This is a genomic window from Fundidesulfovibrio butyratiphilus, assembly GCF_054657235.1.
This window is the reverse complement of sequence record NZ_BAAHXA010000001.1, coordinates 2,080,721-2,137,972: the sequence shown is the minus strand read 5'-3', so window position 1 is coordinate 2,137,972 and position 57,252 is coordinate 2,080,721. Positions and strand designations below refer to the sequence as shown.

The window sequence follows — 57,252 nt, the reverse complement described above, 5'->3', positions numbered from 1 at the left end:
CGACGCGGGCGAACACGGCTTCGGGCGGGCCGGAGGCGTCCACCACGGCGAAGCGTTCGGGGTTGTTCCGGGCCAGGTCGAGAAAGCCCGCGCGCACCCGGCGGTGAAAGTCGAGTTCCAGAGCTTCGAAGCGTCCTTCGTCCGCCCCGGAGGCGGTTTGACGGTTGCGGTTTCTGGCCCGGGTGAGTCCCGTTTCCGGGTCCAGGTCGAGCAGCACCGTGAGATCGGGTTCCAGCCCGCCGGTGGCCAGTGCGCGCAGGTCCGGGCGAAGCGCGGCGGCAAGCCCCCGGCCGTGCCCCTGGTAGGCGGCCGTGGAGTCGTGGTAGCGGTCGCACAGCACGGCTTGGCCCTGGGCCAGGGCCGGACGGATCACCTGGGCCACGTGTTGGGCCCGGTCGGCCAGATAGAGGAGCAATTCGGCCGTGGGGTCCAGGTCCGTGGTGGCCGGATCGAGCAGGATGCGCCGAAGCGCCAGTCCCAACTCGCAGCCGCCCGGTTGTCGGGTGGCCAGAACGCTTTTGCCCGCCGATTCCATCCAGCGGGCCATGAGTCCGATCTGGGTGGACTTGCCCGCGCCTTCTACGCCTTCAACGGTAACAAACACTGTCCGGTTTCCTTGGGGGCGGGCTTTTCCGGCCGGTCGTCCGGCCGGGCGCGCCGGGGATTGTAGACGAAGCGTTCCAGGGCGCGCACGTACCCGGACATGCCGACCTTTTCCGGGTCGTCCACGGCGCTTGCGAACTGGTGCAGCTTGGCGTCGATGTTGTCGGCGAAATGCAAGAGCATGGCCTCGGCGGTCATGGGCACGGTGGGGGAGCCGTAGACCTGTTCGCCGTGATGGCTGACCAGCATATGGCGAAAATGAAGCGCGAGCTCCGGGTCCAGGTCCTTGGCTTTAACCAGAAACGGGTCCAGAAGTCGTTGGGAGAGCACGATGTGGCCGAGCAGCCGTCCTTCGTCGGTGTAGTCGCGGGTGAGCCCGGCGGTGAGCTCCCAGGCCTTGCCCAGGTCGTGAAACGCGGCGGCGGCCAGGAGGGTGTCCTTGTCCAGGTCGGGATAGAGCGGGCAAAGCGCCAGCACCACCTTGCACACGGCCAGGGTGTGTTCCAGCAGTCCGCCCCGGTAGGCGTGATGCATGGCCTTGGCCCCGGGCGCGGCCAGGAGCCGGGCGCGCATGGCGGGGTCGGCGAGCACCTTGCGGCAGAAGCGCCGCCAGGGCCGGTGGCCGATGTTGTCGGCCAGCAGGCTTTCCAGCTGGGACAGCAGAATCTCGGGTTTGACGGCGCTCTCGGGCAGAAAGTCGCCGAAGTCCAGGCCTTCGGGGGATTCGCCCAGGAGGTCGAGTCCCTCCAGGTTGAGTTGGGTCTGGTCGCGGTAGGACCCGACCGCGCCCACCGCGCGCACGAACTGCCCGGCCGCGATTTCGGAAAAGGCCAGGGAAGCCGGAGACCACAATTTGGCCTCCACCACGCCGGAGGCGTCCTGGAGCTTGAGGGTCCAAAAGGGGCCGTTTCTGGCCTGACCCCGCGACGCCTGCGCGAGCAGGAACACCTCGGTCACCTGCTGGCCCGCAGTGAGGTCGCGAACGAAGATGCGCTTGTCTGTCACCGGCTTGCCTCTGCGCTTGGCATAATGTAGCACCCGCTGGGAAAGGGTGAAACTGCCCGCCGCAGCCCGGTCTGTCAACGGGGGGTCGGTTTCATTGGGTTCCGCGCCGCTCGTGCGGCGTTCAATTCTACGCCTTGGGAGTTCTTAAGACCATGAACATCCTCCTCACCAATGACGACGGTATCCAGGCCGTGGGCCTGCGCGCCCTGTACAAGGCCTTCACCGAGGCCGGACACGCGGTCACGGTGGTGGCTCCGGTCACTGAAATGAGCGCCGTGGGGCACGCGGTCACCATGATCAACCCCTTGCGGATCAAGGTGTTCGACGAGCCGGGCTTTTACGGTCTGGGCGTTTCCGGCACGCCGGCCGACTGCGTCAAGCTCGGGCTCACCACCCTGGTGAAAGGCCGCGACCCCGACGTGGTGGTTTCGGGCATCAACTGCGGGGCCAACGTGGGCGTGGACATTCTCTACTCCGGCACGGTCAGCGCCGCCACGGAAGGCGCGCTCATGGGCTTTTCGTCCCTGGCCGTGTCCTACGACAACTTCACGCCCCAGGACCTTTCGGGCCAGGCCCGCTACGTGGCCGAATTCCTTCTCCGCATGGACTGGAGTTCCCTGCCCCGGCAGCGCGTGCTCAACCTGAATTTCCCGAACCGCCCCATGGAAGAGGTCAAGGGCCTCAAGGCGTGCCCCCAGACCCGGGCCGCCTATCGCGACTGGTACGACGAACGCCAGGACCCCAGGGGCCACAACTACTACTGGCTCAAGGGCTACATTCCCCCGGAGCAGGTCTCGCCCGGACACGACCGCGCCCTGCTCACGGAAGGCTATATCACCCTCACTCCCCTGCGCTTCGATTTTACGGACCGCGAAACCCTGGCCTCCCTGGCGCACATGGAAGGCTGACGAACGGCGCATCCGTGCCGGCCGCTCCGCTTCAAAACGGCCAAGCCCCCGGGGAGGCGAACCGCGCGTCGGGCTTGACAGTCTGTTGAAAAATCCTTGCCGGCTGTGTTGCCGCGAAAAATGCAAACCCTGAACGGATGCCAACTCCGCTTGGGGATTGACTTTTGCTCGCGCCTTGCCAGCACGTTTTTTGAACAGGCTGCAAGAATCGACTTTTTTGGCGGGCTGTTGACCGTCTTTCGCGCCCTGTCCGCCCGGCGGTCGTTTTTGCCCTCCTGGCCGGACGCGATACGCCGGATCAGCGCGACGCGACGCCCTGAGCGGCCAGGCCCGCGTCGCGTCCCGATCCACGGGATCACTTGCCCGCGGCCAGCGCCTTGCCCAGGGCCTTTACCACGAACCGGGCGAAGATGCGGTTGCCCTTTTCGTTCATGTGGCAGCAGTTGTCGTAGTAGAGCGTGTCCGCTTCGTGGTCGAAGACGGGCGTGGCGTCGAGCACGGCGACGCCCTGGGCCTTGAGTCCGGCCAGTTCCTTTTGCAGCAGGGGATAGACCTGCGGGATCACGTTCTGGTTGGACGGGTCGGTGACGGCGGTTGCGCGTTCCTTGTCGGAGATGGGCTTGGCCCCGTAGTACTGGTTGGGCTGGAGCACGTGCATGTAGGGAATTGCGGCCCGGCGGCACAGTTGGTCCATGAGGGCCGAGCTTTTGGCCCAGTGCTTGGCCAATTGGGGCATGTTGGACAGGGGATCGCCCTGGGGCCCGTCGGGCAGGCCGAAGTATTCCAGCCTTCCTTTCATGTGAAAGTCCGAAAGAAAGGACGCCTGCTCGGCCCGCAGGGCTTTCTTTGCCCGCTCGACCCAGGTTTCCAGGGCCAGGCGCACGGCCGCGCTTTTCGTTTCGTTGGCCCGGGCGGCCGCGCGGTGCAGTCGCCAACTGTCCAGCACCATTTGGGCGTGGCGCACCTGGTCCTGCCCCGAGCCGGTGTCGTTGCGCAGGATCCAGTCGAACAGGAACTGGGCGTCGCAGTTGGGCACCGTGTAGGACACGCCCTTTTCCATGTTCGTGAGCCCGCCTTTCACGTCGTTATAGCCGTCCACGTTGAGCACCAGGTCGAACTTCTGTCCGGCGGCCAGGGCGTAGGCCAGTTGCACCAGCTGCTGCGGCTCCTTGTAGCCGGCCCCGGCCAGCATGAGCACGGTGATCTTCTTGCCCGCGAACGCCGGCAGGGCGGAAAGCGGCTCGGCCAGGTACAGGGCCAGGTCATAGGCCACGGACCCGCCGAACACGCCCACCACGGCCTCGTCCGGTCCCGGTTGGTAGAGGTTGCCCTGCTGGATGTACTTGGCCCAGCGCGCCGTATCGTAAGGCTGATCCGGTTCGCGCTTCCCGGGCACGCCGATGGCCGAAAACAGCGGGTGAAGCAGGGGGTGGTTGTCGTTCCAGTTCTTGACCAGGCGATTGCGGTCCGCGTGGGCGATCCATTCGCCGGTCGAGGCCACCGGGGGCAGACCGAAGTAGCAGAACGTATGATAGCGGGACGAGAGCACGACCGCGCTGATCGCTTCGATCAGCACGAGAAAGACGACCACATTGAGAAAAACGATCTTGAGTGCGCGCATGATGTCTTGAACAGGCCTTGGTGAGGGGTTTTTCGGAGGGCGAACCTGCGTCAGCAAAGGGTCCGAAGCAACTCGGCGGTCAGACGGTAGAGACGACTGCGGGCCGCCTGGCCGAGCGCCCGAGCGTAGTCGGAGACCCAAGGGGCCAGGCGTTCGGCGTGAAAGGCCTCGGCCAGACGGTCGAAGCCCCGGTCGGGGGCGAGGCGATGATTTTTCCACAGGGCGCTGGCGAAAGCAAGTTCCACACCCAGGTGGTCCGGGGCCAGACGCGCCCGCCACAGGGGGTCGGCCGCGAGCGACCAGGGGTCGAAGCCGGCTCTCCGGTAGGCTTCGGCGGCGGCGACGTGGGCCTGGCCGCCCATGCGTCCTTCGCGGAAGGCGCCCTCGTAGGGGGGGCGGCAACGCCCCGAGGCGGGGGAGAAAAACAGGTCGGAGAAATCGCGCTGGGCGTCCTGTTGGTCGTGCGCCAGGCCGGGATCGGCGAAAAGCGCCCGGGCCTGGGCCAGAAGTTCGGCGGTCGGGCGGCGCAGCATGAGCGCCGCGGCCGCGTCCAGGAGTTCCGGGTCGGGCGTCGCCATAGGGCTAGAGCTTTTTCACCCTGGCGGGCAGGGCGTTTCTCGCGTTGGCTCCCACCACCGGGTCGGCCAGGGTGGATGCGCCCTGTCTGAAGGGATCGGAAAAGCCCAGCAGATTGGCCAGGGCCCCGGCCCCGCGCAGGGGGCATTGACCCAGCGTGTCGTCGCCGTAGACCAGGGTTTTCGCGCCCTGGGCAAAGTGTCCGTAGCCGTGCTCCAGGGCCAGGACGCCCGGTGCCAGTCCCCGGCGCACGGTGAGACGGACTTCCACCTGACCGCCCGGGGTCTCGATAAGGGCCTGGTCGCCCGTGGCGAGTCCGAGCCTGGCCGCGTCGGCCTCGCCGATGGCGGCCTCGCCCCGGGGCCGGATGGCGTGCAGGCGCGGCGAGCCCACGGCCCCGGCGCTCATGAGCTGGGACTTGGTGGAAACCACCAGAAACGGCCAGTCCGTTTCGGCATACAGGGCGCGTATCGGGGTGCCCTGGCAAAAGCACGGCTCGCGCCAGGCTCCGGTGCCGAAGTGGGGTTTGCCGGTCATGGAATTTCTGGCCAGGGCCACGGTTTCGTTCCAGACCTGCACGGGTTTTGTCCAGCGTCGGGCCAGGAATTCGCCCTGCCAGCCCTTTGCCTCGGGATCGAAGCGTCCTCCCCGGCAGTAGACGTAGGCCGCGCGGCGCGCCTGGTCCGCGGGCAGGACGCGGGCGAGGGCGTCTTGCAGCCGGTCCAGGCCGCAGGCGGCCATGTCCTCGGGCGTGGCCTCGGGCACGGGGGGCTGGTTGAAGGCCACGTTGGCCGCGCCGCGCAGATACCAGTCCTCGGGGCGCAGGAGATCGCGGGCCGAGCCGTCCCTGGCCTGGATGGCTCCCGGGCCGAAGCCGGGCAGTCCCAGGCGGCGGGCCAGGGCGATGAAGAACGTCTCCATGCACACGGGGTCGCCGTCGGGGGTTTTGGCCACCGGGGTGTCCACGCAGGGCCAGGCCACGGTGGAGACGCGGGCCAGGGGGCCGGCCCAGGGCGTGGCCGAACCGAAGCCTTCGTACAGGGCCACGTCCGGCACCACGTAGTCGCAAAGGGCCGCCGTTTCGGTCATGAAGGCGTCCACGCAGATCATGAGCGGCACCACCTTGGGGTCGGCGAGGCCGGCCTGGCACGATCCCATCACGCCGGATTGTCCGTACACCGGATTGGTGGCCCAGAAGAGCATGGCCTTGAGCGGATAGGGATAGCCGTTCACGGCTGAGGGCGGATATTCCGATTGCACGGCGTTGGAAAAGGGATACCACGGGGCTTTGGCCGGATAGGGATTCTTTCCGGCTCGCTTCAGGTCCGCGAATTCCGAGGTCTTTTCGTAGGAGAACCCCTGGCGCGAAAGGCGCACGCCCCGGGGTTTGGCCTTCCCGGGAAAGTTCGACAGGTCGTATAGGGGACCTGGGCCGAAGTCCTGGAACTTGCCGCCTCCCACGCCGGCGCCGCCCTTGCGGTTCAGGTTGCCGGCCAGGGCGTTCAGGAGGGCCACGGCGTAGGCCGTGTAAAATCCGGCCGCGTGCATGGTTCCGCCGTGGCAGTCGGCCACGGCTTTCGCTCCGTGGGAGGCGAAAGCGTCGGCAAGACGCGTGATGTCGCTCGCGGCCACGCCGCAGGCGGCCGCGTATTCGTCCAGCGTCCTGCTTCTGGCTTCGTCGGCCAGCAGGCTCAAGGCGGTCTTGACCGTGACCGGACCGTTTCCGGTGTTCACTCGGCCGGAAAAGAAGAGTTCCGCCGGCCCGGCGGCCTGGTCGTGGGCCATGAACGCTCCCAGGCCGGGGTCGAAGACCAGCAAGGCGTCTTCGGCGGCGTCCGGGAAGACCTGGCGGGCGCGCAGCATGCGTCCGAAATCCGGGGAGTCGGGATCGGCCACCACCAGATGGGTGGCGTTGGTCCAGGCGGCCTCGCCGGCTTTGCGCGCGGCCTTTTCGTTGGGCTGGGCCAGGTGGCGGGCGTTTATGCCCCCGGTGTCGAACATGCGCCGCATCATGCCCAGGACCAGGGCTCCGTCGGTCCCGGGCTTTATGGGAACCCACTCCACGTTCGGCCCGGCGTATCGGTTGTCGGCGTTGGTCAGCACCGGGTCCACCACCACCAGACGCAGGTCGCCCCGGGCCCGGCGTTCGGCCATGTGGGCGGCCTGGTACATGAAGGGGTTGCCGGCCTGGGCCGGGGCCGACCCGATGGAAAGATAAAACGCGACGTTGGCGTAGTCGGGCTTGAGGTGGGGATAGGTTTGGAAATCGCCCAGCATGGCCGCGTAGCCCGCGCGCATGCTCAGGCCGCAATTGCCCTGGTGGTTGACCGTGTTCAGGGTGCCGAAGGCCCCGGCCGCGAAACGCAGGGCCAAATGCTGGCGGCCGTTGGCGTAGCCGAACAGAAAGGCCAACTGGTTGGCTTTGGGGCCGAACTCGGGAGCGCCCGGGTCCAGAAGCTCGCCCGTGGTCAGGGTCGCCAGCCCGTCCACGTGCCCCTCGCCGAAGAGATCGCCGCCCTGGCTGACCTCCTCCACCAGCCGTTCCAGGCTGATGGGCTCCCAATGGTGCGACCCGCGCGGCCCGACGCGTTTGAGCGGCGTGAGTACCCGATACGGGTCGGTGAGCTTGTCCAGCACCGCGTTGCCCCGTCCGCAGGCCGTGGCCCGGCGCGAAAGCCCCGCCTCGCCGGAAAGCTGGCGCACGCTCTCGGCCATGTCCGCCTCGTAGGGCAGGGGCGGTCGGGCCGCCAGGGGATGCCAGGGATTGCCCGTCACCCTGAGCACGCGGCCGGTGGAGCGGTCCACGCGCACCCGTACGCCGCACAGGCTGGTGCAGCCCACGCACAACGAGCTGGCCAGGTACTGGTCGGGATTGAACCGCACCTGGCCGCTGGCCGGGTCCACATGGGCTTCCGGGGCCAGAGAGCCCTTGGCCTGGGGAGACGGATCGTCCGGGGGGCCGGTGAGCACGGCCTTGAGCGTGGGGGCCACGCCCCCCGCGAACACGCTCAGGCCCGCCGCCGCGCCCAGGCCTTTGAGCAGGGTGCGTCTGTCCAGGGTCATGGAGTGTCTCCTTGAGGGGGCGCGGAGGAAGGCGCGAGCGGCTCGTCCGGCGCGGTGTTTTGCGTTTCGGGGCGTCGAGCCAGGGTCAGTCCGGCCAGGCAGAGCAGCCCGACGGCCAGGGCCGCAGGAGCCACGGCTGCGAGCCAGGGCAAGTGACCCAGCAGCGCGGGCTCGCCCAGGTTGCGTCCGAGCGAGGCGGCCTGTCCGGCCAGCACCAGGCCCAGGCGCGCGCCCAGGTCCCCGGCCAGCACAAAGGTCGCGGCCGTGGCGAAGCCCGTTTCACCCGGGCGCGTCAGCAGCACGCCGCCCGAAAAGAGCAGTACGCCCGATCCGGCCAGCAGGATCGTGCCCCGCCCCCAGCCGGGCATGGACGGCCATCCGCCGAGAAGCCCCCAGGCCAGGAGCGCAATGCCCGCCAGGGCGGCCGTTCCTCCGGCCAGAAAGCGGGGCGCGGGCCGCCAGGTGGGCTTGTCGCACAGCCTGGCCGTGACCAAAGCCAGGACAAGGCCGGCCGACAGGCTGGCGCAAAGTCCCACGGCCAATCCCACGGGGTCTTTCCACAGGGGGACGCCGGCCACCAGGCCCACCTCGACCGTGGTGTAGGCCAGCACGCCAAGCGCGGCCAGGGCGGTGATCCGGGCCGACCAGGGGGTGGCGAACCGTCCCCCGCGCAGGACTCCGGCCACGCGCGCCACGCCGAGCGCGGCGAGAAGGGAAAGGGCGATCACCCCCCAGGAGAGCGGCGAGAAGGGCGTGAATCGCCAGAAAAGCGTGGCGAAGCGCCAGGGAGCGAGCATTTCCGTCACCAGGCACACGGGAGCGCACAGCGCGAGCGCCGCGCCGGCCACGGTGGCGTAGGGGGCCAGGCCCGGGGCGCTTTTTCGTCCGAAGGTCTGGGCGAAGGCCCCGGCCAAAAGGGCGAAGGCCCCGGCCTGGACCATGGCCAGGTATAGCCCGGCCGGGAATTCCCAAACCGGTTGGCCGCGAAAGGCCGTGAGTTCGAGGATGGGGCTCATCGGAAGTTCTCCTCGGTCACCCGGACGAAGCCGCCCTTGGCCATGTCCGGTTCGGGCAGGGGGTCGTTTTCCGACGCGCCCAGGTAGAACACCTGGGGCCTGGTGCCGGCTTCGGGCTTGAGCACCACGGCCTTGGCTTCGGCCAGCAGGCGGCTGACACGGCTTTTCGGGTCGGCCAGATCGCCCACGATGCGGGCCTTGCCCACGCAGGTTTCCACGCAGGCGGGCAGGAGCCCGGCGTCCAGGCGATGGACGCACAGGGTGCACTTGTCGGCCCGGTGGGTGTGGTGGTTCAGGAACCGGGCTCCGTAGGGACAGTTGAGCACGCAGTAGCCGCAGCCCACGCACCGGGCCGGGTCCACCAGCACCAGGCCGTCGGCCCGTTTGAAGGTGGCCTTGGCCGGGCAGACCGGCACGCAGGGCGGATCGTCGCAGTGGTTGCACAGCCGCGGCGTGAGGACCTTGCGGGGAACCCCTTGGACCAGGATTTCGAAATCCGTCACCGAGGTGCGAAATTGACCCAACGGGGTGCGGTTTTCCATGGCGCAGGCCACGGTGCAGGCCTGGCAGCCCACGCACCGGCGCAGATCCACCACCATGACCAGGTGTTTGCGCGGCGATTCGGGGGGGTTTTGTCCGCCCGGGGAAAAAAGCCGGAACAGGTCTTTGCGGTCCATGAACGCTCCTTGAAAAACTGCCAAGAAACAGGACGCTCGGGACGAAACAGGGCCTCGACCGGGGGGAGCTTTCGTCCTGGCGCGCGCCGGCCCGGCCGGACGCGTCCGGCGCGCGGATCGGCCCGCGTCCTCAAGGGGATAGCGTACGCGTCAGGGCTTTTCAACCGCCGCCGCCAAAACAAGAACCCCCGCGAACGGGGGTTCCTGCTTGGGAGGAGGACTCCGGTCCGGGGTGGCGAAGCCCGGACCGGCTGAGGCACATGTTACTGCACGGGAATGGTTCTGAACAGGGCTTGTCCCTGGCGCTTGACCAGAAGGACCACCGCGCCCTTGGCCTGGCCTTCTTCGGCGATGACCTTGGCCGCTTCGGCCGGGGTGGAAACCGAGCGCTGGTTGATTTGCAGGATGATGTCGCCCCGGCGCATGCCCGCTTCGGCGGCGGCCGACCCCGGCTCCACGGCGGAAACCACCACCGCGGCGTGGCCCGAGCGCGATTCGGCGCCGCCCAGAGTCATGCCCAAGGCGTTGTCCGGGGAGACTTCGCCGGAACCGTCGGCCGCGGCCAACTGCTTGAGGTCGCGCTCGGTGAGGGTGACCCGGATCGACACGGGCTTGCCCTTGCGCAAGACTTCGAGCTTCACGGTTTCGCCCGGAGGGGTGGCGCCCACGCGGGTGGTGAGGTCGTGGGAATCGGCGATGGGCTGTCCGTTGAGCTCCACGATCACGTCGCCGGCCTGCAGGCCCGCCTTGTCGGCCGGTCCGTCCTTGCTGACCTGGCTGACCAGCGCTCCCTTGGTGGAGGGCAGGCCCAGGGCCTTGGCGGTGTTTTCGTCCAGGGACTGGATGGTCACGCCCAGCATGCCGCGCTTGACCTTGCCCTTGTCCTTGAGCTGGGCCACCACGCCCTTGGCCATGTTCGAAGGCACGGCGAAGCCGATGCCCTGACCCGAAGCCACGATGGCGGTGTTGATGCCGATCACCTCGCCGTCCAGGTTGATGAGCGGGCCGCCGGAGTTGCCCGGGTTGATGGAGGCGTCGGTCTGGATGAAGTCGTCATACGGGCCCGCGCCGATGATGCGGCCCTTGGCCGAGATGATGCCCGCGGTGACCGTGTGGGCCAGGCCGAAGGGATTGCCGATGGCCACCACCCAGTCGCCCACGCGCATCTTGGACGAGTCGCCCAGCTTGAGAAAGGGCAGGGCGTTGCCGGCTTCGATCTTGATGAGCGCCAGGTCGGTTTCGGCGTCCTGGCCGATGACCTTGGCCTTGTAGGTCTTTTCGCCGGACTGGAGCTTCACGTTGACCTTGTCGGCCTTTTCCACCACGTGGTTGTTGGTCAGGATGTAGCCGTCGGGGGAGATGAGAAAACCCGAACCGAGCGACTTGGAGCGACGCTGCGGCTGCTGGTTGAAGAACTGGTCGAACTGGTCGAAAAATTCGTCGAAGGGGGTGCCCCTGGGGGTCATGAACTTGGGCGAGCGCTGGGGCTTGGGCTTGGTTTCGGTGAATACGTTCACCACCGCCGGCCCGCATTTTTCCGCCAGGTCGGCGAACTGGGGCAGCGAGGCGGCCATGGCCTGCGCAGAAAGCACGGCCACGCACAGGACGGTCAGGGCAAATATCCGAACGGTCGAACGGCGATGCATGAATGACTCCTCTTTGCTAGGGCGCGACACGCGCCGTGATGCAGGGAATTAGTCTCTCAATCTTGCCGCAAGGTGGCTGCCGGATGAACGATTGTTCATCCGGGGCGGGCGATGGCGCGATTTGGGCGACGCGGTGCGGCCCAGCGCGCTCTCCGAGGGGAAAGTGGGCGGAAAAACGCTTCCGGGGCGGGTCGAAACCGGTGATACGCGCGCTTCATGCGGCCTTACGACGCCACGGAGACGCTCTTGGCCGCCAAAGCCGGAGCGTCCGCAAGGGGGGGGAACTCCAGGCGCACGCCCAGTCCCGGGCATTCGTCCTCCAGCTTGAGGGCGGCCCCGTGCAGTCTGGCCACGGCGGCCACCAGCGACAGCCCCAGGCCGTTGCCCGGGGTGCCCCGGCTATGGTCCAGGCGATAGAAGCGTTTGAGCACGTTGGCGCGCTCTTCCCGGGGGATTCCCGGCCCCGAATCGGCCACCAGAAGGATCGGCCCCCGCTCGGAGTCGGCCAGCCCCACCCGCACCGTTCCGCCTTCCGGGGTGTACTTCACGGCGTTGTCCAGGAGGTTGGTCAGGGCCTGGGCGAGCAGGTGTCGGTTGCCGCGCACGCGCACGTTCGGCGCGAGGTCCACTTCCAGACCCAGGGACTTGTCCTCGGCCACGGGTTCGTAGAGTTCGGCGGCGGAAAGGGCCAGGGCCGTGAAGTCCAGGATGTCGAAGTCACCCCGGCCCGTGGCCGATTCGGCCTGGGCGATGGTGAGCAGGGCGTTGAAGGTGGCGATGATGCCCTCGGCCTGGGCGATGGCCTCTTCCACGGCCTGGCGCAGGGTGTCGGGCTCGGGTTTTTCCAACAGGGCCAGCTCCAGGCGCGAACGCAGCCGGGTCAGGGGACTGCGCAGGTCGTGGGCGATGTTGTCCGAAACCTGGCGCACGGCGGCCAGAAGCTCGCCGATGCGGTCGAGCATGGCGTTCAGGTTGTCGGCCAGGCGGTCGAATTCGTCGCCGCGACCGGTGACCGGAATGCGGCTCTGCAAGGCCCCGCCCATGATTTCGCGGCTGGCCCGGTTCACGGCGTCGAGCCGGGAGGCCAGTTTGGCGCTGGTGATCCAGCCCCAGGCCACGCCCAGGATCATGCTGCCCAGAAGTCCCAGGCCCATGGCCTTGGCCAGCACGCCCCTGGCCCTGGCCACGTCGCTCATTTCGCGTCCCACCAGCAGGTGCACCCGCCCGGGCAGGGTGATGACCAGCACCCTGGCCTCGATGGGCGCGGTGTTTTCGCTGGTGGCCACCTTGATCGAGGCCCACAGGGGATAGCCCTGGGGCGTGACGTCCTTGGGAAAGGTGCGCATGTTGCCGGCCAGGTAGCGGTAGTCCCGGTCGACCAGCAGGTAGATGTTGTTGCGCGACAGATCGTTGCGCAGGCGGCTGGCGATGACCATCATGAGTCCGCCCAGGCCGCGCTGGTCGTACTGTTCGGCCAGGCTCCAGGCCTCGGTGTCGATGATCTCGTCGGCCTGGCGGGCCATGAAGGTGGCGGCGGCCCAGTAGATGAACGCGGAAAAAAGCGACGCCGACAGCACGTAGAGCCCCACCTGGCCCATGGCCAGGCGGAAGCTCAGGCTTTTAAGAAGCTTCGGACGGATCACGCAGCATGTATCCCGCTCCGCGCACGGTCTGGAGCAGGGGCTTGTCGAAGTCCTTGTCGATCTTGCCGCGCAGGCGGCTCACATGCACGTCGATGACGTTGGTCTGGGGGTCGAAGGCGTAGTCCCACACCCGTTCGAGCAGCATGGTCCGGGTGACCACCTGCCCGGCGTGGCGCATGAAGTATTCGAGCAGGGAAAATTCCTTGGGCTTGAGCTCGATGGGCTTGCCGGCGCGTTTCACCGTGCGGGCGGTGAGGTCGATTTCCAGGTCGGCCACCTTGAGCACGGTCAGGGGCTGTTCGGCCCGGCGACGCCTGCCCAGGGCTTCGAGGCGGGCCATGAGCTCGGCGAAGGCGAAGGGTTTGGTCAGGTAGTCGTCGCTGCCGGCGCGCAGGCCTTCCACCCGGTCGTCCACGTCGGAAAGGGCCGAGAGCACCAGGACCGGGGTCAGGTCTTCGGAGGCCCGCAGGGTTTTCAGGATGGTCAGGCCGTCGAGTCCGGGCAGCATGCGGTCGAGAATGATGGCGTCGTAGCCCCCGCCCGTGGCCCGGATGAGTCCCTCGCGGCCGTCGGCCACGTGTTCCACGGTCATGCCCTGCTCGCGCAGGCCCTTGACCAGGTAGCCGGCCGCCTGGGGATCGTCCTCGACCAGCAGCACGCGCATCATCAGAGCTTGACCTCCCCGGTGACCTGGACGTTGGGTCCCACCACGGCCTGCTTGGAGGAGGCGTTGACCACCTTGGCGTCTCCCGTCACCCGCACCCCGCCGCGAAAGAGCACGTCCCCGGACACGGACAGGCTGTCGCATTCCAGAAGCGAGGGCGCGCCCTCGGGAAAGTGGGCCGTGAAGTCGTCGATCTTCTTGTAAAACTTGGAATCGAGGGTCAGCACCGGTTCGGGCATGCACCTGGCCGGCGAGGGCACCACGGTCTGGGCCGTGGTGCGCTCGTAGCAGTCGCTCATGACCAGCAGCAGGTCGGCCGTGGTCTTGACCGGGGCGAACCGGGTGCGCGGCACCAGGACCACCCGGGCGTTTTCGAAGGCGCTCACGGCCGAGCCCATGGCGGTTTCGATCTGGAGCACGCCCGGGCTGGTGGGATCGCGCGGGTCCAGGGTCTTGGGATTGACGATGAGGTCCAGGGGCATCATGCCGTTGGCCACGAAGACCTTTTCCAGGGAGCGCAGGTCCACCCAGAGGGAGTTGGTGTTGAAATAGCGGTGGCGGGAAATGTCCTGAAAGCTCTGGCTGTCGCGTTCCAGGCACTGGGCGGATTCGCGCAGCACCAGGCGGCCGTTGGAGCGTAGCCTGGCCAAGTGCCCGCCCTTGCGGTCGAGCGGGGTGCGGGCGGCCACTTCCATCACGAAGGGGGCCTTCTTGGCCGCCATGTAGCCCAGCAGCCGTTCGTCCATGACCGCGCCCAGGTTGTCGGAATTGGAGATGAAGGCGTAGTGGATGCCCCGCTTGAGCAGGCGCGTGAGCAGGTGCGAGGTGACAAGCGCGGTGTAGATGTCGCCGTGTCCCGGGGGGTTCCATTCCAGTTCCGGGTTCTGGGGCCAGGTGGCCGGGGAGAGGTCCCGGTTGAGAATCTTGGGATAGCGGTGCTGCAAAAAGGCCAGAGGCAGGCCCGAGGGGCCGTTGTCGAAGCCTTCCACCTTGAGCATGGTGTCCAGGTGGGTCTTGAAGCTGTTCATGAACAGCAGCGGGATGGTCAGGCCGTAGGTTTCGCGCAGGATGCGCATCTGGGCCAGGATCAGGTCGAGGAAGGTCATGTTGTCCTTGACCGTGATGAGGCTCTTGGCCTTTTCCAGGCCCATGGACGTGCCCAGCCCGCCGTTCAGCTTGATGACCACGGCCTGACCCATGGCCTCGCGTCCGGCCGCGGCGTAGTCCTCCAACTCTTCGTAGTGGGGCGTTTCGGAGTCGGTGAGGGGGAGGATCTCCTCTTCGGGCAGCTTGCCCTGCGCGCCGTAGATCAAGCGCGAATAGTAACACTTGAAAACGTTTATCACGATGGGCGGCAGTCCCTGCTCTTCCATCTTGAGCCCGAAGGGCTTGAACATTTCGGTAAGGTTGGAGTCCCCGGTCTTGATGCACTCCATGATCATGGAAAAAACCCTCGCGTTGGACGTGACGGTATGGCGCATGGCGCTCCTCGCCAGTTTCCATGCGTGAAGCGCCGGGTCGAGTCAAGAAGAGGCGGCCCGCCCGAAACGGGCTGCTTCACGGAAGTCGGCACAGAGGGTTCTAGCATGTTCCCAGGCCGCACCCAATAAGAATTTCATGGAAAACGCCAGGGCCTTCGTGCTAGGATTGCCCCAAAGCGCGCGAACGCGGATCCTGTCGCGGCGGGCGCGAGGAGTGGAGCATGCGCATTGGCGACACCGGCAAGACCAAGGAGCAACTTCGGGCCGAACTGGCCGCGCTTCGGATCAAGGCCGAACGCCTGGAGGAGGCCGAACGCTTCATGCGCGAAAGCGGGGAGCGCTATCGTCGTCTGCTGGAGTCCGTGACCGACTATGTCTACACCGTGCGCGTGGAAAACGGCCAGGCCGTGGGCACGACCCACGGGGAGGGGTGCGAACGTCTCACCGGTTTCGCGCCGGAAGAATATTCCGACGACCCCAATCTCTGGATCGAGATGGTCCATCCCGACGACCGCCACCTGGTGCGGGAATGGGCTGAGCGCCTGTCCAGGGGTCTGCCCAGCCCCCCCCTGGCGCACCGCATCATCCGCAAGGACGGCGGAGTGCGCTGGGTGCGCAACACCGCCGTGCTCCACCGCGACGCCCTGGGGCGTATCGCCTTCTACGACGGCGTGGTGCAAGACATCACCGACGCCAAGGAGCACGAGGAAGACATCCGCCGCTCCTCCCTGAGCGACGCGCTCACGGGTCTGCCCAACCGGGTGGTGCTCATGGCCCGGCTGGACCGGGTGCTGGCCGACGCGCGGCTGTGCAACTCCAAGGTGGCGGTCCTGTTCCTGGACCTGGACCGCTTCAAGCCCGTCAACGACCACTTCGGCCACGCCGTGGGTGACGCCGTGCTCAAGGAGGTTGCGCAGCGCCTGGTGTCGCAGGTGCGCACGACGGACTTGGTGGCCAGGGTGGGCGGCGACGAGTTCGTGGTGGTGCTGGCCGACCAGCGCGGCGAGTCCGGACCGGCCGAGGTGGCCCGCAAGCTGACGGCCAGTCTGCGCAAGCCCTACGCCTCCCTGGGCGGGGTGCGCGGTCCCGGAGCCAGCGTGGGCGTCAGCCTCTATCCCGACGACGCTTTGGAGCCCGAAGAGTTGTTGCGCAAGGCCGACGAAGCCATGTACGCAGCCAAACACCATCGCCGAGGCAGCGTGGCGTTCCATGCCCGCCTGGAAGGAAAACGACCCGGCCGTCACGCGTGACGCGGCAGGGTCCAGGCGTGGCGAAACCAGACCGAACAAGGCCGGACGGGCCTTTGCGTTGACAATAAAACTTGCCCTGGCGTAGGTTTCGGCCTATCGAAACCCGTTTCGCCGCACCGTCGCCAGCGACGTAACCGTATAAGGAGGAAAACCCCATGCCCCTGGTGTCCCCCAAGGAAATGTTCGCCAAAGCCTACGCGGGCGGCTATGCCGTCGGCGCGTTCAACGTCAACAACATGGAGATCATCCAGGGCATCATGAGCGCCGGCGAGCAGGAACGCTCCCCGCTCATCCTCCAGGTGTCGGCCGGGGCGCGCAAGTACGCGGGCGAAACCTACATCATCAAGCTCATGGAAGCCGCCATGCTGGGCACCGACCTGCCGGTGGTGCTCCATCTTGACCACGGCCAGAATTTCGAGATCTGCCAGAAAGTCATCGAGGCCGGATTCACCTCGGTCATGATAGACGGCTCGCATCTGCCCTTCGAGGAAAACATCGCCCTGACCAAACAGGTGGTGCAATACGCCCACGACAAGGGCGTGTGGGTCGAGGCCGAACTCGGCCGCCTGGCCGGCGTGGAAGACGAGGTCAGCTCCGAGCACAGCATCTACACCGACCCCGACCAGGCCGTGGAATTCGTGGAGCGCACGGGCTGCGACTCCCTGGCCATCGCCATCGGCACCAGCCACGGGGCCTATAAATTCAAGGGCGAGGCCAAGCTCGACTTCGACCGGCTCGACGTCATCGGCAAACGCATGCCCGGCTATCCCCTGGTGCTGCACGGTTCGTCGAGCGTGCCGCAGGAGTTCGTGGACATGGCCAACGCCTACGGCGGACACGTGGGCGGTGCCAAGGGCGTTCCCGAGGAACTGCTGCGCCGGGCCGCCACCATGGCCGTGTGCAAGATCAACATCGATACCGACATCCGCCTGGCCATGACCGCCGTGATCCGCAAGTACTTCGCCGAGCATCCGGCCGATTTCGACCCCAGGCAGTACCTGAGCCCGGCCCGCGACGCGGTGCGCGACATGGTGGCCCACAAGATCCGCACCGTGCTCGGCTGCTCGGGCAAGGCCTAGCAGCCTGGTGAAAAATCCCTGCTGGCTGCGTTGCTGCGGGAAAGGCAAACCCTCCCGTATGCCAACTCCGCTTCGGGATTGATTTTTTTTGCGCGCCTTGCCAGCACGTTATTTGAACAGGCTGCAAGAGTCGACTTTTTCAACGGGCAGCTAGGGACCGTTTTCCCGGCGCGAAGGCTCCGGGCGCGCGAAGACCACCGCGCGACAACGCAACACACACGGCCCGAAGAGACGTTTCTTCGGGCCGCTATTCGCCAGGCCGGGCCGCGCCGGACGCGGAGGCGACCGCCGCAAGGCCGACCCGGCGTTTTTCAACCGCACAGCGGGGAGGGGACCGGGAAGTCCCTGTTTTTGTCCGCAAGGACCAGAACCCCGGCTCCATGGCTTCACAGCAAGGAGGACTGTCATGGCGATTCGCATTGGCGTGAACGGATTCGGGCGCATCGGCCGGTACATGACCAGGATTCTGGCGGGCGACCCGGCCGTGGACATCGCCGTCATCAACGCCCGGGCCGGCAACGAAGAGCTGGCCAGGCTCCTCAAGTACGACTCCGTGCACCGCACCTTCGCGGGCGACGTGGGCGTCTGGAGCGACGGCATCACGGTGAACGGCAAAAAAATCACGGTCACCCGTTTCGCCGCCGGCGACTGGCACTGGAAACAGCACAACATCGAGAACGTGGTGGACACCACCGGCAAGTTCACCGAGCGCGACAAGGCCGCCCTGCACCTGGCCTGCGGCGCCAAAAAGGTGATCATCTCCGCGCCGGGAAAGAGCGCCGATTGCACCATCGTCATGGGCGTCAACGAAGACCACTACGACCCGGCCGCCCATCAGATCATTTCCGCCGCGTCGTGCACCACCAACTGCCTGGCTCCGGTGGCCAAGGTCCTCAACGACGCCATCGGCATCAAGCACGGGCTCATGACCACCATCCATTCCTACACCATGAGCCAGCGCATCCTTGACGGCTCCCACAAGGACCCCCGCCGGGCCCGGGCCGCCTGTGTCTCGCTCATTCCCACCACGACCGGCGCGGCCAAGGCCGCCGGCCTGGTGATCCCCGAACTGGCCGGCAAGCTGGACGGCTATTCCGTGCGCACTCCCACGGCCGACGGCTCCCTCGTGGACCTGACCTGCGAGATGGCCCGTCCGGTCAGCGCCAAGGAAGTCAACGCCCTGCTCAAGTCCAAGGCCAACGACACCATGGGCTACACCGACGAACCCCTGGTTTCGGTCGACTACCTGGGCGACACCCACGGCGGCGTAGTGGACGGCCCCCTGACCGCGGTCATGAACGAAACCATGCTCAAGGTGGTTATCTGGTACGACAACGAAGCCGGCTTCACCCACCAGTTGGTGCGGCTTGTGAAACACGTCTGCAAGGCGTAGCATAGCCGGACTTGGCCCTTTTCAGGAAAGCCGAGGGCTCGGGCCTTCGGCTTTCCTGCGTTTGACGCCGGGCCGGGCCACATCCTCTGCCAACGGAGTCCCGCCATGCCCCTTTCTCCCGGGCTTTTCCCCGCCGTGGCCTCGTTTCTGCGCGCCTACGTCCGGGTGTGCCTCACCCTGTGCCGGGTCATGTTGCCCGTCATCGCGCTCATGAAACTGCTCCAGGAGTTGGGCGCCGTGGAATACGTGGCCGCGCCCCTGGGGCCGGTCATGGGTCTGATCGGCCTGCCTCCCGAGACCGGCCTGGTCTGGGCTTCGGCCATGCTGGGCAACCTGTACACGGGCATGGTGGTGCTCCAGGCGGTATCGTCCTCCATGGCTCCCCTGAGCCAGGCCCAGGTGACGGTGCTGGCCGTGCTCATGCTCGTCGCCCACAACATGGTGGTGGAGTGCCGCGTGGCCCAAAGCTGCGGCGTGAGCTTCTGGGGCCAATTCCTGCTGCGTCTGCTGGGCGGGCTGGTCTGCGCCTGGATGCTCTGGACCGCGCTGGACGCGGGCGGGTTTCTCGCCGCTCCGGCCCGCCTGCTCTGGGCCCCGCCGGCTTCGCCGCCGGGCTTTGCCGCCTGGGTGTGGGGCGAAACGAAAAATCTCGGCTACGTGTTCTGCGTGATCTTCGCCCTCATGGCGTTCATGCGCGCCCTGGAAGCCCTGGGCGTGGCCGGCTTCATCGAACGCCTGCTGGCCCCGGCCCTTCGTCTGATGGGCATCGGCCGCGCGGCCGCCGCCATCACCGTGGTGGGCATGACCATGGGCCTGGCCTACGGGGGCGGGCTCATCCTGCACGAGGTGGCCGGGGGCAAAATCGCCCGGCGCGACGTGTTCGCGGCCGTGAGTCTCATGAGCCTGAGCCACGCCCTCATCGAGGACACCCTGCTCATGACCCTGATCGGGGCCAGCGCCTGGGGAACGCTCGGAGCCAGGCTGGTCTTTTCCATGGCGGCCATCGCCCTGCTCACCCGGGTGGTGCCGCCGAAGCGAACCCAGCCCGCGCCGGCCGAGGCGTAACGCCTCCCCAACCGCGCCGAAAGGCGGCGAGGTCCCCATGCCCTTTGGCGTCATCAGAAAGCACCGTCAGTTCAGCATCACCGTGGTGCTTTTCGGCATGCTCATCCTGGGCGGGCACCTGCCGCATAGGATCGAAAGCCTGGTTTTCTATCTGGTGGTCTTCGGCGTGGCGCTTCTTTCCCACGTGCGCGGCAGGTTCTTCGCGGGCATTCTCGCCGGCAGCACGGTCTGCTACCTGCTGGCCTGGACGAGCGACTTTCACGACGTAAAGTACAACATCCTGTTCTGCTCGGCGGGCCTGTTGTGCCTTGGGTACGGCATCCACTCCATCATTTGCTTCGTGCTGCGGTCGCGTCGAGTCACGTTGGGCGAGGTGTTCGCCCTGGTCAACTGCTACCTGCTCATGGGGTACTTCTTCGCCCTGTTGTACACGCTGGTGTCGGGATTCACGCCGGACGCCTTCGTCATGGGGTCCCATCCCGAACGCATCATGGATAGCCTTATCTACTTCAGCTTCGCCACCATGACCACCCTGGGCTACGGCGACATCATACCGCATGCGGTGCTGGCCCAGCGGCTCAGCGTCACCCAGGCCATCTTCGGCCAGTTCTACTTCGCCCTGGTGGTCGCCTACCTGCTGAACAAGCTCTTTCAACAGCGGGTGGACGGACTGGACAAGACCGGAGAGGAGTGAGCTCGGCCCGCGAGCCGCTCGGCCGAAGGGCCCCGGTTCGCCCCGCTTTGAGACGTTCCCCTGCGTTGCATGCGCGCCAATCCGCACGCGCGCGTGTCCCTCGCGCGCGAAACGCACAAGATGACGTACGGCACTGCGGAGGCGATGCGTCTTCGATATCTGGCCGGAGCCAGCCCGTTCATTATTTGGAAAGATCCCTAGGAAGGATCGTTGCGCGGAGCGCGTTGACAGGACAAGAGGTGAATTGTATACATGCTAGAGTTGCATTCCTGTGAGAATGCATTTCAATTGCAGTTGATCAGTGAGGTGTACCATGCGTGCGACAGTCCGATTCGGGATTGCTCTTGTTGCGATGGCGAGTCTGTTCGTCGTTGCGTTGGCTTGGGCCGGCGATCACCATAAACGCGACCACGACCGGGAGGACGCCTGGCAACAGGCGACGCCGGGCCAGGCGCAAGCCGCCCATGCGGCCTACCAAGCGAACTGCGGCTCCTGTCACTGGGCGTTCCTCCCCCAGCTTCTGCCTTCGGGTTCGTGGAGTCGGATCATGCGGTCGTCCAACGACCACTTCGGCAACGACCTGGCCCTGCCCGAGCAGACCAGGAAAGACCTGGCCGCCTTTCTGGTCGCCAACGCGGCGGACAAGACCTCCTGGAAGATCGGCCGCAAGATCGCCAAAGGCCTGGACGGGGCCGAACCGACGCGCGTGACCGAGCTTTCGTACATCCGGCACAAGCACGCCAAGCTGGACCCGTCCGTGTTCCAGAGAAAGGGCGTGCAATCCCTGGCCAATTGCGTGGCCTGCCACCAGGGCGCCCCGCGAGGCGATTTCGACGACGATCACGTAAGGATTCCCGCCCAGTAGGGGCTGCCGCCGCCGTTTGGGCCGTGGCCCCTATCAGCCCGCCCAAACAGTCGATTCTTGCAGCCTGTTCAAAAAAAACTTGCTGGCAAGGCGCGCAAAATAGTCAAACCCGAAGCGGAGTTGGCATCCGTTGAGGGTTTGCGCTTTTCGTAGCAACGCAGCCAGCAAGGATTTTTCAACAGGCCGCTATTCCCAGCCGTTTTCGGCCAGCCAGGCCGTCCAGGCCTCCTCGGCGCGCCGGGCGTAGAGTTCCTTGCGGTTGGCTTTCTTGGCCCGCACGTCGAGTTCGGGCGTAAGGCCGAAATTCACGTTGGAGGGGGTGAAGCGCTTGGCCGGGCGACGCAAGTGCGCCAGCAGCGCGCCAAGTGCCGTGGTTTCGGGCGGCGCGGTCATTCCCCGGGCCAGACGATGCCCCAGCCACAGGCCGCAGGCCGCGGACTCCACGTAGCCCTCCACTCCGGTGATCTGGCCGGCCAGGAAGACGCCGGGCCGGGCGCGGAGCTCCAGGTCTTGGGTGAGGGCCTTGGGCGCGTCCACGTAGGTGTTGCGGTGAATGCTGCCCAGGCGGGCAAACTCGGCCCGCTCCAGGCCGGGGAGCATGCGAAAAATGCGCTCCTGTTCGGGGTATTTGAGCTTGGTCTGGAATCCCACCAGGTTGTAGCAGGTTTCCTGGGCGTTTTCCGGGCGCAACTGGACCACGGCGTAGGGCCGGCGTCCGGTGCGCGGGTCCGTGAGCCCCACGGGCTTGAGCGGGCCGAAGACCAGGGTCTTGACCCCGCGTTCGGCCAGGGCCTCCACGGGCATGCAGCCTTCGAAGTGGAACTCCTTCTCAAACTCGCGCGGGGCCACCTTTTCCCCGTCGAGCAGGGCCTGATGAAAGGCCAGGTATTCGTCCTTCTCCATGGGGCTGTTCAGGTAGTCGCCTTCGCCTTCCTCCCAGCGCGAGGCGCGAAACACCTTGTCCCTGTCGATGGAGTGGGCGAACACGATGGGCGCTATGGCGTCGTAGAAATACAGACTCTGCGCCCCCACCGCCCGGGCCAGATCGGCGGCCAGGTCTTCGGAGGCCAGGGGGCCGGCGGCCAAAACCACCCGGTCGAAGCCGGCGAGGGCCGGGTCCGAAAGGCCGGTTATCCGGCGTCGCTCCACGGTGACGAGGGGGCTTTCGTCCACGGTCCGGGTCATGCGGGCCGAGAAGAGCTCCCGGTCCACGGCCAAAGCCTTGCCCGCCGGCACCCGGCAGGCCCGGGCCGCGGCCATGACCGCGCTGTGCAGGGCTTCCATTTCGACCTTGAGCCGGCCGACCGCGCTGAGCGGATCGTCGGAGCGCAGGGAATTGGAACACACCAGTTCCGCCAGGCCCGGACTCGTGTGGGCCGGGGAAAAGCTGTCGGGCTTTTGCTCGAAAATGGTAGCGGTCTGTCCGGACCGGGCCAGGGCCAGGGCGCATTCGCATCCGGCCAGGCCCCCGCCGATGATGGCCGTCTTGGGCACGGGTCGCCTCCTTCTTGCCTTTGGGGCGTCAAAGCCGTAAACATGTCCAGTTTGTTGAAAAAACCCCGCTGGCCGCTTGCTTCAAAAAAGCCAAACCCTCCACGTATGCGCAATACGCTTCGGGCTTGACTTTTTTCGCGCCTCGCCAGCGAATTTTTTGAACGAACCGCGAGAACCGGCTTCGCCTGCGGGCTGTTACGGTGTTGGCATAAGCCCGGCAAGGAAAAAATGGAAACGCCCCTCCTCACCATCCGCGAGTTGAGCACCGCCTTCTTTACCGCCAAGGGCCAGGCCCTGGCCGTGGATTCGGTGAGCCTGGCCCTGGCCGCGGGCGAGATACTGGGCCTGGTGGGCGAGTCCGGGTGCGGCAAGACCGTGCTCTCCCTGTCCGTGCTGGGCCTGGTGGAGGAGCCGGGACGGGTGCTCGGCGGCCATGTCCTGTTCGACGGGCGCGACCTGCGGACCATGAGCCCGGCCGAGCTCCGCCGCGTGCGCGGGGCCGGTATCGGCATGATTTTTCAGGAGCCCATGACCTCGCTCAATCCGGTCATGCGCGTGGGCGACCAGGTGGGCGAGCCCCTGCGCGCCCACGCGGGGCTTTCCGCCAGGCGGGCCCGGCGCAGGGCCGTGGAGCTTCTGGCCGAGGTGGGGCTGCCCGATCCCGAACGGGCCGCGGCGTGCTTTCCCCACGAACTCTCCGGCGGCATGCGCCAGCGGGCCATGATCGCCATGGCCCTTTCCTGCCGGCCTCGCCTGCTCATCGCCGACGAACCCACCACCGCGCTCGACGTCACGGTGCAGAAGCAGATTCTCGACCTCATGGTCCGCCTGGTGCGGGCCAACCGCACGGCCATGCTGCTCATCACCCACAACCTGGGCGTGGTCGCCCAGACCTGCGACCGGGTGGGCGTGATGTACTCGGGCCGGGTGGTGGAGGAAAGCCCGGTGGAAGCCCTGTTTCGCGAGCCCCTGCACCCCTACACCGTCGGGCTGCTGGCCTCGGTGCCCAGGCTCGGCAGACGCGAGCGCCTGACTCCGGTGGCGGGCATGGTGCCCGCTCCCACCGACCTGCCCGCGGGCTGCCATTTTCATCCCCGCTGTCCCAGGGCCTTCGCCCCGTGCGCGCAAAAGGCCCCGCCCGTGTTCACCCCGTCTCCCGGGCGTTTCGTGCGCTGCTGGCTGCACCAATGACCCCGGCGCGTCTGGCTTTCGAAGGGGTGGGCAAGACCTACCGCGCCCGTCAGGGACTCACCGGGCGGCCGGTGCTCGTGCGCGCCGTGGACGGGGTCGACCTGGCCGTGGCCGCGGGCGAGACCTTGGGGCTGGTGGGCGAGTCCGGGTGCGGAAAGTCCACCCTGGCCCGCATGGCGGTGCGCTTGGAACGTCCCAGCGCCGGCCGGGTGCTGCTGGACGGACGCGACGTGTGGGACGACCCCGAGGCGGCCCGCCGCCTGCCCCGCACGGCCCAGATGATCTTTCAGGACCCCTTTTCGTCGCTGGACCCGCGCATGCGCGTGGGAACGAGCATCGCCGAGGGGCTGGCGGCCCAGAAAATGGGAACCGGGGCCCGGCGACGCGAGCGTGTGCTCGAACTGCTGGAGATGGTCGGACTGCGCCCCGAGCACGCGGACCGCTATCCGCACCAGTTCTCGGGTGGGCAGCGCCAGCGCGCGGCCATAGCCAGGGCGTTGGCCCTGTCGCCGTCGCTTGTGGTCTGCGACGAACCGGTTTCGGCGCTCGATGTTTCCATCCAGGCGCAGATCATAAACATTCTGGAAGAGTTGCAGGTGCGCCTGGGATTGACCTACCTCTTTATCTCCCACGATCTGGCCGTGGTCAGCCACCTGTGCGCCCGGGTGGCGGTGATGTACGCCGGACGCATCATGGAGTTGGCCCCGGCCGCCGTCCTGTACGACAATCCCCTGCACCCCTACACGCGGGTGTTGTTGGCGGCCATCCCTTCGCTGACGCCGGGCCTGGCGCGGACCGGGCCGCTGGTGCGCGAAAGCGCGGTCAAGGGGGGGGGCGAGGGCTGCCCCTTCGCCCCGCGCTGCCCCCGGGTTTTGCCCGAATGCGAGGCCCAGGCGCCGCCCTGGACCGAGGCCGCTCCGGGCCATTTTCTTCGTTGCCACGCCCGCCTGGACGACGGTTGGGACGCGGGCGATTCGGTGTCGCGTGGCTAAGCAGTCTGTTGAAAAATCCTTGCTGGCTGCGTTGCTGCGAAAAACGCAAACCCTCAACGGATACCAACTCCGCTTCGGGCTTGACTTTTTTGCGCGCCTTGCCAGCACGTTTTTTGAGCAGGTTGCAAGAATCGACTGTTTCAACGGGCTGTAGGGGGGAAGCTCCTCGCTTCGCCCTTGCAAAATACGGAAAGGCGTTTCCAGGCGCGGCGGGCGCGTTTGGAAAGACGCAACGCCGCAAGCGGCGTCCGGTTCCGGAAACGTGGCGAAAAGAAGAGGAATCACGCGGGAATGCTTCGGCTTTCCGTCGCTGGATACGTACTGGGAACGTTCGGCCTGCCGAAGGCGGACGAACGGACCACGGCGGGCAGGACGCGCCGCCGTTTTTTTCACCTGCGTCCCTGGCCGCTTCGGCGGCCCGAAAGGAGCGTATAGAATGGACCTGACCAACGATCAGTTGCAAAACCTGCTCGTCGGCAAGATCGCCCGGGTGTTTTTCTTTGAATACTGGGCGCGATTTTATTTCACCACCGAAATCGCGGGCAATTCGGTGCTGGAAGTGCCCGAGGAGGTGCTGGCCCAGTGCCGTCGCGACGTGCCGGACCTGTTCCCCCTGCTCGAAAAGAGCAACCACGCCCTGATAAGCGCCGAGGAGTCCCAGCGCCAGGTGGGGGCCTATGTGCTCGAAACCCTGGACGAGGGCAAGGGCAAGGCCGACATCGTGCTCAAGATTTTCGACTCCAAGCCCTTTCGCATCGAGTTGCACATGTTCTCGCTCTGGATCAAGGGCCACGAAACCTATCTGGATGAAAAGCGCCTGGATTTCGCCGAGTTTATCGAGCACTACCGCAACTGGCGCAAGCTGGACCAGGTGCGCGAGTTCGTGGCCAGGCTCGAAGGCATGCCGGAAGAGGACTCGCAAACCACGCACTGAGCCAAAGAACACGGGCGGACGCGAACGGGCGCGGGTCCCGTCGGTCCGCCCGGATGGCGCGGGTATCGCCTCGCGCGCCCCTACTCGATTCCAAGCGCCTGACGCAGCAGGTCGGCGGCCTGGTCCAGGGGGAGGTCTTTTCCGGTCCAGAGGCGAAACTGCTTCGCCCCCTGGCCCACGAACATGTCCAGCCCGCCGATGCCCAGGGCTCCGGCCTTTCGGGCTTCGGCCAGAAAGACGGTGACGGCCGGGTTGTAGACCAGATCGTAGGCGATCTGGTCCGGCGTCCAGGCGTAGCCGGAAAACGGCGAAAGGGCCTGGCCCGAACCGGACATGCCCAGGGGGGTGGTGTTCACCACCAGATCGGCGCGCGCGTCCAGGCGGTCGTCCCAGGCCAGCGTGCGCGCTCCGAACTCTTTGGCCAGGCTCTCGGCCCGCGGCGCGTGGCGATTGGTCACCGTGACGTCGGACACGCCCAGCATGCCGAGCCCGGCCATCACGGCCTTGGCCGCTCCGCCCGCGCCCAGCACCAGGGCGCTCTTTGGTCCGGGACGCGCGGCCAGGGGGGCGAGAAAGCCGTCCACGTCCGTGTTGTCGCCCACCAGTTTGTCGTCTTTCCAGTACAGCGTGTTCACGGCTCCGGCCAACCGGGCCTGCTCGGTGATTTCGTCCAGGAGGGGCATGACCGCCTCCTTGTGGGGAATGGTCACGGAGAGCCCGGAAATCGGCAGGGCGCGCACGGCCGCTATCAGGTCTCCGAGCCGCTCGGGAGGGGTGGGAAAGGCCAGGTAGGCGGCCTTCACGTCCCTTTGGGCGAATCCCCAGTTGTGCAGCAACGGCGACAGGGTATGGCTCAGGGGATGGCCGATGATGCCGAAAAGGCGTTCGGGAACGCGGACGGATTGGCAAAGGCGGTCAGGCATGGTCGTATCCCGGGTTGGGGGTTTCGAGGGGCCGGCGGGGCGTGTGCACGTTTCGGCCGCGTCGTCAGGGGCCAGGCTTTGCCGTGGCTTCGCCCTGGCCCGGCGCGTCAGCGGATGAGCATGGCGTCGCCGTAGGAAAAAAAACGATACTCGCGCTCCACGGCTTGGGCGTAGGCGTCGAGGATGGTTTCGCGACCGGCCAGGGCGCTGACCAGGATCACCAGCGAGGACCCCGGCAGGTGAAAGTTGGTGACCATGGCGTCCACCACGGCGAAGCGGTATCCGGGCGCGATGAAGATGTCGGTCCAGCCGCGAAACGGGGCCACGGCGCCGGTTTTGGCGAAAGCGCCTTCCAGGGCCCGGGCCGAGGTGGTGCCCACGGCCACCAGGGGACGGCCTTCGTTCTTGGCCTGGGCCACGGCTTGGGCGGTTTCCGGGGAAATTTCGGCGAATTCCGCGTGCATGTGGTGCTTGCGGATGTCGGCCTCGCGCACCGGGCTGAAGGTACCGTACCCCACGTGCAGCGTGACTTCGGCCCAGCCGAAGCCCTTTGCGGACAGGGCGGCGCGCATTTCCGGGGTGAAGTGCAGTCCGGCGGTGGGGGCGGCCACGGAGCCGGGTTTGTCCGGGGCGGCGTGCAGGGTCTGGTACCGGGAGCGGTCCTGGTCCGTGTCGGCGCGGCGGATGTAGGGCGGCAGGGGCACGTGGCCGATGCGTTCGAAGATGGCCGCCAGGTCGCCTTGCCAGCGAAGTTCCACCCGGCAGCGGCCGAAGGGACCGCGTTCGAGCACGATCACGGACAGGTCCGGCGAAAAGACGTAGGCCTCGCCGCTTTTGGGCTTTTTCGAAACCCGCACCAGCCCTTCGGCCAGAGCGCGGAATTCTTCTCCCACGGCCTTGGGTTCGAGAAGGGGCAGGGGCGTGAGCAGCAAGAACTCCACCGCCCCGCCCGTGGGTTTGACGGCCAGGAGCCTGGCCGGCAACACCTTGGTATTGTTGGCCACCAGCAGCGCTCCGGGCGGCAGGTGGTCGGCCAGTTCGGCGAAGCCGGCGTGGGCGGCCACGCCTTGGCCCTTGTCCACCACCATGAGGCGCGAGTCCTCCCGTCGCTGGGCCGGAGTCTGGGCGATGCGGTCTTGGGGCAGATCGAAGGCGTAGGATGACAACGCGAAGGGGTCGGTCATGAGCGTGGCATGTAGAAGCGAAGGCGTTTTTCGTCAAGAAGGCGTTGCCCCGGAGGTCGAAGACGCATAGACAGGGTTTGAAACGCACCATTCGCGGGCCGCGTCGTCTCTTCGGCGCGTGGCGGGCGGACGGGCGATGGGGTCGGGCGGGCCGGGCCGCCGGACAGGCGGAGGCCAAACCCGGTCCAGGACGCGCAACCTTGTCCCCGTGCCCGGGATTCCAGCCGGACCCGGCGCGGGATCGACGCAGCGGAGCGGATGCCATGAACAATACCCTCAAGAACTGGGCCATTGCCGCGCTTCTCGTGGTGGTGGCCGTGCAGGGCTTTTTCCTGTTCGATCGCCGGACGGTTCCCGCGCCGCAGGCCCCGGCCGAAAGCGCCCAGCCGGCGAAACCGGGAGCCGAGCCCGGTGAAGCCACATCCCCTCCGGCCAAGGCCCGCTCCCCCGAGATCATAAGCTTCACCCGCGACACGCGCGCTCCCTACGGCGTGTACTTCGGTTTCAACGCCCCGGCGGGACCCGAGACGAGCCAGGGCCCTCTGGAGCGTCCGCCCTTCGACGTCTCTCCGGGAATCGAGGGCGAATGGCTCTGGATGGGACCCTATGTCCTGCGCTTCACGCCCAAGGACGCCTCGTCGCTGGACCCGGCCAAGGACTACGTCTTCACCGCCCGCGCGGACCTTCTGCCCCAGGGGCGACATCTCGCCGGCAAGACCGCCTTCACCCTCAAGGCGCAGGGGTTGGCCCTGCCCTCTGTCAAGACCGAACTCGATCCCGTTTCCGGCAAGACCGGGCAGGTCAAGGTGCGCGTCTTTCTGCGCTTCACCCGCGAGGTGGACCCCAAGGCCGTGCTGCAGGCCGTGCGCCTGGTCGATCCCAAGCGCGGCCCCGGCGACCCGGTGCCTCTGGCCCTTGACCCGCAAAGCGACGAAGGTCCCTGCTTCGATCCCATCCTGACCAGCGAGCCGGTCACGGCCGAACAGACTCCGCGCACCCTGACCGTTTTGGCCGACGCGGGCTCCATCGTGTCCACCAAGGGCTACCGTCTGACCCAGCCCCTGCTCGAACCCGTGACCGTGGCCTTCAGCCCCCTGTTGCGCCTGGTGGAATTGCGGACCGCCCCGGGCGACCAGAATCTTTCCGGCGAAGAAACACCGGGCGAAGTCCGTCTGCGCTTCAGCTCGCGGGTCGCGCCCGAGGCCCTCAAGGACGTGCTGACCGTCACGCCCCAGGTGGATTTCGCCGCCAGCCGGGACTCGGGCGATATCGTCTTGAACGGCCCCTTCAAGCCCGGCCAGACCTACGCCTTCACCCTGCGCCAGGGCCTGGTCGCCGTGGACGGGGCCAGGCTGGAGGAAGGGCTTTCCCGCTCCCTGACCATGCCCGACGCCCAGCCCAGGGTGTGGTTCGCCCAGCCCGGCATGTTCCTGCCCAAGAGCGGATCCCAGTCCGTGGCCCTCGACGCCGTGAACCTGGGACAGGCCTTTGTGCGCATCGAACGCGTCTACCGCAACAACATCTTTTTCAGCCTGAGCTATTACGACCAGTCCACCTTCGAAAGCGAAACCTACGGCTCGTCGGTTTTGCCGTATCTCGGCGAAACCATCGGGGAGTTCAAGGTGCGGTTCGCCAAGGCCAGAAACGAAACCCGGCAGGTCCCGCTGAACGTGGGCGCCCTGGTCAAGGACTACGCCCCCGGGTTCTACCGGGTGAGCGTGGGCCGCGACCAGGACGTGGCCGACCAGCAGCGCTGGCTGCTCATCACGGACATCGGGTTGGCGGCCAAGCGCTCCAATGACGAACTGCTCGTCTGGGCCACCTCGCTCAAGGACCTTTCGGCCCTGGCCGGCGCCAAGGTCACCGTGCTCTCCACCAAGAACCAGCCCCTGTACCAGGGAACCACCGACGCGAACGGTCTGTGGCGGGGCAAGGGCCTTGCCTCCCTGGACGAGAACCAGCAGCCCTTTCTCGTGGTGGTGGAGAAGGGCGGCGACATGACGTTTCTGCACTTCGAACGTTTTCTCACCGACACCACGGGCCTGGACGTGAGCGGCGTGGACCTGCCCCCTTCGGGCTACCAGGCCTTCGCCTGGGGCGAGCGCGACATCTACCGGCCGGGAGAAACCGTGCGCCTGGCCGTGGCCGTGCGCGATCCGGCCCTCAAGGCCCCGCCGTCCATTCCGCTCAAGCTGGTCTATTCCGACGCCCAAGGCCGCGAGTTCGCCACCGACACCGCGCGTACCGACGCCCAGGGCCTGGCCACCCTCAGCCGGACCATTCCGGTCCTTTTTCCCACCGGTCCCTACGCCGTGTCCATCCTGGCCGGCGAGGAGGAGATAGGCCAGTACCGGTTCGAGGTGGAGGACTTCAAGCCCGACCGCATCACCGTGTCCGTCGCCGCGGACAAGGACGCGGCCGCTCCCGGCCAGGATCTGGCCTATACCGTGACCGGCGACTACCTGTTCGGCGCGCCGGCCTCCGGCCTCGGGGTGGAAACTTCGGCGCGTCTGGTCAAGACCGACTTCGCGCCCAAGGGGTTGGAAGGCTTCGTGTTCGGCGATCCCGAACGGGCCTTCGAGCCCGTGGATCTCACGGACGCCACGGGCAAGCTCGGTGCGGACGGCAAGGCCTCCTTCGTTGCCGCCGTGCCCCAGGGCCTTAAGCCGCCGGCCGCGCTGTCGGCCCAGCTCACGGCCAGGGTCAGCGAGGAGGGCGGACGCGGCGTGGCCGCCCGGACGCTGGTGCCCGTGCATGCCTACGCGGCTTATCCCGGCTTGGCCAGGCTGGCCGATTCGGGCCTGGCTCCGGGCGTGGCCCACGCCTTCGACTACGTGGTGGTGGACCCGCAAGGGCGCGAAATCGCCGCCAAGTCCCTGGTGGCCGAACTCTACGAGGATCGCTGGCAGACCGTGCTGCGCCGCGACGGTCCGGGCTACCGCTACGAAACCAAGCGCGACAGCCGCCTGGTGGAGCGCCGCGAACTGGCCTCCCCCGGGGCCAGGGGGCAGGTGAGCCTCACCCCGCCCAAGTTCGGGGCCTACCGCCTGCGTCTGAGCGACCCGGACTCCGGGGCCTGCGCGCAGCTCTCGTTTTACGCCCGGGGGGAAGGCTTCAACCCCTGGGCCGTGGAGAATCCGGCCAAGCTGGAGTTCGTTGCGCCCAAGGCCGACTACCGGCCCGGCGAGACCGCCAGACTCCAGGTGCGCGCGCCTTTTTCGGGCAAGCTCCTGGTCACGGTGGAGTCCGATACGGTCAAGGACGTCTTCGTGCGCGACATGGCCGGCAACACCGCCGAAGTGGACGTGCCCATCCGGCAGGGCTACAGCCCCAACGTCTACGTGACCGGCGTGCTGGTGCGAAAGGGCGCGGACGTGGCTCCGGGCCAGGCCGGACGCGCCTTCGGCACCCTGAGCCTGGGCGTGGGCCGCGAGGCCGGACGCCAGGAGGTGACCATCCTCGCCCCCGAGACCGTGCGTCCCCTGACCCGGCTTACCGTGACGGCCAAGGCCGATCCCGGGGCTCTGGTCACCCTGGCCGTGGTGGACGAGGGCATTTTGCAACTGGTGGCCCAGAAGACGCCGGACCCGTGGTCCACCTTCTACGCCAAGCGCGCCTTGCAGGTGAACTCCTACGACACCTTCGCCCTGCTGTTGCCCGAGCTTCGCGCCCGGATGTTGCGCGCTCCGGCCGGCGGCGACGAGGATATGAGCCGCTTTCTGCGCACGCAAAGCCCCCAGGGCGAGAAGTCCGTGGCCTTCTGGAGCGGTCCGCTCAAGGCCGACGCCCAGGGCCGGGTCCAGTATTGCGTGGACCTGCCCCAGTTTCAGGGCGCGGTGCGCATCATGGCCGTGGCCGTGAACGGGGCGCGTTTCGGGTCGGCCCAGCGCCTGACCCGGGTCAAGAGTCCCCTGGCCCTCTTGCCCACCTTTCCCCGCTTCGCCCAAATGGGAGACGAAATGTTCGTGGGCGTGGCGGTGCGCAACGACACGGGCAAGGACGGCGCCTTCCAGGTGGACATGTCCGCCACCGGGCCGCTCGGTGTAGACCAGGGCCGCCAGACCGTGAACGTGCCCTCCGGGTCCCAGGTCTCGGCGGTGTTCGTCGTGCGGGCCGCCCAGTCCGAGGGCGTGGGGGCGCTTTCCGTCACGGCCTCGGGCAACGCCGAGACCACCCAGGCCCGAACCGAGCTCTTGGTGCGTTCGCCCCTGCCGGCCAGGAGCGTCCTGGTTTCGGGGCAGGCCCAGGCCCGGACCGTTGCCTTGGGCCAGGCCTCGGACCAGGGATTCTTGCCCGGAACCGTGCGCCGCGACCTGCGCCTGGGCCGGCTGCCGGTGATCCGTTTGGCCGGCAAGCTGGAAAATCTGCTGGGCTATCCGTACGGATGCGCCGAGCAGACCGTTTCCAAGGCCTTTCCGCTGCTCTACTTCGCGGATTTGGCCAAGCGCATCGACCCCAAGGCCCTGGCCGACGCCTCGCCCCAGTCCCAGGTGCAGGCGGGAATCGGCCGGCTCCTGACCATGCAGACGCCTTCGGGAGGCTTTACGCTCTGGCCGGGCGGCGAAACCGAACACGCCTGGACCACGGTCTACGCGACGCATTTTCTGCTCGAAGCGTCCCGGGCCGGCTACCAGGTGATGCAAAACGACCTGAACCAGGCGCTCTCCGCCGTGGCCGCCCTGGTCAAGGCTCCCAGACGCGACGACGCCTTCAAGACCACGGCCTACGGGCTGTACGTTTTGGCCCGGGCCGGCAAGGCCGACAAGGGCCAGATGGACCGGCTGCAAAGCAAGGATCTGGACGCCATGAGCGCCGACGCCGTGGGACTTTTGGCCGCGTCCTACGCGGCCGTGGGCGACACCCGGACCGCCGATGTCCTGTTGGCCCGTCCCGGCGCGCCCGCGCCCGCCGAGCCCCAGGCCGACGTGTTCGACTCGGGGCTGCGCGCCCAGGCCCTGTTGACCGTGGCCCTGGCCGACGCGGCCCCGTCCTCGCCCCGGACCGCCGAGGCCGCCCGCACCCTGGCCCGACTGCTGGAGTCCGATCCGGCCCCCACCACCCAGGAGGCCGCCGTGGCCTTCATGGCCTTGGGCAAGCTGGCCGCCAGGGATCAGGCCTTGCCCGCCTGCGCCGGACAGGTGCTGGCTTCGGGAAAGGTCCTGGCCGCCTTCGATACGGCCAGCATCCTGTCCCTGTCCGACATCCGGGACCAGGGGCCGTTGTCCCTGGCCCTGTCCGAGGAGTGCCGGCCCGAGGCGGTCTTCTACACCCTGGAGACCAGGGGCATTCCCGCGCCTTCGGCTTTCAAGCCGGAAAGCCGCGGCCTGGAGATCCAGCGCGTGTTCCTGGACCGCGACGGCAAGCCTCTGGACCCGGCGAATCTGGTTCAGGGACAGGGCGTCGTGATCAAGACCTCGGTGCGCTCGGTTTCCGGTCCGGTCCGGCATGTGGCCGTCTCCCAGCTCCTGCCCACCGGGCTGGAAGTGGAGAACCCGCGCCTGGCCAGCACCGACCGTCTGCCCTGGATGGAGGCCGCGCCCGCGGCCACCGCGTACGTGGACATGCGCGCCGACCGGGTCAACGCCTTCCTGGACCTGCGAAAGGACGCCTGGGCCGATCTCTACACCCTGTGCCGGGCCGTGATTCCCGGGCGTTACGCCCTGCCTCCGGCCCAGGCGGAAGCCATGTACTACCCCGAATTGCGCGCCGACACCGAACTGAAGACCCTCGGCGTGGCTCCGGGCAAGGAGGGAGAACGCGTGGCGAAGTAGGGTCGCCGGCTGTGACCGGCTCCCGCGCGCGGCCGCATGGTCGCGCCGGGGGCGGTCGGAGCGCCAATGCCGCTTGCCACGGCCCGGCCCGGAAACGCGGTGTTTCCGGGCCGGGCGCGTGTTTCCGGCGTCGCCGGCGTCGGGGACGGGCAGATGGCCTGGCCTGAGGATTGCCGGTTGCAAGGCTGTGACATGGCGGGTAGTGTGCGCGGCAAAATTGTCGTGGATTGAGTTTTACAATACTCCGCTTTTGCGAATCGATGAACATTCTTCCGGCGGTTTCTCCGCCAGGGAGCTTTTTCCATGCCGAAATGCGACGGCGCGATCCTGGTCACCGGCGGAGCCGGCTTTGTGGGCTCCAACCTGGCCATGGCCTTCAAGGCCAAGTATCCGGACCAGGAAATCCTCGTGCTCGACAATCTCAAACGGCGCGGCTCCGAGTACAACCTGCCCCGCCTGGCCGCCGCCGGCATCAAGTTCTTGCACGGCGACATCCGCAACCCCGAAGACCTGAACCTCCAGACCCGTATCGGTCTGCTGCTGGAATGTTCGGCCGAGCCCTCGGTGCTGGCCGGCTTCGGCGGCAGCCCCGAGTACCTGGTGAACACCAACCTGGTGGGCACCTTCAACTGCCTGGAAATGTGCCGCAAGCACAAGGCCGACGTGGTGTTTCTCTCCACCAGCCGGGTCTACGCCTACGACGCCCTGAACGCCGTGCCGGTGAACGAGGGCGACACGCGTCTGGTCTGGGCCGTGGAGCAGGGGCCCCGGGGCTGGAGCCCGGCCGGCGTGGACGTGGACTTTTCCATACAGGGGCCCAAGTCCATGTACGGGGCCACCAAGCTGTGTTCGGAATTCATCCTGGAAGAGTACCGGGCCATGTACGGCCTGCGCGCCGTGGTGAACCGTTGCGGCGTGATCGCCGGTCCCTGGCAGTTCGGCAAGGTGGATCAGGGGGTGTTCTCGCTGTGGATGCAGGCCCACTACTTCAAGCGCAAGCTGGGCTACATCGGTTTCGGCGGAACGGGCAAGCAGGTGCGCGACCTGTTGCACCCGGAAGACCTCTTCCTTTTGCTCGACAAACAGACCTCGGACTGGGACAAGGCCGACGGCAAGATCTACAACGTGGGCGGAGGCCTGGGCGTGAGCCTGTCGCTTTTCGAGACCACCATGCTCTGCCGCGACATCACCGGCAACGTGATCGAGGTGACCGGCGACCCGGAAAACCGGCCCGCCGACCTGGGCATCTATGTTACGGACAACACCCGCGTCAGCGCCGAGTTCAACTGGGAACCCAAGAAAAGCGCCCGCGATATCCTCGAAGACCTTTACGCCTGGATCAAGGACAACGAGAAAGCCCTGGCCCAATTGGCCAAGCTCTAGCAGGCTGTTGAACAATCCTTGCTGGCTGCGTTGCTGCGAAAAACGCAACCCCTCAACGGATGCCAACTCCGCTTCGGGCTTGACTTTTTTGCGCGTCTTGCCAGCACGTCTTTGAACAGGCTGCAAGAGTCGACTTTTGGGGCGGGCTGCTAGGCGCGGCAACGAACCGAGCGCGGGCAAGGCTTCAGGAGTCCGGGTGACGCGTGTCCCGGTTGTGGTCGCGCCCGGGGACGGGCGGACCGGAAGGCGGGGCGCGGCGGGCCCTGGCGCCGTCGATCGCGGATGTCCCGGAGGGTTCGCCGTCGCAGGGGGGTCGACGCGGGATTGAGGAAAGCCGGGTGAAGGAAGCCGCCGCGAAAAACGCCGAAGCGCCTGCGAACGCGCCGCCGCGCGCGTCTGGTCCGGTCCGGCCGCGACACCTGGTGCGCTTGCGGAGCGTGCGGATCGCGCTGATCGTCCTGGCGCTGCCCGTGGCCCTTTTTTTTCTGCTGAACGCGCTGTTTCCCTTTCCCGTGGAACGGCTCGCGCCAAAGCCGTCGCGCATGATCCTTTCCGACCGGGGCGAGCCGTTGACCTACTCCCTGGCCCCGGACCAGATGTGGCGGTTCCCGGTCGCGTTGGACCAGGTGGCCGAGGTGTTTCCCGCCTGCCTGATCGCCAGCGAGGACCGTCACTTCTTTTCCCATCCGGGCGTGAATCCGGTGTCGCTGTTTTCGGCCCTGGTCGACAACCTGCGGGCCGGTCGGGTGGTGCGGGGCGGGTCCACCATCACCATGCAGGTGGCCCGGTTGGTCGAGCCCAAGCGCCGCACCTACCGGGCCAAGCTGGTGGAGGTCTTTCGGGCCGCGCAGCTCGAACTGCGCTTTTCCAAACGCCAGATTCTCGAATTCTACCTGAACCTCACGCCCTACGGGGGCAACCTGGTGGGCGTGGGCGCGGCCAGCCGGTTCTACTTCGGCAAGGCCCCCGGCCAACTGTCCCTGGCCGAAGCCGCGCTGCTGGCCGCCATCCCCCGCGCGCCCGTTCGCTACCATCCGGTGCGCCGTCCCGAAGCCGCGCGCAAGGCGCGCTCCGCCGTGCTGGACGCCCTGCAAGACGTGGGCGGAGCCGATCCGGCTGCCATCGCCTTGGCCCGGGAGCGCGACCTGCCCCTGGCCCTGGCGCGCGTGCCGCTTGTGGCGCCGCATTTTTGCCGCATGATGGCGGCTCGCTTCCCAAACGAGCCGACCGTGCGCACCACCGTGAACGGACGCATCCAGGAGACCGTGCGCTCCCTGGTCCGCACCCGTCTGGGCGAGCTGCGGGCCATGGGGGTGGAAAACGCGGCCGTGGTGGTCGAGGACCTGGCCACCCGGTCCGTGGCGGCCCTGGTCGGCTCGGCCGACTACCTGGACGACGCGCATCACGGCCGGGTGGACGCGGCCAGGTCTCCCCGGTCTCCGGGGTCGGCCCTCAAGCCCTTTCTCTACGCCTTGGCCTTCGACCGGGGGATCCTTTCGCCGGGGTCGTTTCTGCTCGACGTTCCGGTGAGCTTCGGCGGCTACGAGCCCAAGAACTACGACGGCGCGTACCGGGGCCGGGTGAGCGCCGACGAGGCCCTGATCCACTCCCTGAACGCCCCGGCCGTGCGCCTGCTGGCCGAGGTGGGGCCTTCCGGCTTTCTGGAGCTTTTGCGCGCGGGCGGCCTCACCACCCTGGATCGGCCCTCGGCCCATTACGGGCTCTCCCTGGTGCTGGGCGGAGGCGAGGTGACCCTTTTCGACCTGACCAACCTCTACGCGGCCCTGGCGTTGGGCGGCCGTTTCGCCCCGGCGCGCCTGCGCCCCCAAGACGAGGCGCGGCCCGCGCCGCTGCTTTCGCCCGAGGCCTGCGCCCTGACCGTGGACATCCTGGCGCGCCTGGAACGTCCGGATCTGCCGGCCGGGCCCGACCGGGCCAGGGGCGTGCCGGCCGTGGCCTGGAAGACCGGCACCTCGTTCGGCCACCGCGACGCCTGGGCGCTGGGCGTGAGCGCTCGCTACGCCGTGGGCGTCTGGACCGGCAATGTGGACGGCCGTCCGGTCAAGGGGATTTCCGGGGCTCGCCAGGCCGCGCCGTTGCTCTTCGACGTGTTTCGGGCCCTGGAGCCCGATGGGCAGTCCTTGCCCATCCCCAGGGACCTGGCCCTGGGCCAGGCCGAGGTCTGCGCCGAGTCGCGCCAACTGCCCGGCCCGGACTGCCGCAACACGGTGCGCATACCGGTCATTCCCGGGGTCACCAGGCTCGGGCCCTGCCCGGTGCATCGGCGCGTGCTGACGGACGCCCGCACCGGCCTGCTTGTGGCCGGGGAGTGCCTGAAAGGGCGCGAGGTGCGGGAAGAGGTGGTGGCGATCTATCCGCCGGAACTGGTGGCCTGGTGGCGGGCCGGAGGCGCGCCCGTGCCGCAGGGGCCGCGCCCCGACCCGGACTGCCCGCATCAGGCCTTGGTCGGCGAACCGCCGCGTATCGTGTCTCCCCGGCCGGACGCGGCCTATCGCGCGCCCCAGGGGCATGTCCGGTCTTTCGAGCGGGTGGGGCTTTCGGCCCATGCGGCCGCCGGAGTGCGCGAGCTGGCCTGGTTTCAGGACGGGTTGCTCGTGGCCAAGGGCGCTCCCGGAGAGGCGTTGTTCCTGGAGTTGGCTCCGGGCCGCCACCGCCTGGTGGTGGTGGACGACCAGGGCCGGTCGGACGCGGTGCGCTACCGCGTGGAATGAGGCGCGCCGTCCGGTTCGGGCTCCTGGGCGCAGCCGCGCAGGTCGGCCTTTTCGTGGAGGGCGTCGAAAAAGAAGAGTCGTTCCTTCTGAAAATAGAGTTCCGCCTGCCCGGTGAGCTCCACTTCCAGGGTCACGGGTGCGCCCGCGCTGTCCGGCAGACGCAGGCCGTACGCCTGGGAGATTTCCGGGAACAGGTTCTTGTCGGTTTCCTTGAGGCGAAACACGACCGTGGTTTTGTCGGAAGAGCGGGATACGACCCGCACTTCGTCCCCCAGGGCGACCAACCTGGGATAGAAGACGGCGTTGTGGAACCCGGCCGTCGGGGTCACCCGCACGACGAGCCTGCCCGCAGGCTTGCCGGGGGCCGGAGCGTAGAAGCCCCAGGCCCCGAAGGCCTGGTCCACTTTTTTCAGGTCCGTGGTGGAGACGATTTCGCTGGCGAGGGCCCGGGACAGGTCCTTGGGCCAGCCGTAATCGAGCATGCACCGGCCATGGTTCAGGATCGGCCGAAAGGCGGAGGCGAAGGCTTGGTCGGACAGGGACGCGCAGTCCCCGCCCAGGGCCTTGCGAAACCAGTCCATGCCGCAAAGACCGGTCTGGACGCTCCGGGCAAGGGCCAGGTTGCCCAGGGGGGTGTAGTGCTGGGCGTCCACAAAGACGCGAAAGATGTTGGGTTCTTTGGCGGACAGGGCGTCCAGGGCCGGCTGGGGATCCACCAGGGGCGCGTCTTCTTTCCGGGCCAGGTCCTGGTCCGTCTGGCTGACGTAGGTTCTTCCGAACACGAAGCAGGGGTCCACATCGTAGGGCAGTCGCGCCCTAGCCTGCTGGACGTTTTCCCCGGGTCCCACGATCCAGGGGTGGTTCACCAGGACCACGGCTATGCCTTGAGCTTTCCTGAGCTCCATGAACTTCTTGATGTTGTCCCGGTAGCCGAAGCGTTCGATCCGTTCCAGGTAGGTTTCGGCCGGGGCCTGGGGAACGTCCTGTCCGGTCGGATGCGGCCGGGCCAGGGAATCGGCCAGGCGGTGCATGGTCCGGTAGAAGCTCGAGTGCATGAGAAACGTGTTCAGGGCGTGCAGGGGGCCGGGCGGGTTGGCGTTGACCAGGGCCAACAGGGCGGTTTTTTTGTCCATCCGTTGCTGGAGGATTTTGGGATTCTGGGACGCCAGGATGTCGTTCAGGCCGTCCATCAGGAGGTAGAGGTCGGGTTGCAGGACGTCCAGTTCGACCCGGCTGCGGATGAGACTGTGCCAACTGTGGTAGCCCATGACCCCGGCGTTGATGACCTCAACCTTGACGGGGCGGTCCCGGCCCGTCAGTTCGAACAGACGCTGGAGAAGCTCGGGATAGCCCAGGCCCGGCTTGGAGCCCACGCCGTAGGTGGTGGAGCCCCCCAGGCAGACGATGCGGTAGGTGTTTTTCGGCTTCTTGCGCGCGAAACGCCGGCCGCGCGAATCCACGAAGAGGTTCGGGTCGGCGTTGTCGCCCTGGTTCAGCGTGTAGCCCAGTTCCGGGTCGTACTTTGCCAGGGCCTTGGCCGCGTCGAGCGGTCCTGCGCTTTGGGCGGGCGCGTCGTCGCGGGAGCCTTTCCAGCCCTCGTACAAGCGGCTGCCTCCTTCCAGAAGGCCGAAGAACAGCACGAAAACCAGCAACGAGACCGCGAAAGTGCGCAATGGAGATACCGTGTCCTTGGCTTGCGGATCCGCCGAACGCCTTTGCGCGTGACGAAAAACCCCCAGGCCGGGGGAGAAGCGTCTCGCAGGGGGGGCGCAGCCGCGTTTTTCAGGCGGATTGTCGTCGAACGCATCCATGCCGCCGAGCGTCCTTCACCAAAAGTCCGCGTTTCGGCACTGGCCGCACGTAGTCCGAAACCCCGCGTTTATCAAGAATCAAGCCCGGAGGCGGCAAACCGCGAGCCCGCGCCGCCGTCTTTGCCAAGTCCATGTCGATCGTGGTAGCCTTTCACAAGGCGCGGCTTCAATCCGTGAGGTTCGCCGCCCGCCTGGCACAAGCCCGGCGGGGAGCCGGGGCACACCCATACCGCCCAAGGAGATGGCGCATGATCGGACGCCTGTTTTGCATGCTTGTCGTGACGTTCGGCCTGCTGGGCTGCGCGGCCAAGGGGCCTGTCGCGCCCCCCGGGCTCACCGAACAGCCGCAGTGGGGAGCCGTCTTCGAAAAAGCCGGCGTGCGGGGCACGCTGGTGCTCAAGCGCGAGGGCGATCCCAAAACCTACGTCTTCGACTCCAAACGGGCGGCCACGGGCTACCTGCCCGCCTCGACCTTCAAGATCATGAGCGCCCTCATCGCGCTGGAGACCGGCGTGGCCGACGGCCCCGAGGCCCTCTTCGCCTGGGACGGCGTCACCCGCGAGGTCCCGGCCTGGAACCAGAACCTGAGCCTGCGCCGAGCCTTTCAGGTGTCGGCGGTGCCCGTGTTCCAGGTCATCGCCCGGCGCATCGGCCCGGAACGCATGAGTTGGTATGTGCGGGCCAGCCGCTACGGCAACGCCACCATCACCGGCGCGCCCATCGACGCCTTCTGGCTGGAGGGAAGCTTGCGCATCTCGGCCCTGCAACAGGTGAATTTTCTTTCGCGCCTCTACCGGGACAGGCTGCCGTTTTCCTCGTGGGCCATGGACATCGTCAAGGACATGATGGCCGAAAAGGGACCCGATTACGTCTTCCGCACCAAAACCGGGCTGCTGTCCCGCAACGGCCACCCCGAGCTGGCCTGGTGGGTGGGCTGGCTGGAACGCGGCGGCGATGTCTGGCACTTCGCCCTCAACATCGACGTGGACAAGCCCGAGCAGGTTCCCCAGCGCAAGCTCATCGTGCTGGAAGTGCTGCGCATGCAGGGGCTCATGCCCCAATAGTCGCGCACGGCCGGTCTTTGGCCTCGCGCGGGGCGGGTGTGGACGCGGCCTGTTCGTTCGACGCAAAATCGCAAATCGACCCCGCCCGGGAGACCGGGCCTTGGAGGAGCAACATGGACCTCGCGGCTGTGAGAAAGATCGCCAAGGAAGCCCTCAAGGGAGCGTGTCGGGTCTGCCCGGTGTGCGACGGCAGGGCCTGTGTGGGCGAAGTGCCCGGCATGGGCGGAACGGGCACCGGAGCGTCGTTTTTCGCCAACGTCCAGGCGCTCAAACGGTACCGGCTCAACCTGCGCACCATCCACGGGGTGAAAAGCGTGGACACCGGACTGGAACTCTTCGGCCGGAAACTCGCCCTGCCCGTGCTGGGCGCGCCCATGACCGGAACCACCTACAACATGAACGCGGCGATCACCGAGGCCGAGTTCGCCAGATGCGTCGTGGACGGATGCCTCAAGGCCGGAACCCTGAGCATGACCGGAGACGGGGCCGATCCGGCCATGTACCAGTCCGGCCTGGACGCCATTCAGGCCGCCGGCGGGGCGGGTGTGCCCATCATCAAGCCCCGCTCCCAGGAGGACGTCATTAAACGCGTGCGCGAGGCCGAAGCCGTGGGGGCCGTGGCCGTGGGCATGGACGTGGACGGCGCGGGGCTTATCACCATGGCCCTCAAGGGCCAGCCCGTGGGCCCCAAGACCTTCGAGGAAATACGCGAGCTGGCCGCCCTGGCCAAGGCGCCCTTTGTGGTGAAAGGCGTCATGACCGTGGACGAGGCCGAACTGGCCGTGCGCGCCGGGGCCTGCGCCATCGTGGTCTCCAACCACGGGGGACGCGTACTCGACCACACGCCGGGAAGCGCCGAGGTGCTGCCCGCCATAGCGGCCAAGGTCAAGGGCCGTATCGCGGTCCTGGCCGACGGCGCGGTGCGCACCGGCATCGACGTGCTCAAGATGTTGGCCCTGGGCGCGGACGCCGTGCTCATCGGTCGCCCCCTGGTTTGGGCCGCCGTGGGCGGCGGGGCCGACGGCGTGGCCGCGTATCTGGAAAAGATCAAAAACGAACTCGTGTCCGCCATGCTGCTCACAGCCGTGCCCAACGTCCGCGAGGTTTCGCCCGCGATCCTGTCGCCCGCGCCGGCGGAGTTGTAGGGGCGCGAAAAGCGTCTTCGGCGGCCGGGGCATGCTGTTCCTCGGCCCCGCAGAATGACGAAGGCCTTCCGGGCCGGCTGTGCCGGCCCGGAAGGCCTTCGTTCTTGAAACGTTTCCACGCGCGTCCGGTCAGCTCGCGCGTGGGCCAGGCGTCCGGGGATCGTTCGCCGCGCTCGGGAGGTCCAGGGAGGGGCCCCCTCTGGCCGCCGGGGGCGTTTTGCGCCCGTCCGGGCCGCCGCGCCCGACCCGCTCCGGGCCGATCAGCCCAGAACGCGGTCCAATCGGGCCAGGGTGCGCTCCTTGCCCAGGCATTCCATGACCTCGAACAGGCCGGGGCTGGCGGTGCGGCCGGTCAGGGCCACCCGCAAGGGTTGGGCCAGCAGTTTGAACTTTACGGCCTTGCGTTCGAGAAAGGCCTGGACCAGGCCTTCGAGCCCGTCGTGGGTGAAGGCGTCGAGGCCGCCCAGGTCCTGGCGCAGTTCGGCCAGCAGGGGCATTGTCTCGGCGGTCAGGAACTTGGCCTTGGCCTTGTCGTCCATGGGCAAGGCGTCGTCCGGGGAGAGAAAGATCACGGCCTGGTCCGCCATTTCCGCCAGGGTGCGCGAGCGCGGCTGCAAAAGCGGCAGGAAGCCCTTGATGTAGTCCCGGTCCGTGGAAGGCAGGCCCTTTTTGTCCAGGAACTCGGCCAGGAGGTCGCAAAGCCGGTCCGGGAGGCATTCCTTGATGTAGTGTTGGTTCAGCCAGAGCAGCTTTTCCGTGTCGAACACCGAGGCCGACTTGCCCAATGCCTTGACCGAAAAATATTTGACCAGCTCCTCGCGGGAGAAGAGTTCCTGGTCGCCGTAGGACCAGCCCAGGCGGGCCAGGCAGTTGAGCATGGCCTCGGGCAGGATGCCCTGGGCCCCGTATTCGAACACCGCCGTGGCCCCGTGACGCTTGGAGAGCTTTTTCTTGTCGCCGCCGAGGATCATGGGCACGTGGCCGAAGGCCGGCAGGGGCAGGTCCAGGGCCTGATAGATGAGAATCTGGCGCGGAGTGTTGTTCATGTGGTCGTCGCCGCGCACCACGTGGGTCACGCCCATGGTGGCGTCGTCCACGACCACGGCCAGGTTGTAGGTGGGCGTGCCGTCGGTGCGGCGCAATACCATGTCGTCGAGCTCGGCGTTTTCGAAGCGAACCGGTCCGTGGATCAGGTCCTCCACCAGGGTGGAGCCCGAAAGCGGGGCCTTGAGCCGCACCACCCGGCCGGGTCCGGGGCCGAGTCCCTTTTCGCGGCAGCAGCCGTCGTATTTGGGCTTGCGTCCTTCGGCCCTGGCCCGTTCGCGCATGGCCTCCACCTCTTCGGGCGTACAGGAGCACCAGTAGGCGTGGCCGTTTTCCAGCATGCGGTCGATGTAGGCGTTGTACAGGTCGAAGCGCGAGCTCTGGTGAATGGGCTCGCCGTCCCAGTCCAGGCCCAGCCAGCGCATGGAGGCGAGAATCCCTTCGGTCATGGCCGGGTCGGAGCGTTGGGTGTCCGTATCTTCGATGCGCAGAAGAAAGGTTCCTCCGGCCTGGCGGGCCATGAGCCAGTTGAAGATGGCCGTGCGCGCCCCGCCGATGTGCAGGTGTCCGGTGGGGCTGGGGGCGAACCGTGTGACGATGCTCATGTGGCCTCCGCAGGCGGACGGGCCGGACCGGGTCCGAAAAGTCCGCGACAAAGTATGGTTTTGGCGTGGCCCGCAGTACGCTTTTCCCCGCCCGGCTGTCAACGAAGCCCCGGATCGGGCCAGGCGGACCGGCGGCGGGAGCGCGGGGGACGGGCGAAAGGCGAAAGTCGGGGGAAATCCGCGGCGGCGGGAAGGCGACCCCGCGCCGGACGGACCCGGCGCGGGGGGAAAGCGTACAAACTTAGAACGGCAGGATCTTGCGGCCTTGGGCGGATTCCACCACTTCGGCCATGCCCAGGTACATGGCCGATCCGCCGCAGACCAGGCCCACCCAGCCGGCGATGAGGCCGATCTGGTGCGATTCGGTCCAGTTGTGGGCGGCCAGCAGGAAGAACAGCGCCGTCAGGGAAAGGAACACGAACCTGAGCACCGGGCCCTTGCCCGCGGTTCCGACCCACATGAACAGGCTGAACACGCCCCACAGGGCCAGGTACCAGCCCATGAAGCCGGGTTCCGTGGCGGCGGTGGCGCCCCATTTGGGAGCCATGATGATAAACACCAGGGACAGCCAGAACATGCCGAAGCTGGTGAAGGCGACGTAGGAAAAGGTGTTGCCGCGCTTATACTCCAGGATGCCCGCGATGATCTGGGCGATGCCGCCGTAGAAGATGCCCATGGACAGAATCATGGCGCTCAGGGGGAAATATCCGGCGTTGTGGATATTGAGCAGGATGGTGGTCATGCCAAAGCCCAGAAGCCCCAACGGTCCGGGATTCGCCTGTTCGTGTTGCATCGCGGTACTCCTTTTGCTGCTCGGGATGCGTGTTCGGGGTTGTCGCGCCGGATTTCCGGCGTGGGATATCGGTTGTTTCGCTCGGTGTGCGTGGTGCCAAAAAAAACAACAAGATGCAAGGGATGCCCTCGACGCTTCCGCCAGGGAGCCGGGCCCGCGCGTCGGTGCGCGGGCGGTTGACGCCAAGGGGAAACAGGGCCAAACGTGTGTCGCGGCCTGACCTGGCGCGGGGCCGTTTTGCCGTTCGGCCCGGTTTCGCGCCGACGTTTTTGTGTTTTCAAGGGGAAAAGAGATGCCCTTCACTCGACTCACGGTCGTTTTGTCTTGTTGTGTGCTTGCGATGCTGTTTTGGGTGTCGTGGTTTTTGCGCTACGACCTGCGCGTCATAGACAATCAGGAGGGATATGCCGTGGCATATCGTCTCGACCGTTGGACGGGAGATCTCCGCCTTCTCGACAACGACCGGTGGTATCCTGTCACGGAAGGAGATCCGATCGATTTTCAACAGTCGTTTCAATCGAAAGAATCAAGCTTTTGAAAAAGAGGATATGAAACGTTTGACAGGCCGTCGATCATACTTGTAGTGTTCGTTTTATCGAAAATTCCATTGTCGGAGGATATGCCATGCCAGCGGTGAAAGGACAAAAAATCGAAGCGAAATATGATGGTGAAAAGTTGTATATGCTCATCAAGGAAGGAAAAAACGCCAAGGAGATCATGGCGGAACTCGGCGTCAAATCCATGCCGACCCTGAAAAGCCATTTGTTCAAGCTTATGACCGAAAAGAAGGAATATCTCGAAATTCCCGGCTCCTCGACCAGGGGCAGGGCCACCTCCCCGGTGTATCGCAGAGGCAAGATCGTGCTCACGAAGAACATGCTCGCGGGTGTTGAATTTCCCGAAGGGCAGAAGTTCAAGCTGGAAAAGGGCTCCGATCGGTTGGTGCTGGTCCCGGCCTGATTCGGCGCGGCCGTCGGTCGCGCTTTTTTTCTCTCCCGGCGTCTGTCCGCGCCACCCCCCCCGGACGGGACATGCCACACCCGACCTGGCTGTCGAAGTTCCTGGATATCAATGCCCTGCGCGTTTCCGATCTCTTGGTTCGGGAAAGGCGCAAGCCGGCGCGCGAAGATGGAGCGGGCCGAAGGGATACCCTCCCGTCGCCCCGCTCCGTATGCGTTCTTGGCAAGAAACCGTGGTCGCCCTATCCGTGGGGGGCGTTTCAGGGCGTCATGCCTTGGGATGCCCCACGCACTGGGCCAGGATGACGCGCTGATGCGGAGCCAGGCCCATGGCTTTGGCCAGGACCGCGTGGTCGATGTTGGCCCGCACCACCGTGGCCAGACCCATGGCCGCGCAGTACAGATAGACGTTCTGGCTCACGAACCCCGTGTCCGCCGCCGTGAGCAGGAGTTTGTCTTCCGGGGTGGAGCCGGCCGCCTTGTCCATGTCCGACACGAAGACCAGGTTCACCGGGGCCGACCCCACGTAGGACTGCTTGCCGGTGAGGGCGCGGATGTCCCGGTCCAGGATTTTGGTCAGGGCGTGGGCCTTGGCGTCGTAGACAAAGAGTCCGTCCGCCTTGGCCACGTAGACGTCGATCTCCTGGCGGTTGACCGCCGTGGGCGCCGTGCGCCGGCCTTCCTCCGGGCGGTTCACCCCGCAGGCCGCCCAGAGAAGTCCAGAGAGCAGGTCTTCGTCCAGGGGGGTGTCGGCGTATTCGCGCACGGATTTTCTGGCCCACAGGGCCTCCTCCAGGGTCTTGCCCCCGGCCGTTCGGGGCTTGGGAAGTACCGCCGCCCGGGCGCTGGCGCCCCCCGTGCCGGCGCCGAGGCCGATTCCCGCGGCCACGCCCGAAGCCGTGGCGAGAAACGTTCTGCGATTCATGACGACTCCTTGAAAAAGAGTATTTCGGACTTATTCTTGCGGACGCGCGTTGCGCATCCCTCTTCCAATGCGTCGGCGTTGGTCGTGCATCGGTTGCGCAAGGAAGAAAAAAAGGCCTGACGGCCCGTGCGAAAACACGTTGGCAAGAGGCGCGAAAGTGTCAAGCCCGCCGCGTCGGCCGACGTCTTTGGGGATGCGGCGTGTCATGAACCGACGCGGAGGCGGGGATTTTCCCTTGCCCGCCCGTGGTGGGCGCGCGGGGAAAGCGGGGGGCGAAAAACGGCGGGCCGCTCAACGTACGCAGCGGGGACCGGGGAGCGTCAAGGCGCGAGCAGGCCGGCCAGCCGGTCCAGCCACAGGGCGCAAAAGCGCGGCCGTTCCACCAGCCCGGCCAGGTCGGTCTTGCAGGCCACGCCGTGGGCTTCCAGCCGGGTTTTCCAGGCGCCTGGTCCGTCGCCGGCCAGGTCGGCGGCGGCGTGGCGACCCGACACCGTGAGCAGGGGCATGAGCCGGGCCCGGCGAAATCCCTCCCCGCGCATGGCGCGCGACACCACGGCCAGGCTCAACGGATCTCCGGGCGCCGTGGCCTCCAGCACGCCCAGCAGCACCGGCAGGCCCAGGACACGCAGGCGTTCGGCCAAGGCCAGGTAGAGATCCTGACCGGCCCGGGCGGTCCCGTGGCCCATGAACACGGCGGCTTCGTCCGGGGCCATGTCCGTGGGCAGGCAGCCGGCCAGGGCGTCGGCCACGGGCGCGATGTCGTCCAGGTCGCGCAGCAGGGGGCCGCCCAGGCGCAGGTCCAGGCCGCGCGCGCGCGAAAAGTCGCGCAGTCGCGTTTCGGTGCGGGCGAATTCGTCCCCGGCCACCACGTGCAACGATTGCGCGGCCAGAGCCTGGGGGAGATCGGCGTCCAGTCGGTCCAGGAGTTGGGCGAGCGGGCGTCCCCTGGGAGCGGGACGGTCCGGCTCGGGCGCGGGAAGGCGATGGTTGCCGAGGCGCGGTGACGCGGTGTAGGCCAAATGGACCTCAAGCCCGCCGCAGGCCATTCTGGCCTTGTCGGCGAACCCCGAAAGCGCGCCCCGCGCCCCGGGATGCGACGAGCCGTGTGCGGCCAGCACCACGACCGCGCGAAAGCCAGGGGGGGGCCAAAGCGTCATGGCGTGCTGGCCTATCAGACTTTGCCGAACTTGGCCAATCTCCAAAGGCCGTCTCGCGTGACGCGCCGGCCCTTCACAAAGGAGTTTTCCATGGCCTTGCAGACCCTGACCCTGCCCGTTCGCGGCATGCACTGCGCTTCCTGCCAGGCGCGCATCGAGCGGGTGGTGGGCAAGATGGACGGCGTGGACCGGGCCACGGTCAACCTGGCCGCCGAAACCCTGACCTTGACCTACGATCCGCTCGTGACCGACCTCAAAACCGTGGCCGAGCGCGTTTCCGGCCTGGGATTCACGCTGGAGGCGCCCGACAGGCCCGAGACCGTGCGCCTGGCCATCGGCGGCATGCATTGCGCCTCGTGCTCGCGGCGCATCGAGACCGTGGTGGGCAAGATGGACGGCGTGGCGGCCATGCGGGTCAATCTGGCCACAGAAACCGGCGAGCTGGAGCTGGCCCCGGGCGGGCCTTCGCTGGACATGGTCACGGCCCGCATCGCGGACCTGGGCTTCACCGCCACGCCCCTGGCCGGGGACGACCGCACCCTCTACGAGGCCCAGGAGCGCGACCAGGCCTCGCGTCTGGAAGCCCAGCGCAAGGCCCTGGCCCCCCAACTCGTTCTGGCCGGGATCGTGTTTCTCGTGGCCATGGGACCCATGCTCGGCCTGCCGCTGCCGGCCTTTCTAAGCCCGGACCGCGCTCCGGCGACCTACGCCCTGATCCAGCTTTTGCTGGCCGCTCCGGTGGTCTGGTTGGGGCGGCGATTTTTTTTGGACGGCGTACCCGCCCTGCTGCGTGGCGGTCCCAACATGGACAGCCTCATCGCCCTGGGTTCGGGCGCGGCGCTTGCCGCGTCGCTTTGGCCCACGGTGAGGATTCTGGCCGGCATGGACCCCCATCACGCGGTGCATGAATTGTACTACGAGTCCGCGGTGGTGATCATCGCCCTGGTCAGCCTGGGCAAGTATTTCGAGGCCAGGGCCAAGGCCCGCACCACCGAAGCGGTGAAGGCTCTGCTCACCCTGGCCCCGGACACGGCCACGGTGGTGGAAAACGGGGCGCAACGCACGGCCCCGGTGGCGGACCTGCGCCCCGGCTGGCTGGTTTTGGTGCGTCCCGGGGAACGGATTCCGGTGGACGGCGAAGTGGTGGAGGGCCAGGGCGAGGTGGACGAGTCCATGCTCACGGGCGAAAGCGCCCCGGTCTACAAGGGCCCGGGCGATCCCCTGGCCGCCGGGACCCTCAACGCCCTGGGCGCGTTGACTCTGCGCGTCACCCGGGTGGGCGAGGGCACGGTGTTGGCCCGCATCATCAAGCTTGTGCGCGACGCCCAGGGGTCCAAAGCGCCCATGGCCAGCCTGGCCGACCGCGTGAGCCTGTATTTCGTGCCCACGGTCATGGGCATTTCCGTGTTGACGGCGGCGTCCTGGGCCCTTGCCGGCCGGCCGGCCGCATTTTGTCTGCAAACGGCCGTGGCCGTGCTGGTTATCGCCTGCCCCTGCGCCATGGGGCTGGCCGTGCCCACGTCCATCATGGTGGGGGCGGGCCGGGGAGCCCGGCTGGGCGTGCTCATCAAGAGCGGTCAGGCCCTGGAGGCGGCCGCGCGCGTCACGGCTGTGGTCTTCGACAAGACCGGCACCCTCACCCAGGGCCGGCCGGCGCTCAAACAGGCCCGGGCGGCGCAAGGGTTTTCGACTCGGGACGTGATCGCCCGGGCGGCGGCGGCGGAATCGCTTTCCGAGCATCCGCTGGGCGTGGCGGTCATGGAAGAGGCCAAGCGCCTGGAACTGCCCGCGCTGGCGGCGCGAAACGGCCTGGCCGTGGCCGGCAAGGGCGTGGAGGCCCAGGTGGAAGGCGTGTCCGTCCGGGTGGGACGGGCCGCGTACCTGGCCGAAAGCGGCGTCGGCGTTCCCGAGGCCTTGCGCGACGCTGGAGAGGAAATGGCCGCGCAGGGCATGACGCCGCTCTACGTGGCCGTGGGCGAAGCCTGCGCCGGGGTGCTTGGCGTGGCCGACGCGGTGCGTCCCGAAGCGGCCGAGGTGGTGGCGGCGCTGGGACGGCTGGGAATGGAAGTGTGCATGCTCACCGGCGATCAGCCGGCTCCGGCCCGGGCCGTGGCCGCCCAGGCCGGGGTGGAGCGGATCTTCGCCGAGGTCCCTCCCGAGGGCAAGGCGGCCAAGGTGGCCGAGCTCAAGGCTCAGGGCCGGGTGGTGGCCATGGTGGGCGACGGTGTGAACGACGCGCCGGCCCTGGCCGCGGCGGATGTGGGAGTGTGCATGGGGTCGGGCATCGACGTGGCCATGGAGACCGGGGACGTGGTGCTCATGGGCCAGGGGTTGCGTGGCCTGCTTACGGCGTTCGGGCTTTCCCGGGCCACGGTGCGAAACATCAAGCAGAATCTGTTCTGGGCCTTCTGCTACAACGTGTTGGGCATCCCGGTGGCGGCGGGGGTGCTTACCCTGTTCGGCGGGCCGGCCCTGAGTCCCATGATCGCCGGGGCGGCCATGGCCGCCAGCTCGGTCTCGGTGGTGAGCAACGCCTTGCGCTTGCGGTTCTACAAGGGCGAGTGAGGGCCGACGCCGAACCGTTGGCGCGCAAGAACACGAAAAGCCCGGCCGGATCACCGGCCGGGCGAAACACCGCGAGGAACGGCGGTCAAGCCCGGGGGCTAGACCATGTTGCGCGTGCGCTTCTTCAGCTTGCTGATCTTGCGGCGCAGAATGTCGCGTTCCTTGTTGGAAACGCCCTCGGCCGCTTTTTTGGTGCGCAGGTCGCGCATTTGGGCCTTCATGGCCAGGATCTGCGTCTTGTAGGGGTTAGCCGCCCCTTCCTCTTCGCTGATGCCCAGGAACTCTTTGATGGCCTTGAGCAGTTCGTCCTTGTCCATGCCGGAAGCGCCCTGGAAGCCCTTGATCTGGTTCATGGCCAGATCGCGCAACTCCTTGGCGGTCATTTTGTCGAGGGGTTTTTTCAGTTCGATGGTAAGTTCTTCGGCCATTGTCGCGCCTCCAAAGATAGTAGCGGTACGCTTACGCCCCGGGACCGAATTGGCGAACGTAGGCCAGATAGCAACGTCCCACGGCGGTGTTCGGGTCGAGATTGAGCCCGCCCAGGTTGGCCGGTTTGCCCAGCGGGGCGCGCCAAAAGGTGGGCGCCTGGCCGAATGGCCCGTCCAAGGGGGTTTTGCCCTGTAGCAGATCGAAATGAGCCTTGTCAAAATAAACCTGGCCCAGAAAGGCGTTCACGCGTTCGAGAACCTCGGGCGCGTCGTAGCGGCTTTCCTGCATGGCCAGGGCGTCCTCCACGCCCAACAGCAGGGTTTGCCCCTTGTGCCCCAGCGGCCTGGCCCAGGGCGCCAGGTCCTGCCCCAGCACTTCGCGCCAGCGCGGCCACAGCCGGGCCAGGCGAAAGCCCAGGTCGGCCTCGGGCCTGCCGGCGAAGTCCACGATCATGTCGCCCAGGCGGGTGATCACAGTCGGGCTTTTTCGGCCACGTCCTCCACCATTTCGTCCAGGGTGGCGTCGATGGCGGTGATGAAATGGGCCACCTCCATAAGGTGCGGCTCCATGGCGGCGCACTCCTGCCGCAATTCCTCCAGGCGGGAAAGGTCGCCCAGGCGCTTGGCCAGGATGGGTGCCACGCTCAACAGGGAAAAGACCTTGCCCGTATCGCGCAGCAGGGTTTTGACGGCCGCGTCGGTCAGGTCCACCCCGGTGACGGCCACGCACAGCCCCCGCTTGCCCGCCACCTCGGCCAGGGCCTGGGGCGAGTCGGCCTCGGCCCGTTGCCGACCCAGCCGCTCGGCGGCCAGTCCGGCCAAGGTCTTGCGCCCGCTCCCGGGCAGGCCCACGAAGTAGAGGTTGGCCTCCTGGGGGCCGAAGCCCTGGGAGTCCCGCTCGGGGGAGTGCACCGCGACTTTGTCCGGTTCGTCGACATCGATTTTTTGTTTGATCATGGTCACCATGACCGCGTTCTAGCCGGTTTCCCAAAGAAGGCAAGGCCGGACCGGGGGGCGGGGAGAAAAGGCGCGCCGAAGGCGCGTTGGCCGCGTCGACCGGTCAGAGCGCCACCTGCACGCCGAGCTCCATCACCCGGTCGCTGGGCAGGCCGAAGTAGGTGGTGGCCGGACGGGAGTTGCGGCTCATGAACGCGAAGAGGCGCTTGCGCCAGGGGAGCATGGGGGCCTTACCCGTGGTGAAGAGCGATTCCCGGCCCAGGAAGAAGGTGGTGTCGCCCGGATCGGCTTCCACGCCCTGTTCCCTGGCCAGGCGCATCACTTCCGGGACGTTGGGGGTCTCCATGAAGCCGTAGCGGGCCAGCACCCGGAAGAAATTTTCGCCCAGGGGCTCCACGCTCAGGCGTTCCTCGTTGGGCACGTAGGGCACGTCCTGCGAGAGAAAGGAAAGAATGACCACGGTCTCGTGAAGCATCTTGGCGTGCTTGAAAAAGTGCAGAAGCGTCACCGGCGTGCCCGTGGGCGACACGGAAAGAAACGCCGCCGTGCCCTTGGCCCGGTACGGGGTTTTGCGGCGCACGTCCTCCAAAAACATTTCCAGGGGCATGCCGCCGGTTTGCAGAGCCTTGCCCAGGGCGTCGCGGCCGTCTTTCCAGGTGACCATGCAGGTCATCACCACGGCGGCGATGGCCAGGGTGAACCAGCCGCCGTCCTCGATCTTAAGCAGGTTGGCCCCGAAATAGGCCAGGTCGAATCCCATGAAGAGCACCAGCAGCGGCAGCACCTTCCAGGCCGGCCAGCGCCACTTGGTGTAGGCCAGCAGGCAGTACAGGGCCGAGGTGATGGCCATGGTGGCGGTGACGGCGATGCCGTAGGCCGCGGCCAGTCGGCTCGATTCCTGAAAGGCCAGCACCAGGCCGACGCAGGCCCAGGCGAGCAGGGTGTTTATTTCGGGGATGTAGATCTGTCCTTCCACGGCGCTGGAGGTGTGGATGACGCGCAAACGGGGAAAATAGCCCAGTTGCACCGCCTGGCGGGTGAGCGAGAACACTCCGGAGATCATGGCCTGGGAGGCGATGATGGTGGCCATGGTGGAGAGCGTCACCATGGGGTAGAGCAGGGCCGGCGGCACGATGCCGTAGAAGGGGTTGGCCACGATGCCGGGCTGGTTGAGCAGGCCTGCCGCCTGGCCGAAGTAGTTGCATACCAGGGCCGGAAACGCGAACCCCAGCCAGGAGAGCCGGATGGCCCGTTTGCCGAAGTGGCCCATGTCTGCGTAGAGGGCCTCGCCGCCGGTCAGGCACAGCACCACGGAGCCCAGAACCACCATGCCGTGCAGGTGGTTGCGGGCGAAGAAGTCCACGGCGCGCCAGGGTTCCAGGGCCGTGAGCACGCTCGGGTGCAGGATCACCTGATGAATCCCCAGCAGGCCTATGACCAGGAACCAGGCGATCATGACCACGCCGAAGATCCTGCCGATGCCGCCGGTGCCGTGGCGTTGGATCATGAAAAGCGCCAGGAGCACTCCCACGGTCAGGGGAACGATCAGGGGCTTGGCGGCCACGGTGGCCACTTCCAGCCCCTCGATGGCCGACAGCACGGAAATGGCCGGCGTGATCACCCCGTCGCCGTAGAGCAGCGCGGCCCCGCACAGGGCCAGGGCCAGGGCGATCGCCTTGTTCTTGGCGCCCAGGGTGCGGGTGGGCAGGAGCTCGTACAGGGCGAAGATGCCCCCCTCGCCCTTGTTGTCGGCCTTGAGGATGAAGACCACGTACTTGAAGGTCACCACCACGACCAACGACCAGAAAATGAGGGACATGACCCCGAGAATGTTTCCCCGGGTGAGGGCTATGGCGTGCATGCCGTGGAAGCATTCCTTCACGGCGTAGAGGGGGGAGGTGCCGATGTCGCCGTACACGACGCCGAGAGCTCCCAGCGCCAGGGCCAGGGTATGCGACAGGGTGTGGGCGCCTGGTTGGTCTTGCGAACGCATTGCCGACGGAATATAACCGCAGCCTGAACGGTGTCAATGCATTGGGCGATACAGGAGCGAGAGCGTGCTTGTTCAAGCTCTTGGTCAATGGTACAAGAAGAAAAGCACATCAAGAAACGGAGACGCATCATGAAAAGCATCCTTGTGACCCTGGTGATTGTTTCCTGCCTCTCATGGGGTGAGGCGCGTGCGGAAGCCAAGGTATATCAGTGTGTTCGCCCGGACGGCACGGTCGTGTGCACCACCACCGACACCTCGGGCGATCCGAGCGTCACCTGCAATTTCGAATGCCCCGACTGCAATATGGTCTGTGTGGCCCGCTCCGTCACCATCCGGGAGGACGGCCGCGTCGTGGAGCCTCCGATGCCCAAGGTCCACGGACGCAAGCGCGCTCCGGCCCAGAACGGCAAGGAAACGCCGGAATCCTGCCGCGCCCAGTACGAGCGCTGCATGGCCAAGTGCCGCTCCAACCCGCTCAACAAGTCCAAGTACAACGTGGACGCCTGCATCTCCAGTTGCTACGATACGTTTACCGGCTGCGGTACGTTGCAGTAGCCGCGCGGGTTGACAGGCTGTTGAAAAATCCTTGCTGGCGGCGTTGCTGCGAAAAACTCAACCCCTCAACGGGTGCCAACTCCGCTACGGGCTTGACTTTTTTGTGCGCCTTGCCAGCACGTTTTATGAACAGGCTGCAAGAATCGACTGTTTCAACGGGCTGTTGATGAAGGGTCGGCGGAGGAGGGAGAAAAGGCCTCCGGCGCCCGGCAGGGAATGATTCCCCCCGAACCCCCGCGTGTGGGCGTACGGTTGACGCCCGCGCCGACGCAAAGACGTCGCTTGCGAGTTTCCCAGGCCTGTTTTCGGCAAAGTCGAAAGCGGGCCTGGTTTTTTTGTTGTCGCGCCGTCGGCCGCGTCAACTTGCGCCCGGGCAGCTCCACGGGTCCAGGGTGCGCCTGTAGACCTTGACGTCCGTGGCGGTGTCCATCCACACCCGGTCCGGGCGGGCGGGGCGCGGTTCGGCGATGCTTATGGTGTCGGCGCAGAAAAAGGCGTTGACCGGGATGATGGACGAGGCCCTGTTCACCACGCGCTCCCAGCGCGTCGCCTGGCCGATGAGCATGGGCAGGTAACCGTACTGCTTCATCACGGCGTCGGGGTTGACGATCTTGATGAAGGCGATGCGTTCGGGCTCGGGCAGCTTGACGTTGATGGCGCGCATGTCGTCCGTGGCCGTGAAGGCCTTGGCCACGTCCGGGCATTCCTCCACGCAGGAAAAAAACACGATCACGGCCAGGACCGCGGCCTGGAGTCCGATCCCCAGACGCGGGCCGGCGCCGGCGCGTCCCCGTCCGGTCAGCGCTTGCCCCAGCACGTAGAGCGCGGCCAGGGCGAAGAGAGGTGTGCCCAGGGGCAGGGCCGCGCCCACCTGCGCGCCCTGGTGGTCGAGAAAATCGTAGGGAAGCAGGTAGCCGAAGTGAAACACCGGCGCCAGCTCGTACAGGGCGTCGTAGGCCAGGGACCAGGAGCGGTTGTCCAGAAACAGGCCGGGATCTTTCAGGGCCAGGCAGAGCAGGCACCCGGAAAGCGCCAGCAGCGGCGCGGCCAGGGCGTGGGCGGCGCGGCTCGAACCTTCCGCCCAGCGGGCGAAGCCGAAGGCGAGAAAGGGCAGGGCGGCTGTCCAGTTGCGCGAGGCGTAGGCTTCGCTGCCGTTGGCCCAGAGCATGGTGAAGAAGTACGCGCCCAGGACCAGGCCCATGGGAGCCAGGGTGGCGTCCCGGCCGCGGACGGCCAGGGCGAAGCCGGCCAGGGCCAGAAGCAGGTGCGGGGCGTTGGAGATCAGCCCGTGGCGGGAGTCGAACAGGTTGACCAGAACCCGGTCGGGAATAGCCGAAAGCGAGGTCTTGAAGGCCGGGTTGGCGCCGCCCACGGGGGCGCCGAACAGCCAGAAGTTGTACGCGAGAAAGAGCCCGGCCATGGCGGCGGCAATGGCCGCGAGTCCGACGAGCCCGGCCGCTCCCGGCCGGTGACGGTGGAAGTGGAAGGCGATCAACCCGCACACGACCACGCTGACCAGCGAGAGCTTGAGGTGGAAAAAGGGCAACAGGCAGGCCAGAAACACGGCCAGGTGGGCGGTTTTTTGGTCCTTGTGGCGTCCCGAGGCCAGAAACCAGACCAGGCAGGCGTTCACGGAAAAGAGCAGGATCTCGGAAAAAAAGAGTCGCAGGTAGAAAAGAAAGGGGCAGGCGAAGGCGATGGCCGCCAGGGTCCACAGGCAGGTCGGATCGGGAAAGCGCCTGCGGAGCGCGGCCAGCAGCGCGGCCAGGCCCGCCGCGCCCACCGCGAAGGAGAGCCAGCGTGCGCCTTCCAGTTGCCATTTGTCGATGAAATAGGCCCCCAACAACGGATAGACCACCGAATGGATGATCTTGATCCCCTTGTGCGCCGGGCTCGACGGGGAAATCCCGTGGATATGGCCTTCTTCGAGCATGGCTTGCCAGGTTTCGTCCGTGGCATGGAAGCCTTCGCCCTTGGCCACGCCCAGGCCGTAGGCCACGTAGCGCACTTCGTCGCCGGTCATGGTCAGGGGGCCGAGAAAAAACACGTGCGCGCACCACAGGGCGAAGACAAGACCGGCCAGGGCCAGAATCGGATAGGGCCGACCGGGCGGGGAAAGCGATATCGAGGCCTGCACGGGGAAAAACCGCCTGGTTGAAGGTGTTGCACCGGGGAAAGGGAAATTTTCGCCGGCAGTACCCGGAAATGTCCGGTCTTTCAACCGAGGTCCGGCGGACCGTTTCCGGGCCGTGCCTTTTCGCTTCGTCCGGCGAAGGCTTGCCGGGCCAAGCGAGCGAAGTCCCGGGCCGAAGGCGATGGTCTGCGTCCCGGATCGCGGACCAGGAGCACGGGCGCGGACAGGGGCTCGTCCCGCCAGGCCGGGGCCGCGAGAAGGCCCTGTTCCGCTTCGCGCTCCACCGTGCAGACCGGGGCCAGGCTTACGCCCATGCCGGCCATGACGCATCGCTTGACGATTTCCACGCTGTCGCACTGCACCACCGGGCCGGGATAGACGCCGTCCCGGGCCAGGGCGCGTTCGAGCAGGGGGCGGGCGCTCCACAGGTGGCGGGTGACCACCAGGGGGTGCCCGGCCAGGTCGTTGGCTCCGGCCGAGTCGAGCCCGGCCAGGGGGGAGTCCGGCGCGGCGATGACCGCCAGGGGCTCGTGGCCGAGCACCTCCTGTTCGAGCCCGCCGCTGGCCAGGGGGTGGCCGAGGATCAGGGCCAGGTCGGTCACGCCGTGGCGCAGGTCCCGGGCCAGGCCGTGGCGCGACCGCACGGCCAGCACCAGCCGCACGCGGGGATGTTCGGCCCGAAAGGCGCGCAACAGGCCTTGCAGTCGGTAGATGCCCAGGCTTTCCGAAAGGCGCACGGCCAACTCCAGAGGGGGGGCGTCGTGCCCGGCGAAGAGGCGGCGGGTGTCGGCTTCCAGGTCGAGCAGGCGTCTGGCGCGGGGGGCCAGGCCCAGGCCCTCCTCGGTGAGGAGCACCCGGCGCGAGGTGCGGTCGAAGAGCGCGACACCCAGTTCCTCTTCCAACTCGCGAATATGGCCGCTCACGGTGGAAGGGGAGAGGTTGAGCGTCTGGGCGGCCTCCCGGAAGGACAGGCCTGCGGCCACGGCCAAAAACGTCTTGAGCCGGTGGGGATCGAGCATTGTTCGGATTCCTCGAACGATGGATGCGAAGGAAAGCGTTTGTCGGAAACCATGCCAGGCGCTAGGTTGCCTGGCAAGAGCCCGTTGGTGATGGCCAAGACCAAAGACGTGCGGCCTGAAATGGGGGCAAGGAACGAAAATTTCGAATGGTGTGCCGCCAGCGCCGGGCTGAGCAGAACGTCTTCCCCCGACTGAAAGGCGGGAGCGATGCGATCTTCCTCGATTTGGAACGCGCCTTTCAGACC

General features: G+C 67.0%; 44 protein-coding genes (1 of these 44 running past the window's edge). 19 read left to right on the top strand and 25 right to left on the bottom strand.

All coding sequences use genetic code 11. The annotated features are described in order from the left end of the window. Window positions 1-604, bottom strand: the 5' portion of a protein-coding gene (gene tmk / locus ACYQ01_RS09840; RefSeq protein ID WP_459933666.1) for a dTMP kinase. The gene continues 32 nt to the left of window position 1, outside the view; the window shows 604 of its 636 coding nt (coding positions 1-604); the start codon lies at window positions 602-604; the stop codon falls past the left edge of the window. After that, window positions 580-1,608: a 3'-5' exoribonuclease YhaM family protein gene (locus ACYQ01_RS09835; RefSeq protein WP_459933665.1), complete on the bottom strand. Its 1,029-nt coding sequence runs from the start codon at window positions 1,606-1,608 to the stop codon at window positions 580-582. Before ACYQ01_RS09835 ends, tmk begins: the two co-directional genes overlap by 25 nt. A gap of 152 nt (window positions 1,609-1,760) precedes the next feature. On the opposite strand from ACYQ01_RS09835, the gene surE reads away from it, so the two are divergent. Then, window positions 1,761-2,516 carry a 5'/3'-nucleotidase SurE gene (surE, locus tag ACYQ01_RS09830; RefSeq protein WP_459933664.1) on the top strand — a complete coding sequence of 252 codons (756 nt, stop codon included), beginning with the start codon at window positions 1,761-1,763 and terminating at the stop codon, window positions 2,514-2,516. 355 nt (window positions 2,517-2,871) lie between these two features. Here surE and ACYQ01_RS09825 read toward each other — a convergent pair whose 3' ends face one another. The 9 genes from ACYQ01_RS09825 to ACYQ01_RS09785 all read right to left on the bottom strand — a co-directional run bounded on the left by ACYQ01_RS09825 (window position 2,872) and on the right by ACYQ01_RS09785 (window position 14,903). Beyond that, complete coding sequence (locus tag ACYQ01_RS09825; RefSeq protein WP_459933663.1) at window positions 2,872-4,137, bottom strand: SGNH/GDSL hydrolase family protein; 1,266 nt, start codon at window positions 4,135-4,137, stop codon at window positions 2,872-2,874. A 50-nt stretch (window positions 4,138-4,187) separates the two neighbouring features. Then, window positions 4,188-4,715 (bottom strand): TorD/DmsD family molecular chaperone, encoded by a 528-nt coding sequence (locus ACYQ01_RS09820; RefSeq protein ID WP_459933662.1) that lies wholly within the window; start codon window positions 4,713-4,715, stop codon window positions 4,188-4,190. 4 nt (window positions 4,716-4,719) lie between these two features. After that, window positions 4,720-7,776 carry a molybdopterin dinucleotide binding domain-containing protein gene (locus tag ACYQ01_RS09815; protein WP_459933661.1) on the bottom strand — a complete coding sequence of 1,019 codons (3,057 nt, stop codon included), beginning with the start codon at window positions 7,774-7,776 and terminating at the stop codon, window positions 4,720-4,722. Beyond that, window positions 7,773-8,792, bottom strand: coding sequence for an NrfD/PsrC family molybdoenzyme membrane anchor subunit (gene nrfD / locus ACYQ01_RS09810; protein ID WP_459933660.1), 1,020 nt, complete (start codon window positions 8,790-8,792; stop codon window positions 7,773-7,775). The genes ACYQ01_RS09815 and nrfD overlap by 4 nt, the downstream gene beginning before the upstream one ends. Then, on the bottom strand, window positions 8,789-9,469 hold the full coding sequence (dsrO, locus tag ACYQ01_RS09805) for a sulfate reduction electron transfer complex DsrMKJOP subunit DsrO (protein WP_459933659.1): 681 nt from the start codon (window positions 9,467-9,469) through the stop codon (window positions 8,789-8,791). Before dsrO ends, nrfD begins: the two co-directional genes overlap by 4 nt. Before the next feature lie 263 nt (window positions 9,470-9,732). Then, window positions 9,733-11,115: a DegQ family serine endoprotease gene (locus tag ACYQ01_RS09800; RefSeq protein ID WP_459933658.1), complete on the bottom strand. Its 1,383-nt coding sequence runs from the start codon at window positions 11,113-11,115 to the stop codon at window positions 9,733-9,735. Between the two features lie 224 nt (window positions 11,116-11,339). Continuing rightward, complete coding sequence (locus tag ACYQ01_RS09795; protein WP_459933657.1) at window positions 11,340-12,758, bottom strand: sensor histidine kinase; 1,419 nt, start codon at window positions 12,756-12,758, stop codon at window positions 11,340-11,342. Next, complete coding sequence (locus ACYQ01_RS09790) at window positions 12,736-13,422, bottom strand: response regulator transcription factor (RefSeq protein ID WP_459933909.1); 687 nt, start codon at window positions 13,420-13,422, stop codon at window positions 12,736-12,738. Before ACYQ01_RS09790 ends, ACYQ01_RS09795 begins: the two co-directional genes overlap by 23 nt. A gap of 2 nt (window positions 13,423-13,424) precedes the next feature. Beyond that, window positions 13,425-14,903: a UTP--glucose-1-phosphate uridylyltransferase gene (locus ACYQ01_RS09785; protein WP_459933656.1), complete on the bottom strand. Its 1,479-nt coding sequence runs from the start codon at window positions 14,901-14,903 to the stop codon at window positions 13,425-13,427. 221 nt (window positions 14,904-15,124) lie between these two features. Between ACYQ01_RS09785 and ACYQ01_RS09780 the strand changes: the two genes are divergently transcribed. From ACYQ01_RS09780 to ACYQ01_RS09755, 6 genes are all read left to right on the top strand, one after another. Beyond that, on the top strand, window positions 15,125-16,153 hold the full coding sequence (locus ACYQ01_RS09780) for a diguanylate cyclase domain-containing protein (protein ID WP_459933655.1): 1,029 nt from the start codon (window positions 15,125-15,127) through the stop codon (window positions 16,151-16,153). Window positions 16,154-16,308: 155 nt separating this feature from the next. Then, window positions 16,309-17,232, top strand: coding sequence for a class II fructose-1,6-bisphosphate aldolase (fba, locus tag ACYQ01_RS09775; protein ID WP_459933654.1), 924 nt, complete (start codon window positions 16,309-16,311; stop codon window positions 17,230-17,232). A gap of 406 nt (window positions 17,233-17,638) precedes the next feature. Next, window positions 17,639-18,625: a type I glyceraldehyde-3-phosphate dehydrogenase gene (gap, locus tag ACYQ01_RS09770; RefSeq protein ID WP_459933653.1), complete on the top strand. Its 987-nt coding sequence runs from the start codon at window positions 17,639-17,641 to the stop codon at window positions 18,623-18,625. A gap of 105 nt (window positions 18,626-18,730) precedes the next feature. Next, window positions 18,731-19,690, top strand: a complete 960-nt coding sequence (locus ACYQ01_RS09765; RefSeq protein WP_459933652.1) for a nucleoside recognition domain-containing protein — start codon at window positions 18,731-18,733, stop codon at window positions 19,688-19,690. A 37-nt stretch (window positions 19,691-19,727) separates the two neighbouring features. Next, entirely contained in the window at window positions 19,728-20,384 is a 657-nt protein-coding gene (locus ACYQ01_RS09760; RefSeq protein ID WP_459933651.1) for an ion channel, read from the top strand. 313 nt (window positions 20,385-20,697) lie between these two features. Further along, window positions 20,698-21,249: a dihem cytochrome c gene (locus tag ACYQ01_RS09755; RefSeq protein ID WP_459933650.1), complete on the top strand. Its 552-nt coding sequence runs from the start codon at window positions 20,698-20,700 to the stop codon at window positions 21,247-21,249. A gap of 186 nt (window positions 21,250-21,435) precedes the next feature. Here the strand turns inward: ACYQ01_RS09755 and trmFO are convergent, their stop codons facing one another. Next, window positions 21,436-22,743 carry a methylenetetrahydrofolate--tRNA-(uracil(54)-C(5))-methyltransferase (FADH(2)-oxidizing) TrmFO gene (trmFO, locus tag ACYQ01_RS09750; protein WP_459933649.1) on the bottom strand — a complete coding sequence of 436 codons (1,308 nt, stop codon included), beginning with the start codon at window positions 22,741-22,743 and terminating at the stop codon, window positions 21,436-21,438. A 228-nt stretch (window positions 22,744-22,971) separates the two neighbouring features. Between trmFO and ACYQ01_RS09745 the strand changes: the two genes are divergently transcribed. The 4 genes from ACYQ01_RS09745 (at window position 22,972) to ACYQ01_RS09730 (ending at window position 25,860) form a co-directional block, all read left to right on the top strand. After that, a complete protein-coding gene (locus ACYQ01_RS09745; protein ID WP_459933648.1) occupies window positions 22,972-23,934 on the top strand; it encodes an ABC transporter ATP-binding protein in 963 nt (320 codons plus the stop codon). Continuing rightward, window positions 23,931-24,926 (top strand): ABC transporter ATP-binding protein, encoded by a 996-nt coding sequence (locus ACYQ01_RS09740; RefSeq protein WP_459933647.1) that lies wholly within the window; start codon window positions 23,931-23,933, stop codon window positions 24,924-24,926. The genes ACYQ01_RS09745 and ACYQ01_RS09740 overlap by 4 nt, the downstream gene beginning before the upstream one ends. After that, window positions 24,919-25,080, top strand: coding sequence for a hypothetical protein (locus ACYQ01_RS09735; RefSeq protein WP_459933646.1), 162 nt, complete (start codon window positions 24,919-24,921; stop codon window positions 25,078-25,080). The genes ACYQ01_RS09740 and ACYQ01_RS09735 overlap by 8 nt, the downstream gene beginning before the upstream one ends. Before the next feature lie 282 nt (window positions 25,081-25,362). Beyond that, a complete protein-coding gene (locus tag ACYQ01_RS09730; protein WP_459933645.1) occupies window positions 25,363-25,860 on the top strand; it encodes a hypothetical protein in 498 nt (165 codons plus the stop codon). A gap of 80 nt (window positions 25,861-25,940) precedes the next feature. Here the strand turns inward: ACYQ01_RS09730 and aroE are convergent, their stop codons facing one another. Both aroE and queA read right to left on the bottom strand, forming a co-directional pair. Further along, window positions 25,941-26,783 (bottom strand): shikimate dehydrogenase, encoded by an 843-nt coding sequence (gene aroE, locus ACYQ01_RS09725; protein ID WP_459933644.1) that lies wholly within the window; start codon window positions 26,781-26,783, stop codon window positions 25,941-25,943. A 107-nt stretch (window positions 26,784-26,890) separates the two neighbouring features. Then, window positions 26,891-27,967, bottom strand: coding sequence for a tRNA preQ1(34) S-adenosylmethionine ribosyltransferase-isomerase QueA (gene queA / locus ACYQ01_RS09720; protein WP_459933643.1), 1,077 nt, complete (start codon window positions 27,965-27,967; stop codon window positions 26,891-26,893). A gap of 263 nt (window positions 27,968-28,230) precedes the next feature. Between queA and ACYQ01_RS09715 the strand changes: the two genes are divergently transcribed. From ACYQ01_RS09715 to pbpC, 3 genes are all read left to right on the top strand, one after another. Continuing rightward, window positions 28,231-33,738: an alpha-2-macroglobulin family protein gene (locus ACYQ01_RS09715; protein WP_459933642.1), complete on the top strand. Its 5,508-nt coding sequence runs from the start codon at window positions 28,231-28,233 to the stop codon at window positions 33,736-33,738. Window positions 33,739-34,041: 303 nt separating this feature from the next. After that, on the top strand, window positions 34,042-35,121 hold the full coding sequence (locus ACYQ01_RS09710; protein ID WP_459933641.1) for an NAD-dependent epimerase/dehydratase family protein: 1,080 nt from the start codon (window positions 34,042-34,044) through the stop codon (window positions 35,119-35,121). Window positions 35,122-35,558: 437 nt separating this feature from the next. Continuing rightward, on the top strand, window positions 35,559-37,853 hold the full coding sequence (gene pbpC / locus ACYQ01_RS09705) for a penicillin-binding protein 1C (protein WP_459933640.1): 2,295 nt from the start codon (window positions 35,559-35,561) through the stop codon (window positions 37,851-37,853). Here the strand turns inward: pbpC and ACYQ01_RS09700 are convergent. Next, complete coding sequence (locus ACYQ01_RS09700; RefSeq protein ID WP_459933639.1) at window positions 37,838-39,526, bottom strand: SGNH/GDSL hydrolase family protein; 1,689 nt, start codon at window positions 39,524-39,526, stop codon at window positions 37,838-37,840. The genes pbpC and ACYQ01_RS09700 overlap by 16 nt on opposite strands. Before the next feature lie 386 nt (window positions 39,527-39,912). On the opposite strand from ACYQ01_RS09700, the gene blaOXA reads away from it, so the two are divergent. After that, window positions 39,913-40,728, top strand: a complete 816-nt coding sequence (blaOXA, locus tag ACYQ01_RS09695; RefSeq protein WP_459933638.1) for a class D beta-lactamase — start codon at window positions 39,913-39,915, stop codon at window positions 40,726-40,728. Window positions 40,729-40,841: 113 nt separating this feature from the next. Beyond that, on the top strand, window positions 40,842-41,873 hold the full coding sequence (locus ACYQ01_RS09690) for an alpha-hydroxy-acid oxidizing protein (RefSeq protein ID WP_459933637.1): 1,032 nt from the start codon (window positions 40,842-40,844) through the stop codon (window positions 41,871-41,873). A 260-nt stretch (window positions 41,874-42,133) separates the two neighbouring features. On the opposite strand, the gene gltX is transcribed toward ACYQ01_RS09690, so the two are convergent. Then, the gene (gene gltX, locus ACYQ01_RS09685) at window positions 42,134-43,522 is read right to left on the bottom strand and encodes a glutamate--tRNA ligase (protein ID WP_459933636.1); all 1,389 of its coding nucleotides are present in this window, start codon (window positions 43,520-43,522) and stop codon (window positions 42,134-42,136) included. 241 nt (window positions 43,523-43,763) lie between these two features. Continuing rightward, entirely contained in the window at window positions 43,764-44,315 is a 552-nt protein-coding gene (locus tag ACYQ01_RS09680; RefSeq protein ID WP_459933635.1) for an acetate uptake transporter, read from the bottom strand. 624 nt (window positions 44,316-44,939) lie between these two features. Here ACYQ01_RS09680 and ACYQ01_RS09675 point away from each other — a divergent pair. Next, a complete protein-coding gene (locus ACYQ01_RS09675; RefSeq protein WP_459933634.1) occupies window positions 44,940-45,275 on the top strand; it encodes a hypothetical protein in 336 nt (111 codons plus the stop codon). Between the two features lie 267 nt (window positions 45,276-45,542). Here the strand turns inward: ACYQ01_RS09675 and ACYQ01_RS09670 are convergent, their stop codons facing one another. Together ACYQ01_RS09670 and ACYQ01_RS09665 are read right to left on the bottom strand one after the other, a co-directional pair. After that, window positions 45,543-46,199 carry a nitroreductase family protein gene (locus ACYQ01_RS09670; protein ID WP_459933633.1) on the bottom strand — a complete coding sequence of 219 codons (657 nt, stop codon included), beginning with the start codon at window positions 46,197-46,199 and terminating at the stop codon, window positions 45,543-45,545. 320 nt (window positions 46,200-46,519) lie between these two features. Further along, the gene (locus ACYQ01_RS09665; protein ID WP_459933632.1) at window positions 46,520-47,356 is read right to left on the bottom strand and encodes a sirohydrochlorin cobaltochelatase; all 837 of its coding nucleotides are present in this window, start codon (window positions 47,354-47,356) and stop codon (window positions 46,520-46,522) included. Window positions 47,357-47,446: 90 nt separating this feature from the next. On the opposite strand from ACYQ01_RS09665, the gene ACYQ01_RS09660 reads away from it, so the two are divergent. Continuing rightward, entirely contained in the window at window positions 47,447-49,921 is a 2,475-nt protein-coding gene (locus ACYQ01_RS09660) for a heavy metal translocating P-type ATPase (protein WP_459933631.1), read from the top strand. A gap of 98 nt (window positions 49,922-50,019) precedes the next feature. On the opposite strand, the gene ACYQ01_RS09655 is transcribed toward ACYQ01_RS09660, so the two are convergent. From ACYQ01_RS09655 to ACYQ01_RS09640, 4 genes are all read right to left on the bottom strand, one after another. After that, window positions 50,020-50,349, bottom strand: coding sequence for a hypothetical protein (locus ACYQ01_RS09655; protein WP_459933630.1), 330 nt, complete (start codon window positions 50,347-50,349; stop codon window positions 50,020-50,022). Window positions 50,350-50,380: 31 nt separating this feature from the next. Further along, a complete protein-coding gene (locus ACYQ01_RS09650) occupies window positions 50,381-50,824 on the bottom strand; it encodes a DciA family protein (RefSeq protein ID WP_459933629.1) in 444 nt (147 codons plus the stop codon). Continuing rightward, window positions 50,821-51,306, bottom strand: a complete 486-nt coding sequence (locus tag ACYQ01_RS09645; RefSeq protein ID WP_459933628.1) for a nucleoside/nucleotide kinase family protein — start codon at window positions 51,304-51,306, stop codon at window positions 50,821-50,823. The genes ACYQ01_RS09650 and ACYQ01_RS09645 overlap by 4 nt, the downstream gene beginning before the upstream one ends. Before the next feature lie 103 nt (window positions 51,307-51,409). Further along, a complete protein-coding gene (locus tag ACYQ01_RS09640; protein ID WP_459933627.1) occupies window positions 51,410-53,299 on the bottom strand; it encodes a potassium transporter Kup in 1,890 nt (629 codons plus the stop codon). Window positions 53,300-53,428: 129 nt separating this feature from the next. On the opposite strand from ACYQ01_RS09640, the gene ACYQ01_RS09635 reads away from it, so the two are divergent. Then, window positions 53,429-53,854: a hypothetical protein gene (locus ACYQ01_RS09635; protein ID WP_459933626.1), complete on the top strand. Its 426-nt coding sequence runs from the start codon at window positions 53,429-53,431 to the stop codon at window positions 53,852-53,854. 358 nt (window positions 53,855-54,212) lie between these two features. Here ACYQ01_RS09635 and ACYQ01_RS09630 read toward each other — a convergent pair whose 3' ends face one another. Beyond that, window positions 54,213-55,991 carry a hypothetical protein gene (locus tag ACYQ01_RS09630; protein WP_459933625.1) on the bottom strand — a complete coding sequence of 593 codons (1,779 nt, stop codon included), beginning with the start codon at window positions 55,989-55,991 and terminating at the stop codon, window positions 54,213-54,215. A gap of 80 nt (window positions 55,992-56,071) precedes the next feature. Continuing rightward, on the bottom strand, window positions 56,072-57,007 hold the full coding sequence (locus ACYQ01_RS09625; protein ID WP_459933624.1) for a LysR family transcriptional regulator: 936 nt from the start codon (window positions 57,005-57,007) through the stop codon (window positions 56,072-56,074). Between the last annotated feature and the right edge of the window lie 245 nt (window positions 57,008-57,252).

Excerpts from the sequence above, each read along its gene's own strand:
- surE (WP_459933664.1), top strand. The coding sequence starts at position 1,761 with ATGAACATCCTCCTCACCAATGACGACGGTATCCAGGCCGTGGGCCTG.
- ACYQ01_RS09825 (WP_459933663.1), bottom strand. The coding sequence starts at position 4,137 with ATGCGCGCACTCAAGATCGTTTTTCTCAATGTGGTCGTCTTTCTCGTG.
- ACYQ01_RS09820 (WP_459933662.1), bottom strand. The coding sequence starts at position 4,715 with ATGGCGACGCCCGACCCGGAACTCCTGGACGCGGCCGCGGCGCTCATG.
- ACYQ01_RS09815 (WP_459933661.1), bottom strand. The coding sequence starts at position 7,776 with ATGACCCTGGACAGACGCACCCTGCTCAAAGGCCTGGGCGCGGCGGCG.
- nrfD (WP_459933660.1), bottom strand. The coding sequence starts at position 8,792 with ATGAGCCCCATCCTCGAACTCACGGCCTTTCGCGGCCAACCGGTTTGG.
- dsrO (WP_459933659.1), bottom strand. The coding sequence starts at position 9,469 with ATGGACCGCAAAGACCTGTTCCGGCTTTTTTCCCCGGGCGGACAAAAC.
- ACYQ01_RS09800 (WP_459933658.1), bottom strand. The coding sequence starts at position 11,115 with ATGCATCGCCGTTCGACCGTTCGGATATTTGCCCTGACCGTCCTGTGC.
- ACYQ01_RS09790 (WP_459933909.1), bottom strand. The coding sequence starts at position 13,422 with ATGCGCGTGCTGCTGGTCGAGGACGATCCCCAGGCGGCCGGCTACCTG.
- ACYQ01_RS09785 (WP_459933656.1), bottom strand. The coding sequence starts at position 14,903 with ATGCGCCATACCGTCACGTCCAACGCGAGGGTTTTTTCCATGATCATG.
- ACYQ01_RS09780 (WP_459933655.1), top strand. The coding sequence starts at position 15,125 with ATGCGCATTGGCGACACCGGCAAGACCAAGGAGCAACTTCGGGCCGAA.
- fba (WP_459933654.1), top strand. The coding sequence starts at position 16,309 with ATGCCCCTGGTGTCCCCCAAGGAAATGTTCGCCAAAGCCTACGCGGGC.
- gap (WP_459933653.1), top strand. The coding sequence starts at position 17,639 with ATGGCGATTCGCATTGGCGTGAACGGATTCGGGCGCATCGGCCGGTAC.
- ACYQ01_RS09765 (WP_459933652.1), top strand. The coding sequence starts at position 18,731 with ATGCCCCTTTCTCCCGGGCTTTTCCCCGCCGTGGCCTCGTTTCTGCGC.
- ACYQ01_RS09760 (WP_459933651.1), top strand. The coding sequence starts at position 19,728 with ATGCCCTTTGGCGTCATCAGAAAGCACCGTCAGTTCAGCATCACCGTG.
- ACYQ01_RS09755 (WP_459933650.1), top strand. The coding sequence starts at position 20,698 with ATGCGTGCGACAGTCCGATTCGGGATTGCTCTTGTTGCGATGGCGAGT.
- ACYQ01_RS09745 (WP_459933648.1), top strand. The coding sequence starts at position 22,972 with ATGGAAACGCCCCTCCTCACCATCCGCGAGTTGAGCACCGCCTTCTTT.
- ACYQ01_RS09740 (WP_459933647.1), top strand. The coding sequence starts at position 23,931 with ATGACCCCGGCGCGTCTGGCTTTCGAAGGGGTGGGCAAGACCTACCGC.
- ACYQ01_RS09730 (WP_459933645.1), top strand. The coding sequence starts at position 25,363 with ATGGACCTGACCAACGATCAGTTGCAAAACCTGCTCGTCGGCAAGATC.
- aroE (WP_459933644.1), bottom strand. The coding sequence starts at position 26,783 with ATGCCTGACCGCCTTTGCCAATCCGTCCGCGTTCCCGAACGCCTTTTC.
- queA (WP_459933643.1), bottom strand. The coding sequence starts at position 27,967 with ATGACCGACCCCTTCGCGTTGTCATCCTACGCCTTCGATCTGCCCCAA.
- ACYQ01_RS09715 (WP_459933642.1), top strand. The coding sequence starts at position 28,231 with ATGAACAATACCCTCAAGAACTGGGCCATTGCCGCGCTTCTCGTGGTG.
- ACYQ01_RS09710 (WP_459933641.1), top strand. The coding sequence starts at position 34,042 with ATGCCGAAATGCGACGGCGCGATCCTGGTCACCGGCGGAGCCGGCTTT.
- blaOXA (WP_459933638.1), top strand. The coding sequence starts at position 39,913 with ATGATCGGACGCCTGTTTTGCATGCTTGTCGTGACGTTCGGCCTGCTG.
- ACYQ01_RS09690 (WP_459933637.1), top strand. The coding sequence starts at position 40,842 with ATGGACCTCGCGGCTGTGAGAAAGATCGCCAAGGAAGCCCTCAAGGGA.
- gltX (WP_459933636.1), bottom strand. The coding sequence starts at position 43,522 with ATGAGCATCGTCACACGGTTCGCCCCCAGCCCCACCGGACACCTGCAC.
- ACYQ01_RS09680 (WP_459933635.1), bottom strand. The coding sequence starts at position 44,315 with ATGCAACACGAACAGGCGAATCCCGGACCGTTGGGGCTTCTGGGCTTT.
- ACYQ01_RS09675 (WP_459933634.1), top strand. The coding sequence starts at position 44,940 with ATGCCAGCGGTGAAAGGACAAAAAATCGAAGCGAAATATGATGGTGAA.
- ACYQ01_RS09670 (WP_459933633.1), bottom strand. The coding sequence starts at position 46,199 with ATGAATCGCAGAACGTTTCTCGCCACGGCTTCGGGCGTGGCCGCGGGA.
- ACYQ01_RS09665 (WP_459933632.1), bottom strand. The coding sequence starts at position 47,356 with ATGACGCTTTGGCCCCCCCCTGGCTTTCGCGCGGTCGTGGTGCTGGCC.
- ACYQ01_RS09660 (WP_459933631.1), top strand. The coding sequence starts at position 47,447 with ATGGCCTTGCAGACCCTGACCCTGCCCGTTCGCGGCATGCACTGCGCT.
- ACYQ01_RS09655 (WP_459933630.1), bottom strand. The coding sequence starts at position 50,349 with ATGGCCGAAGAACTTACCATCGAACTGAAAAAACCCCTCGACAAAATG.
- ACYQ01_RS09645 (WP_459933628.1), bottom strand. The coding sequence starts at position 51,306 with ATGATCAAACAAAAAATCGATGTCGACGAACCGGACAAAGTCGCGGTG.
- ACYQ01_RS09640 (WP_459933627.1), bottom strand. The coding sequence starts at position 53,299 with ATGCGTTCGCAAGACCAACCAGGCGCCCACACCCTGTCGCATACCCTG.
- ACYQ01_RS09635 (WP_459933626.1), top strand. The coding sequence starts at position 53,429 with ATGAAAAGCATCCTTGTGACCCTGGTGATTGTTTCCTGCCTCTCATGG.
- ACYQ01_RS09625 (WP_459933624.1), bottom strand. The coding sequence starts at position 57,007 with ATGCTCGATCCCCACCGGCTCAAGACGTTTTTGGCCGTGGCCGCAGGC.